This window comes from Chryseobacterium salviniae (genome assembly GCF_035819015.1).
Taxonomy (GTDB): Bacteria; Bacteroidota; Bacteroidia; order Flavobacteriales; family Weeksellaceae; genus Chryseobacterium; species Chryseobacterium salviniae.
In genome coordinates this window covers 57,672-115,342 of the sequence record NZ_JAYLAA010000043.1, presented here as the reverse complement: position 1 = coordinate 115,342, position 57,671 = coordinate 57,672, and the positions used below count along the sequence as shown (strand labels likewise).

General features: G+C 35.4%; 59 protein-coding genes (2 of these 59 cut by a window edge). 21 read left to right on the top strand and 38 right to left on the bottom strand.

The genetic code is table 11. The features are described 5' to 3' along the window. Positions 1-1,268, top strand: the 3' portion of a protein-coding gene (locus tag SOP96_RS13550; RefSeq protein WP_326321466.1) for a helix-turn-helix domain-containing protein. 859 nt of this gene lie to the left of the window's left edge; 1,268 of the gene's 2,127 nt are visible here — the last part of the coding sequence; its start codon lies beyond the left edge, outside the window; it ends in the stop codon at positions 1,266-1,268. Between the two features lie 461 nt (positions 1,269-1,729). Here SOP96_RS13550 and SOP96_RS13545 read toward each other — a convergent pair whose 3' ends face one another. From SOP96_RS13545 to SOP96_RS13510, 8 genes are all read right to left on the bottom strand, one after another. Beyond that, positions 1,730-2,062 (bottom strand): hypothetical protein, encoded by a 333-nt coding sequence (locus tag SOP96_RS13545; RefSeq protein WP_326321465.1) that lies wholly within the window; start codon positions 2,060-2,062, stop codon positions 1,730-1,732. Between the two features lie 2 nt (positions 2,063-2,064). Further along, complete coding sequence (locus tag SOP96_RS13540; RefSeq protein ID WP_326321464.1) at positions 2,065-2,409, bottom strand: hypothetical protein; 345 nt, start codon at positions 2,407-2,409, stop codon at positions 2,065-2,067. Positions 2,410-2,414: 5 nt separating this feature from the next. Next, positions 2,415-2,861: a zincin-like metallopeptidase toxin domain-containing protein gene (locus tag SOP96_RS13535; protein WP_326321463.1), complete on the bottom strand. Its 447-nt coding sequence runs from the start codon at positions 2,859-2,861 to the stop codon at positions 2,415-2,417. Beyond that, positions 2,855-3,685 (bottom strand): hypothetical protein, encoded by an 831-nt coding sequence (locus SOP96_RS13530; RefSeq protein WP_326321462.1) that lies wholly within the window; start codon positions 3,683-3,685, stop codon positions 2,855-2,857. Before SOP96_RS13530 ends, SOP96_RS13535 begins: the two co-directional genes overlap by 7 nt. 350 nt (positions 3,686-4,035) lie before the next feature. Next, a complete protein-coding gene (locus SOP96_RS13525) occupies positions 4,036-4,341 on the bottom strand; it encodes a hypothetical protein (RefSeq protein WP_326321461.1) in 306 nt (101 codons plus the stop codon). A 2-nt stretch (positions 4,342-4,343) separates the two neighbouring features. After that, positions 4,344-4,652: a hypothetical protein gene (locus SOP96_RS13520; protein ID WP_326321460.1), complete on the bottom strand. Its 309-nt coding sequence runs from the start codon at positions 4,650-4,652 to the stop codon at positions 4,344-4,346. Between the two features lie 12 nt (positions 4,653-4,664). After that, complete coding sequence (locus SOP96_RS13515) at positions 4,665-6,896, bottom strand: zincin-like metallopeptidase toxin domain-containing protein (protein ID WP_326321459.1); 2,232 nt, start codon at positions 6,894-6,896, stop codon at positions 4,665-4,667. Positions 6,897-7,302: 406 nt separating this feature from the next. Then, positions 7,303-7,779, bottom strand: a complete 477-nt coding sequence (locus tag SOP96_RS13510) for a hypothetical protein (RefSeq protein ID WP_326321458.1) — start codon at positions 7,777-7,779, stop codon at positions 7,303-7,305. A 361-nt stretch (positions 7,780-8,140) separates the two neighbouring features. On the opposite strand from SOP96_RS13510, the gene SOP96_RS13505 reads away from it, so the two are divergent. Together SOP96_RS13505 and ribB are read left to right on the top strand one after the other, a co-directional pair. Next, positions 8,141-9,145, top strand: a complete 1,005-nt coding sequence (locus SOP96_RS13505; protein ID WP_326321457.1) for an LLM class flavin-dependent oxidoreductase — start codon at positions 8,141-8,143, stop codon at positions 9,143-9,145. Between the two features lie 65 nt (positions 9,146-9,210). After that, on the top strand, positions 9,211-10,332 hold the full coding sequence (ribB, locus tag SOP96_RS13500) for a 3,4-dihydroxy-2-butanone-4-phosphate synthase (RefSeq protein WP_326321456.1): 1,122 nt from the start codon (positions 9,211-9,213) through the stop codon (positions 10,330-10,332). 118 nt (positions 10,333-10,450) lie between these two features. Here ribB and fmt read toward each other — a convergent pair whose 3' ends face one another. The 5 genes from fmt to folK all read right to left on the bottom strand — a co-directional run bounded on the left by fmt (position 10,451) and on the right by folK (position 16,464). Continuing rightward, the gene (gene fmt / locus SOP96_RS13495) at positions 10,451-11,398 is read right to left on the bottom strand and encodes a methionyl-tRNA formyltransferase (RefSeq protein WP_326321455.1); all 948 of its coding nucleotides are present in this window, start codon (positions 11,396-11,398) and stop codon (positions 10,451-10,453) included. 41 nt (positions 11,399-11,439) lie between these two features. After that, the gene (locus tag SOP96_RS13490; RefSeq protein ID WP_326321454.1) at positions 11,440-13,341 is read right to left on the bottom strand and encodes a RecQ family ATP-dependent DNA helicase; all 1,902 of its coding nucleotides are present in this window, start codon (positions 13,339-13,341) and stop codon (positions 11,440-11,442) included. Positions 13,342-13,421: 80 nt separating this feature from the next. Beyond that, entirely contained in the window at positions 13,422-14,882 is a 1,461-nt protein-coding gene (locus tag SOP96_RS13485) for an OmpA family protein (protein ID WP_326321453.1), read from the bottom strand. Between the two features lie 31 nt (positions 14,883-14,913). After that, positions 14,914-16,026 (bottom strand): OmpA family protein, encoded by a 1,113-nt coding sequence (locus tag SOP96_RS13480; RefSeq protein ID WP_326321452.1) that lies wholly within the window; start codon positions 16,024-16,026, stop codon positions 14,914-14,916. A 21-nt stretch (positions 16,027-16,047) separates the two neighbouring features. Next, complete coding sequence (gene folK, locus SOP96_RS13475; protein WP_326321451.1) at positions 16,048-16,464, bottom strand: 2-amino-4-hydroxy-6-hydroxymethyldihydropteridine diphosphokinase; 417 nt, start codon at positions 16,462-16,464, stop codon at positions 16,048-16,050. Positions 16,465-16,482: 18 nt separating this feature from the next. Between folK and sppA the strand changes: the two genes are divergently transcribed. Then, positions 16,483-18,240, top strand: a complete 1,758-nt coding sequence (sppA, locus tag SOP96_RS13470; RefSeq protein ID WP_326321450.1) for a signal peptide peptidase SppA — start codon at positions 16,483-16,485, stop codon at positions 18,238-18,240. Between the two features lie 68 nt (positions 18,241-18,308). Here the strand turns inward: sppA and SOP96_RS13465 are convergent, their stop codons facing one another. The 6 genes from SOP96_RS13465 to lnt form a co-directional block, all read right to left on the bottom strand. Continuing rightward, the gene (locus SOP96_RS13465; RefSeq protein WP_326321449.1) at positions 18,309-18,575 is read right to left on the bottom strand and encodes a GlsB/YeaQ/YmgE family stress response membrane protein; all 267 of its coding nucleotides are present in this window, start codon (positions 18,573-18,575) and stop codon (positions 18,309-18,311) included. A gap of 69 nt (positions 18,576-18,644) precedes the next feature. After that, positions 18,645-19,598 carry a signal recognition particle-docking protein FtsY gene (gene ftsY, locus SOP96_RS13460; protein ID WP_326321448.1) on the bottom strand — a complete coding sequence of 318 codons (954 nt, stop codon included), beginning with the start codon at positions 19,596-19,598 and terminating at the stop codon, positions 18,645-18,647. 181 nt (positions 19,599-19,779) lie between these two features. After that, a complete protein-coding gene (locus tag SOP96_RS13455; RefSeq protein WP_002976755.1) occupies positions 19,780-19,932 on the bottom strand; it encodes a DUF4295 domain-containing protein in 153 nt (50 codons plus the stop codon). A gap of 20 nt (positions 19,933-19,952) precedes the next feature. Next, entirely contained in the window at positions 19,953-20,135 is a 183-nt protein-coding gene (gene rpmG / locus SOP96_RS13450; protein WP_027379950.1) for a 50S ribosomal protein L33, read from the bottom strand. A gap of 7 nt (positions 20,136-20,142) precedes the next feature. Then, positions 20,143-20,382 (bottom strand): 50S ribosomal protein L28, encoded by a 240-nt coding sequence (rpmB, locus tag SOP96_RS13445; protein ID WP_029294538.1) that lies wholly within the window; start codon positions 20,380-20,382, stop codon positions 20,143-20,145. A 153-nt stretch (positions 20,383-20,535) separates the two neighbouring features. Then, positions 20,536-22,170: an apolipoprotein N-acyltransferase gene (gene lnt, locus SOP96_RS13440; RefSeq protein ID WP_326321447.1), complete on the bottom strand. Its 1,635-nt coding sequence runs from the start codon at positions 22,168-22,170 to the stop codon at positions 20,536-20,538. 55 nt (positions 22,171-22,225) lie between these two features. On the opposite strand from lnt, the gene SOP96_RS13435 reads away from it, so the two are divergent. Continuing rightward, positions 22,226-22,645: a VanZ family protein gene (locus tag SOP96_RS13435; RefSeq protein WP_326321446.1), complete on the top strand. Its 420-nt coding sequence runs from the start codon at positions 22,226-22,228 to the stop codon at positions 22,643-22,645. Between the two features lie 92 nt (positions 22,646-22,737). On the opposite strand, the gene proC is transcribed toward SOP96_RS13435, so the two are convergent. Next, entirely contained in the window at positions 22,738-23,544 is an 807-nt protein-coding gene (gene proC, locus SOP96_RS13430) for a pyrroline-5-carboxylate reductase (RefSeq protein ID WP_326321445.1), read from the bottom strand. After that, positions 23,541-23,948 carry a helix-turn-helix domain-containing protein gene (locus SOP96_RS13425; RefSeq protein ID WP_326321444.1) on the bottom strand — a complete coding sequence of 136 codons (408 nt, stop codon included), beginning with the start codon at positions 23,946-23,948 and terminating at the stop codon, positions 23,541-23,543. The genes proC and SOP96_RS13425 overlap by 4 nt, the downstream gene beginning before the upstream one ends. Before the next feature lie 351 nt (positions 23,949-24,299). Between SOP96_RS13425 and SOP96_RS13420 the strand changes: the two genes are divergently transcribed. Continuing rightward, on the top strand, positions 24,300-25,067 hold the full coding sequence (locus SOP96_RS13420) for a GLPGLI family protein (RefSeq protein WP_326321443.1): 768 nt from the start codon (positions 24,300-24,302) through the stop codon (positions 25,065-25,067). 97 nt (positions 25,068-25,164) lie between these two features. On the opposite strand, the gene murB is transcribed toward SOP96_RS13420, so the two are convergent. Both murB and SOP96_RS13410 read right to left on the bottom strand, forming a co-directional pair. Further along, positions 25,165-26,184, bottom strand: coding sequence for a UDP-N-acetylmuramate dehydrogenase (gene murB / locus SOP96_RS13415; RefSeq protein ID WP_326321477.1), 1,020 nt, complete (start codon positions 26,182-26,184; stop codon positions 25,165-25,167). Between the two features lie 97 nt (positions 26,185-26,281). Further along, positions 26,282-27,487, bottom strand: a complete 1,206-nt coding sequence (locus SOP96_RS13410) for a pyridoxal phosphate-dependent aminotransferase (protein ID WP_326321442.1) — start codon at positions 27,485-27,487, stop codon at positions 26,282-26,284. Positions 27,488-27,666: 179 nt separating this feature from the next. On the opposite strand from SOP96_RS13410, the gene SOP96_RS13405 reads away from it, so the two are divergent. The 5 genes from SOP96_RS13405 to SOP96_RS13385 all read left to right on the top strand — a co-directional run bounded on the left by SOP96_RS13405 (position 27,667) and on the right by SOP96_RS13385 (position 32,062). Then, complete coding sequence (locus SOP96_RS13405; protein WP_326321441.1) at positions 27,667-28,848, top strand: hypothetical protein; 1,182 nt, start codon at positions 27,667-27,669, stop codon at positions 28,846-28,848. A 10-nt stretch (positions 28,849-28,858) separates the two neighbouring features. Then, entirely contained in the window at positions 28,859-30,283 is a 1,425-nt protein-coding gene (locus tag SOP96_RS13400; protein ID WP_326321440.1) for a hypothetical protein, read from the top strand. Between the two features lie 195 nt (positions 30,284-30,478). Next, complete coding sequence (locus SOP96_RS13395; RefSeq protein ID WP_326321439.1) at positions 30,479-30,934, top strand: DUF1801 domain-containing protein; 456 nt, start codon at positions 30,479-30,481, stop codon at positions 30,932-30,934. Continuing rightward, complete coding sequence (locus SOP96_RS13390) at positions 30,912-31,568, top strand: YiiX/YebB-like N1pC/P60 family cysteine hydrolase (RefSeq protein WP_326321438.1); 657 nt, start codon at positions 30,912-30,914, stop codon at positions 31,566-31,568. Before SOP96_RS13395 ends, SOP96_RS13390 begins: the two co-directional genes overlap by 23 nt. 182 nt (positions 31,569-31,750) lie before the next feature. Continuing rightward, on the top strand, positions 31,751-32,062 hold the full coding sequence (locus SOP96_RS13385; RefSeq protein WP_326321437.1) for an NIL domain-containing protein: 312 nt from the start codon (positions 31,751-31,753) through the stop codon (positions 32,060-32,062). A gap of 79 nt (positions 32,063-32,141) precedes the next feature. On the opposite strand, the gene murA is transcribed toward SOP96_RS13385, so the two are convergent. Both murA and SOP96_RS13375 read right to left on the bottom strand, forming a co-directional pair. Then, positions 32,142-33,449, bottom strand: a complete 1,308-nt coding sequence (murA, locus tag SOP96_RS13380) for a UDP-N-acetylglucosamine 1-carboxyvinyltransferase (RefSeq protein ID WP_326321436.1) — start codon at positions 33,447-33,449, stop codon at positions 32,142-32,144. 2 nt (positions 33,450-33,451) lie between these two features. Then, entirely contained in the window at positions 33,452-34,117 is a 666-nt protein-coding gene (locus SOP96_RS13375) for a DUF4290 domain-containing protein (protein ID WP_326321435.1), read from the bottom strand. 189 nt (positions 34,118-34,306) lie between these two features. On the opposite strand from SOP96_RS13375, the gene SOP96_RS13370 reads away from it, so the two are divergent. Then, positions 34,307-35,737, top strand: coding sequence for an alpha-amylase (locus SOP96_RS13370; RefSeq protein WP_326321434.1), 1,431 nt, complete (start codon positions 34,307-34,309; stop codon positions 35,735-35,737). Between the two features lie 68 nt (positions 35,738-35,805). Here SOP96_RS13370 and SOP96_RS13365 read toward each other — a convergent pair whose 3' ends face one another. Further along, entirely contained in the window at positions 35,806-36,219 is a 414-nt protein-coding gene (locus SOP96_RS13365) for a thiol-disulfide oxidoreductase DCC family protein (RefSeq protein WP_326321433.1), read from the bottom strand. Between the two features lie 11 nt (positions 36,220-36,230). Further along, positions 36,231-36,692 (bottom strand): heme-binding domain-containing protein, encoded by a 462-nt coding sequence (locus SOP96_RS13360; RefSeq protein WP_326321432.1) that lies wholly within the window; start codon positions 36,690-36,692, stop codon positions 36,231-36,233. 294 nt (positions 36,693-36,986) lie between these two features. Here SOP96_RS13360 and katG point away from each other — a divergent pair, with 294 nt between their 5' ends. Further along, entirely contained in the window at positions 36,987-39,266 is a 2,280-nt protein-coding gene (katG, locus tag SOP96_RS13355) for a catalase/peroxidase HPI (protein WP_326321431.1), read from the top strand. Between the two features lie 90 nt (positions 39,267-39,356). Here katG and SOP96_RS13350 read toward each other — a convergent pair whose 3' ends face one another. Continuing rightward, entirely contained in the window at positions 39,357-41,015 is a 1,659-nt protein-coding gene (locus SOP96_RS13350; RefSeq protein WP_326321430.1) for a DUF6029 family protein, read from the bottom strand. 9 nt (positions 41,016-41,024) lie between these two features. Next, positions 41,025-41,507 (bottom strand): TlpA family protein disulfide reductase, encoded by a 483-nt coding sequence (locus SOP96_RS13345; protein WP_326321429.1) that lies wholly within the window; start codon positions 41,505-41,507, stop codon positions 41,025-41,027. 202 nt (positions 41,508-41,709) lie between these two features. Between SOP96_RS13345 and SOP96_RS13340 the strand changes: the two genes are divergently transcribed. The 8 genes from SOP96_RS13340 (at position 41,710) to SOP96_RS13305 (ending at position 50,856) form a co-directional block, all read left to right on the top strand. After that, positions 41,710-42,768, top strand: coding sequence for an Omp28-related outer membrane protein (locus SOP96_RS13340; RefSeq protein WP_326321428.1), 1,059 nt, complete (start codon positions 41,710-41,712; stop codon positions 42,766-42,768). Between the two features lie 27 nt (positions 42,769-42,795). Then, on the top strand, positions 42,796-44,670 hold the full coding sequence (locus tag SOP96_RS13335; protein ID WP_326321427.1) for a T9SS-dependent choice-of-anchor J family protein: 1,875 nt from the start codon (positions 42,796-42,798) through the stop codon (positions 44,668-44,670). Between the two features lie 67 nt (positions 44,671-44,737). Next, positions 44,738-45,484 carry a T9SS type A sorting domain-containing protein gene (locus tag SOP96_RS13330; protein ID WP_326321426.1) on the top strand — a complete coding sequence of 249 codons (747 nt, stop codon included), beginning with the start codon at positions 44,738-44,740 and terminating at the stop codon, positions 45,482-45,484. A gap of 341 nt (positions 45,485-45,825) precedes the next feature. Next, on the top strand, positions 45,826-46,419 hold the full coding sequence (locus SOP96_RS13325; RefSeq protein WP_326321425.1) for a hypothetical protein: 594 nt from the start codon (positions 45,826-45,828) through the stop codon (positions 46,417-46,419). A gap of 378 nt (positions 46,420-46,797) precedes the next feature. Continuing rightward, positions 46,798-48,261 (top strand): tyrosine-type recombinase/integrase, encoded by a 1,464-nt coding sequence (locus SOP96_RS13320; protein ID WP_326321424.1) that lies wholly within the window; start codon positions 46,798-46,800, stop codon positions 48,259-48,261. Further along, on the top strand, positions 48,261-48,761 hold the full coding sequence (locus SOP96_RS13315) for a hypothetical protein (protein WP_326321423.1): 501 nt from the start codon (positions 48,261-48,263) through the stop codon (positions 48,759-48,761). Before SOP96_RS13320 ends, SOP96_RS13315 begins: the two co-directional genes overlap by 1 nt. Before the next feature lie 186 nt (positions 48,762-48,947). Beyond that, positions 48,948-49,211, top strand: coding sequence for a helix-turn-helix domain-containing protein (locus SOP96_RS13310; protein WP_326321422.1), 264 nt, complete (start codon positions 48,948-48,950; stop codon positions 49,209-49,211). Positions 49,212-49,362: 151 nt separating this feature from the next. Further along, the gene (locus SOP96_RS13305; RefSeq protein ID WP_326321421.1) at positions 49,363-50,856 is read left to right on the top strand and encodes a hypothetical protein; all 1,494 of its coding nucleotides are present in this window, start codon (positions 49,363-49,365) and stop codon (positions 50,854-50,856) included. Positions 50,857-50,892: 36 nt separating this feature from the next. Here SOP96_RS13305 and SOP96_RS13300 read toward each other — a convergent pair whose 3' ends face one another. From SOP96_RS13300 to SOP96_RS13260, 9 genes are all read right to left on the bottom strand, one after another. Next, positions 50,893-51,750 (bottom strand): restriction endonuclease, encoded by an 858-nt coding sequence (locus tag SOP96_RS13300; RefSeq protein WP_326321420.1) that lies wholly within the window; start codon positions 51,748-51,750, stop codon positions 50,893-50,895. A 45-nt stretch (positions 51,751-51,795) separates the two neighbouring features. Then, positions 51,796-52,752 carry a hypothetical protein gene (locus SOP96_RS13295; protein WP_326321419.1) on the bottom strand — a complete coding sequence of 319 codons (957 nt, stop codon included), beginning with the start codon at positions 52,750-52,752 and terminating at the stop codon, positions 51,796-51,798. Between the two features lie 2 nt (positions 52,753-52,754). Further along, positions 52,755-53,411 (bottom strand): Fe(II)-2OG oxygenase family protein, encoded by a 657-nt coding sequence (locus tag SOP96_RS13290; protein ID WP_326321418.1) that lies wholly within the window; start codon positions 53,409-53,411, stop codon positions 52,755-52,757. An 81-nt stretch (positions 53,412-53,492) separates the two neighbouring features. Further along, the gene (locus tag SOP96_RS13285; RefSeq protein ID WP_326321417.1) at positions 53,493-53,741 is read right to left on the bottom strand and encodes a hypothetical protein; all 249 of its coding nucleotides are present in this window, start codon (positions 53,739-53,741) and stop codon (positions 53,493-53,495) included. Positions 53,742-53,758: 17 nt separating this feature from the next. Further along, a complete protein-coding gene (locus SOP96_RS13280; protein WP_326321416.1) occupies positions 53,759-54,010 on the bottom strand; it encodes a hypothetical protein in 252 nt (83 codons plus the stop codon). A gap of 43 nt (positions 54,011-54,053) precedes the next feature. Next, on the bottom strand, positions 54,054-54,509 hold the full coding sequence (locus SOP96_RS13275; protein ID WP_326321415.1) for a hypothetical protein: 456 nt from the start codon (positions 54,507-54,509) through the stop codon (positions 54,054-54,056). Next, a complete protein-coding gene (locus tag SOP96_RS13270) occupies positions 54,509-55,693 on the bottom strand; it encodes a JAB-like toxin 1 domain-containing protein (RefSeq protein WP_326321414.1) in 1,185 nt (394 codons plus the stop codon). The genes SOP96_RS13275 and SOP96_RS13270 overlap by 1 nt, the downstream gene beginning before the upstream one ends. A 9-nt stretch (positions 55,694-55,702) precedes the next feature. Continuing rightward, positions 55,703-56,812, bottom strand: a complete 1,110-nt coding sequence (locus SOP96_RS13265; protein WP_326321413.1) for a hypothetical protein — start codon at positions 56,810-56,812, stop codon at positions 55,703-55,705. A 12-nt stretch (positions 56,813-56,824) separates the two neighbouring features. Further along, positions 56,825-57,671, bottom strand: the 3' portion of a protein-coding gene (locus tag SOP96_RS13260; RefSeq protein ID WP_326321412.1) for a hypothetical protein. Its footprint extends 611 nt past the window's final position; 847 of the gene's 1,458 nt are visible here — the last part of the coding sequence; its start codon lies beyond the right edge, outside the window; the stop codon is at positions 56,825-56,827.

Sequence of the window (57,671 nt, the reverse complement as noted above, 5' to 3'; positions counted from 1 at the left end):
AGATCATGTTCATCCGAAATGATATTTCAGGGGAGAAGAAATATTTTAATGGAAAGCTGGGTGAAATTTCTGCTTTGGAAGAGAATGAAATAAAGGTGATTCTTGACGGCAGCGAAAGAGAAATTACCGTAAAAAGAGAAGTCTGGGAACAAAAAAAATATTTTCTTGATACCGATAAAAATATCAAAGAAGAAGTATTGGGAAGTTTCGAACAGTTTCCGATAAAACTTGCCTGGGCGGTAACCATCCATAAAAGCCAGGGACTTACTTTCGACAGGGTGATTATTGATGCCGGGAAAAGCTTCACGGCAGGGCAGGTGTATGTGGCGTTATCTCGGTGTCGAACATTGGAAGGTATTGTTTTAAAATCTAAAATTACTCCGGAAGTTATTTTTAAAGACAATAGAATCCTTACTTTTCATAGCGATACGGTAGCCAATGATAAGGTTGAAGCTATTTTAAATAATGAAAAGTATGATTACAGCATCAGGAAAGTGCTTCGTACAGTAGATTCCCAATGGTTGCTGAAAGAAGTGGAAGACTGGAATAATCTTTCCATGGTTACGAAAAGCCTCAATCACCTGAAGACAAAGCAATTGTATAATCAGATAAAGCCTGAAATTGTAAGCTTGGGTAAAATATTTGAGAAACTGGAACGGGTTATTTTCCAGAAGGTTAATAATTTTATCAAACAGAAAGAAGAATGGTCTGAAATTGAAAATAAAACCAAAGGAGCCGTAAATTTCTTTTTTACGGAAATCAGGGATAAAGTCTTCAGTCCGCTGAAAGATTTTTATGCCGAAATTAAAGGAACCAAAGGCTTGAAACAATACAACGAAGAATTTAGGGTGTGGCTGGAAGATATTGAAGAATATTTAAACAGTCTTAAAGAAATTCACCTGCTGGAAACCAGGCTTCTCGACGAAAAAAACAATCAGGAAGTGAGCATGAAGATTGCCAAAGTGCCATCTCAAGTTCTCACTTTTCAGTTATTTGAGGAGGGGAAAACCATTTCGGAAATTGCTTTGGAGAGAGGATTGGTAAAGGAAACGGTCATCGGGCATCTTGCAAAATTTGCAGAGCAGGGATTGCTGGATATTTCAAGAGTTGTTACTTCCGATAAAATCAAAGCTTTTGAAGATTTGTTTAAATCTGATCCTAAAGAAACTTTAACGGAATGGAAAAACGCATTGCCGAGCGATTTTGAATTTAATGAAATCAGGATTTTGATTAATCATTATACTTATCTGAAAGAGAAATCGAAATAAATATTGCCGACGTGTAAATCATAAACCTCACAGGTTTTTAAAGCCTGTGAGGTTTGTTTATTCAATCAATCTCTGTTCACATGATAGCCAATAATTTTTAAATAAGGGGAGAGTAATCCTTAGAAGCAGGGTCGTAATTTTTTTCATCCGGTTTAAAGTCTTCCAGTTGCGCGGCACACCATCTGATAAGCATTCATAATATTTCCTGCATCATCAACTTCAATCAAAATATCAAATTCCACTGTAGATTCCGACTGAAATTGATTAAATTTATGATTGGGATTTCTTGGTAGCTGTCACTTTCCTTTGGCTACTGTATTTTCATATACATATGCTATTTTCCTCTTGTATTCTTTTAAAAGTTTTTACTATTTGTTCTACTTCTACTTTTGTATATTTCATAATTTATAATCTTATAGAATACTGAAGACTATTTTTATTACAATCTTTTAATGCTATAATTATTTAATAGCGGTTAATATGTATTTACCATTGTTATCTAACTTAGCTTTTAATGGTAGCGGTCTTCCCATAGAATTGTCTAAAAAGCCCTCTATTTTTCCTGTATCATCATCTATAAAAATCAATATTGAGACATATTCATCTTTTTCAAATTGATAATCTGGCACAGGAACACCAACACACCACCCGTTTTTTATCTGTTTAATATTATGACCCGCATCAATATTATTTTCAAACTCAATAAAAATGTCTTTGTCTGTATAGTACTCTCTTTTAATGTCTTTCATTAATTTAAGAATAATAGATTCTATTTCTACTTTTGTATGTTTCATTTTTACTCTTCAATAGTGAACTTTACATTAGTACTACTAACAATGGTTTTTCCATCATTTAATAAAGAATAGGTAATTTTAGATTGACCGAGTGAATGAACTAACAAAAGAGGTAATTTTTTATCATCATCAATATATAGCAAAGCACCTCTGCTTTTACCAAAATCTTCTTCTCCCCATAAAAAAGAAATCTGCCAAATGTTTTGATTTTTGTTTTTGTTATAACCAAAAAAAGAATCTTCACTTAATTCTACACACTTTATTTGATTCTCGTCATCATAACCGAATCCAGAATTGTTTAGAATTTTTTTAGATAATTCAATTATTTGTTCCTCAGTATTTTTCATAATTCTTATTTTAATATTCCTAATTTTCTTAATTTTACTAATTCTTCCATTTCATCAATGAAAATTTTGCTTACTCCAGATTCTTTCCTGAACTTATTCATATATTCGTAAGAATCTACAAGTTCAATTTTTGTCCATTTATCTTTTGTTTTCCAGATAGCATCCCAAACTATTGTTTCATCTTCCCACAAGGGTAGTTTGGCATACTCTTCAGGTGACAATCTTTTCCAGGTTTTCATATGAATCATTTCATGAAAAACGGTTAACTCTGAAACTTCTGAACGCAAAAACATAGTTTTAAGTCTTGGATTGAAAGAACCTACTACACCTCTTGCATTCCAGTCTTTAAGCTTTTGCTTCATTCCAAAGTCCTTATCTACGATTTTCAAATCTACATCATAAAGTTCCTTTAATAATTTTCGAAGTTTTTTAATCTCTTTTATAGTTAACAACCTGCCCCCATCGATCCAAAATCATCATTAATTTTTCTGAAAAGCTCCTCAATATCCTCAACTACTTGATCATGAACCCTATTGCCGCTTCCAAATATAGTATCAATTTTCTTTCTAATCCATTCCGCAACTTTACCGCTTTTTATTGCTTCCAGCATTTCTAAAAACTCCTTTTCCAGCCATTTATAAAGATCTTTTGCAGAATTGGCAACTTTCTTCCCTAAACCTTTTCCAAAATTAATAGCTTTGGCTCCCAGCTGCTCTGCTTTGGCTGTCAATCGACTGATTTTTGCAGATGCTTCGGCAACTAATGAGCTTCCGCCTGTGAAGTAAGCAATTAAAGCATCCAGAATTAATTCAAGGGCAACCCCTCCTATAAAGCAAGCCCAGAAATATTCATTTAAATCTTTTATTTGAATAAATTTCTTTTTCAGCATATCAGAAAACTCAGAAATTTCTTTCCAAATCTTTCCGTCACTAAAAAGATTTTTAACACCCTCAAAAAATTCTTTAGAGTTTTTTGCAAATAAATCTACAAAATCCTCAATAAATTCGAGTTCTTCCTGATGCTTTGCCAATTCCAAAGGACTGCTTTTTTCTATTTCAAAAATTGGAAATTTTTCAACTACCATTGCCAAAAGCATAATGATAGTCTGTACCAGTGAAATAAGCCCATTGATTAAACCACACAAGAAAGCATTGATTTTAGCGATCTCGCTATTGAGTTCTGCTTTGATAAAGTTTTCAATTCCTAAAACCACATTCAGCAAATCATTAAAAACAGCTTTCAGCTTGTTGTATATAATTTTGATACTTTCAGGCATATTATCCTCTATGATGTTCTTTACCAAATAAGTAACAGCAAAAAGCACATCATCCGAAATAGCAGGGGTAGCCTTACAATATTGAAAACAGCAGCAGTAGAAATTTCATCAAATGAAGTGACAAAATCTTTAAGATTTTTCAAACCATCTGCCACAATATGTGGAGACTCAGACATATTCTTATATTGATTGTTGGGGAATGGAACAGGAATAATAGGTTTGTATTTAACTTTTTATCGCCCTGCAAGAGTTCTTCAATAAATTTGATAAATCCTTTAAATCCTTTTGCGCAAGCTTTAGTAAAAAGAAAACCACTTTCTGATATATTTCGAAAGTGGTTTTGGCAGCTATTAAGGTCTTTTGCTTTTTACAAAGTATTTGTCTTTTTCTGCATCATAACCTAAAGTTATAGAACCATTCCGAAACAGTAATTTTCTAGGAGTTTTAGTGTCGTCATCTATATGTAAAATTGCATCTACATTTCTACCATAATCCTCTTTTCCATATAAGAATCCTATTAACCAAATATTGCGATTTGGATATAGCTTATTTTCATCAAATGTTACTTTAACTTCTTCTTTTGTGTCATATTCAAATTTAATATCTTGCATTACTTTAATACCCAAATCTAATGCTTCTTTGTTTTTAATATTCATAATTAAGGTCTCTTATCTTTTACAAAATATTTGTCCTTTTCTGCATTATAACCTAAAGCTATGAAGCCATTACGATAGGAAATACTGACGGCTAATTTTTCATTATCATAAATGGAAACGTGAACTCCAACATTTCTTCCGTAATCTTCTTTTCCATATTGAAAACTAACTAGCCAAATATTAATACCTTGTTCAAGGATTTTGCCATCATCATATTTGGCAGTAATTTCATCTTTTTGATCATACTCAAAACCAATATCACTCATTACTTTTTTACCCAATTTTAAAGCTTGTTCTTCTGTTAAAGTCATATTAATAATATTTTAAATTTTATTTTTAGGATATTTTTTAGAAATCTGTTCCATCTCATCAATTACTTTAGGAATGGCTCCTTGTTTAAAAGTTTCTTCTTTATAATATCGATAAGAATCCACAAGTTCTAGTTCCGTCCATCTTTGTTTAGTTTTCCAAACTCTCTCCCATACAAGTTCCTCCAATTTCCAGTTTGGGGTATTATGATATTCGTCAAAACCTAACTTTTTGAAATCGTCTATATGCCAAACTTCATGTTGTACAGTAAGTTCTGTGGCATCGTAGCGTAAAAACATTTTTGGTGGTATCTCATGGGTTCTACAACTAGCCAATATATCTTTGGGATAAGTCGTCCAGGCTTTATACCTGTTAGGGTGGCTTCTCTTCGTTACTATTTCAACTTTAAGACCAATATCTGCATATTTTTCTTCTATTAATTTCGCCATTTTTTGGAGTCCCTTTCTCGTAAATCTTTTTCCTCCTCCACTTCCTAAAAGTTGTTTTCTATAAATCTCTTCAATTTCTTTATCTATTATAGACAGCTTTTTAGGTTTAGCTTTTATAACGACTTCCTCTATATCCTGCGCTTCCTCCGCCAGATCCTCCGCCTTTGCTCCATTTTTAGCGCCCTGCAAGAGTTCTTCAATAAATTTAATAAATCCTTTGAAACCTTTTGCGCAGGCTTTGGAGAATCTTAACATTAGTTTACCAAGCCCCAGCAGCAAATCAGTAAGCCCAAATGTTGCTGCTGAAAATGCTTCTCTGGTTATAACCCGAAGCAGGCTGGATGCTTTCTGTACATAAGTGGCCCCTTTTACCACGTTGCCTTCCCCTGCGGTAAAGATAAGAAGTAGAATGTTGATAATGAACTCAAAGACTATAAGCCCTGTATAAAATGCTACTGTATAGCGAGAAGTGTTATCCCAGTATTCTTTCAATTGGTCAAAAATACCCTCAAAATCAGATTGGGATATATTCACACTGGATCGAAACAGTTTTTTAACCCCTTCTAAAAACACAGGTACATTTTCATATACCCAATCCAATACATCTTCTGCTTTTTCCAAAAGGTTTCTTCTTTCCAAATACTGCTGGTAAGAAAATGTAGTGGTAGGCTGTAAAAGAAATTCCAGAATATACAAAATACATTGTACCAAACTCACCAATCCATTGAGGATCCCACAGTTAAAAGCATTAAGGATTTTTAGAAACTCAATCCCTTTCTGTGCCAAACCAGAAACGATTTCATTAATTTCTGATAGAAAGGTTTTGATGGTATTGATAATTCCTGTAATCCTGGTTACCAGTTTTTTGAAGGAGTCAGGCAGATGGTCAATAGCAGCATCCTTAACCTTGTCTGCAGATTGTTTTACCAACTCCCAAACCTGGCTGAAAGCTGTTTCTACGCCCTGTACAAAAGGATTGCTGCCCAGATCTTCAAAAAATTGCGCAGCCTTGTTCATATTTACAGGAACTGCAGCCCCTGCAAAAAGAGGAATAAGGGGAGAATAATCTTTAGATGCGGGGTCGTAATTTTTTTCATCCGGTTTAAAGTCTTCCAGTTGCGCGGCACACCATCCGATAGCGTCTGCAGGAATTTGAGAAATGTTTCCTAATAGTTTGTCAAACTGTTTGTCATTTGTATAAAACTGATATTCTCTCATCAAAGCATCCCGTACAAGAGTGGCATTAATTTTATCTCCTTCATGGGTATAAGCCAGCTGTGCCAGATAACCTGCCTCATCTTCCATAGAAGCAATGTTCTTGAAAAACTTTCCATTGATTTTAGATGGCAAAGGCTCCGGAAATTTTTTAAAGAGGCTTACGAAATAATCCCCCATTTTAGCAGCATAAAAATCTCCTGCAAAGTTGAATTTCTTGGAATTAGGCTTTTCATAAAATAAGAAAAGGCTTTGAGGTTCTCTTTTGTTAGCATTATAACTTCCCAATACCTGAGAACCATTCTCACAAGGCAAAACTGCTGCCCTGTATTCGTAGCCTTTTTCTCCTTTTTCATTGATTCCGGTTGAAGGAAATACAGATACGGGATCGTCTGTAAGATAAGAATACCCCAACGGTGTATTTCTGTAGTCATGGAATTTACTCCGAAACTGAGGAGAATTATCTCTGTTGATAATTGTATCTGCAAAAGCATTGTTTCCTGTAAATCCTTGATTTACTTCTTCAAAAGAAAGTATTTTGAACTGGGAGAGATCCCCGAACTCATCGTCAAATTCTTCCATATTTTGTGTTTTTAATGATTATTAATTTTGTTTACATATTTCTAAAAGCAAAGCTAGATCCTGCCTGCGTCAAAACCTGGCGTGTTATTTTTATTTGAAGAATTAATCCTTACCATCATGAAACAACATTCCATTGTTATTTGTTATAAAAAAGGATGGACAATTTAATTCTAAGGTAAATCAGACAGCCAATAATAAACTGTCTGATTTTGTTTTCCTTAAAATTTTGATAGAAATAGCCGAAATTTTAACCGGGTTTGCCAAAATATTAGCCAAAAGATTTAAAATTTTGGACAATACACCTAAACATAAAATAAGAAAACTTAAACAGAAGGTAAAAAGACTTAATCAGGTCTTCAATTCACCTTAACGTTTAGGTCACGGGTGCTTTCTATGCTATTTTGAATTATTTTTCGGCTTCGGTATTGTTACTTTTGGCTGTTCTTGGAAAAAACTGTTTCAGGTCTGCTACTTTTTCTGCAAAACCAACCACCTCTCTTCCTTTTTTGTATTGGGAGTATGCATAATCGTCTAAGGCATCATTATAATTATCGTAATCGTGTAAAATCTTGGTGCTTTCCATTTGATATACCAGGCTGGCTAATTTCTCCTTTCTTGTTTCTAAGAAAATCCGGGCCTGATAATCATTTTCAAACTCATCCCAATTCACATCATCGGCACTCAGCTGGGGCTGGTTCATTTTATAATCTCTCACCTTGTTTACGAAAAGCTTGTTCTGTTCGTTTATGGTTCCGTAAAGTTTTCTTTGATCTGCATTGAGAGCAGCGAGTTTTCCCTGGAATAAAGCTTCTAATTCTGCAATTTTAGCATCAATTTGTGTTTTTAAATCATTGGTAAACGGTGTCTGAATAATGTTTTTCATAATTATTAAATATTTATTCAAATGTAATAAAAATGAATTAGTTCTCAATAAAAGATATTTTAATTATATGAATTGGTTGTTTTTGGTAAAGTTTTATTGTGAAATAATTAATGATTGAATTTTTTTACATTTAATACAAATATTAATAGAATATTATACTCATTTGCTGTAGGTTTTGTAATACATTTTCATGGATCTAAAGTTTTCGGAACAATTATATTGTAAAATAATTAGGTAAAAAATAAGTTTTTCAATAGTTTTTCCCTGAATTCATCAATCAGTCTTATCAATTACAAAAAGTAACTAATGAAAAATATTAGCGTTAAATTTGCTTAGGTTTTAAGAACCTAAATTTTAAATTATGCAAAACTTCGAAATATCCGTGCTGGATCTTGCTCCCGTAAAAAAGGACAAGACCATTCACGACACCTTTCAGGACAGCCTTTCATTAGCCAATCATGCCGAAAGTTTAGATTATAAAAGATTCTGGCTTGCAGAACACCATAATATGGAAAGCATTGCCAGTTCGGCAACTTCTGTTCTGATCGGTTTTATCGCTAACGGAACCAAAAAAATAAGAGTGGGCTCGGGTGGAATCATGCTTCCAAATCACAGCTCTCTCGTTATCGCCGAACAATTCGGTACTCTGGAATCGCTTTTCCCGGGAAGAATTGATCTCGGATTGGGTAGAGCTCCCGGAACGGATGGTCTCACAGCACAGGCTTTAGGAAGAAATCCGGCCATTATCAATCAGCAGTTTCCAAGACAGATCCTGGAGCTGCAGAAATATTTCTCTAAAGAAAATTCTGAAGCGCTGGTACGGGCAATTCCTGGAGAAGGCCTTGATATTCCTTTGTATATTCTGGGATCAAGCACAGATAGTGCTTTTTTAGCAGCAGAGCTTGGGCTTCCTTACGCATTTGCAGGACACTTTGCTCCGGAACAGATGGAAATGGCTTTCAATATTTACAGACAAAATTTTGAAGCTTCAAAATACTGCACCGAACCTTATATTATTGCTTGTATCAATGGGGTAGCTGCAGAGACTTCAGAAGAAGCTCATAAAATTTCTACCACTTTATTCCAGGCGTTTATCAATATCATCCGAAACGACAGGAAACCTTTTGCTCCGCCTGTTGATGATATGGATAACATCTGGTCACCGATGGAAAAATCGATGGTTTTACAGAAGCTGCGTTATACATTAATAGGTGATCAGGCTGAAATTGAAGAACAGCTGAAAAGCTTTCAGGAAAAGTTCAATGTTAATGAACTGATGATTAATTCTCATATTTATGACCATCAGAAAAGATTGGATTCATATACAATTTTCAGAAAAGCGAAAGACGCTGTCCTTAATGGATAACAAACCCTTATCATAATTGGGAGATGCTTATTTTATGAGTATCTTTGCAAAAATTTAAAGTAAAAATGTCTGATATTAAATTAAATACTATTCCCGAGGCTATTGAAGACCTTAAAAATGGTAAAATAATCATAGTAGTAGATGATGAAGACAGAGAGAATGAAGGGGATTTTCTTTGTGCCGCAGAACTGACGACACCGGAAATCATTAATTTTATGGCACTACACGGAAGAGGATTGATCTGTATGCCGCTTCCCGAAAAAAGATGCGATGAGCTTGGTTTGGAAGTAATGGTAAGTCGCAGCAGCGATCCGAAGGAAACAGCTTTTACCGTATCGGTAGATCTTCTTGGAAATGGAACTTCAACCGGTATTTCCGCGGCAGACAGAGCCAAAACCATTCTTGCTTTGATGGATGAAAAATCTAAACCGACCGATTTTATGCGTCCCGGACATATTTTTCCGCTACGCGCAAAAAAAGGAGGTGTTTTAAAAAGAGCCGGTCATACGGAAGCTGCGATTGATCTTACCTGTCTGGCAGGATTAAAAGAGGGAGGGGTGATCTGTGAAATCATGAACGAAGATGGTTCCATGTCTCGTTTGCCTGAATTGTATGCTTTTGCACAGAAACATAATATGAAAATTGTTTCGATTGAAGACCTGATTCATTATCAGCTGAAAAAAGGAAATCTTATTGAAAGAATTGAAGAAAGAAAGGTAAAAACGGCTTACGGAGATTATGATTTTTATGCCTTCAGGGAAACTTCAAATGATCAGATTCATTTTGCTTTAACAAAAGGAGCATGGACGGTTGATGAGCCTGTTTTGGTAAGAGTACAGTCTTCCGATTCTTATTTTGACGTTCTGACAAGATTAAATAACGGTGAAAAGCCTTTGCTGGAGAAAGTAACCAGTATGGTGAACGAAGCAGGAAAAGGTGCTATTATTTTCATTAATAATGTTTCCAGTTCCGAAAATACATTAAGAAAACTTCAGCAGTTCCTGAATTATCAGGACGGACAGGTTCAGCATCCGACATTAGCGTACAACTACAGAGATTACGGTATCGGAACTCAGATCCTGAAAAATCTTGGAATCAATAAATTTAAAGTAATTACTCAGAATCCTAATATCAAACCACAGGTTGGAGGATACGATGTTGAGGTAACTGAGATGGTACAACTTTAAAAGTAAATGGTCAATTGTGAATTAAATTCGTTGTTAATTTGGAATTGATTGATACCTGTTAAATATTCAACCTTCAAGGTTTCAAAAACCTTGAAGGTTTCTTTTTAATAAATTTATTTTAAATAATCTTAATATTCTCAAAGCTTCTGAAACCGTTCAAAAAATCTTTAATACTCATTCTTTTCTTTCCTTCAAGCTGTAATTCTGAAGGGTAATATATTCCGTCCGCAGTATAAATTTTAAACTCATTTTTTGAAATATCCAACGTTCCGGCAGGCTTGTCATGATTTTCAACCTCGAATTTACCATTGAAAATTTTCAGTCCTTTTTCGTCGTTTCCAATTTGTAAATTGGTGAAAGCAGCAGGATAAGGCGACATTCCTAAAATAAATTGGTGAACCTCTTTAGATTTTTTTGTCCAGTCTATTTTAGTATCTTCCTTAAATATTTTATAAGCATTTTTAGGATGCTCAACGTGAGGTTGAGGCCTTTCCGTAATGGTATTTTCAGCAAGCCCATCCAGGGTTTTCACTACGAGTTTTGCGCCCATTTCCATGAGCCTGTCGTGGAGGCTTCCTGCGTTTTCATCAGGCAAAATCGCTAATTCTTCCTGAAGCAGGATATTTCCTTCGTCAATTTTTTCGTTGATAAAAAAAGTAGTGGCTCCTGTTTTTTCTTCACCATTGATTACCGCATAATTAATAGGAGCAGCACCTCTGTAATCCGGAAGCAGGGAAGCATGAAGATTGAACGTTCCTATTTTTGGCATTTCGAAAAGTACTTTCGGCATCATCCTGAATGCAACTACCACAAAAACATCGGCATCGAGCTTTCTCAATTCTTCCAAAAACTCAGTATTTCTTAATTTTTCAGGCTGAAAAACAGGAATATTGTTTTCCACTGCAAAAATTTTTACGGGCGACTGATTAACCTTCTGTCCGCGCCCGCTTGCCTTATCTGCTACGGTTACAACTCCCACGATTTCATGATGAGATTGATGAATTGCTTCCAAAGATGTTTTTGCAAATTCCGGAGTCCCTAAAAAAACGACTTTCAATGATTTCATGATGCAAAGATAAGCTGTTTATCAATAAAATTAGATATAACTTAGGCTAAAGCATATGTTCTGAAATTAAGCATTTTCACTTTGCCGGAATCTAAAAGATAAATAAGAGTTTCCAGAATATTTTCTTTAGGATGATAATTCAGCTGAATGGAAATTTCCTCTATCGTGCAGGGCTTTTCAGCAAGCACCTGAATGATTTCACCAGAAATATTCTTTCCGAAAATAGACTGCCTGTTTCTTTCGCAAACTGAACATTTTCCGCAGTTTTTAGATTTCTTTTCACCAAAATAAGTGAGAATCAGTTTCATCTTACAGTATCGGCTATCCTCAATGTAAAATTTCATTTCTTCCCATTTCTGAATTTTGTTTTTCTGAATGTGTTCAAAAAGCTTCCAGTATTGGGAATTATTTAATCTTTCGTCTCTTGGCCTTAGAAATTTAATGCTGGATAAGGCACCGTCAATATATTCAACATATCCTTTCTGCTGAAGCTCTTTCAGTCTTTCTTTAATTAAATGAACACTAACCCCGATCTTATTGCTTACCTGTTGTTCGCTGAACATTACTTTGTGCGCTGTAATTCCTGAAACTGTACGAAGCATAAGCTCAATAAAATAAGAATCTTTTTGAGGAAGCTGATCTATCTCATCAGGCTGCATCAGAAGCTGCAGGGAAGAAAGGCTTTTATAGTCGTTGAAATAGATAATTTCCTGATTGTGAAGAAAATTCAGGACGTTTTTAATTTTGGCTGATGAAAGCTTTGTAAAATTCTGAATTCCGTTTAAATTCAGCTCAAAAACTTTTTCGGGCATTTCAAATTCTGCTACCTGGAAAATGGAGTAGAGGTAGCTAAGGATCTTTAAGAATTCTGCCTTGTTCGGAATCTGGTTTTTTAGAATGTCGTCAAAATTGGAAAGCTCCTGTTTGTCCCAAAGCAAAAAGGCAAAGCTTTCCTCGTCATCTCTTCCTGCTCTTCCGATTTCCTGGTAATAGTTTTCAATGGAAGGAGAAGGGGAATAGTGAATCACAAAACGTACATTGTCTTTATCAATCCCCATCCCAAAAGCGTTAGTTGAAATGAGAACATGGCTGTCACTGTTGTTCCAGATGGTTTGTTTAGCGTTTTTGTCTTTAGTTGTGAGGCCTGCATGAAAAAAATCAACGTTTTTTAATTGTTTTTTTTGTAAAAATTCGCTGAGAAGCTCGGCTTCTTTTCTTGTTCTTACATAAATAATGCCCGACTGTCTGGTAAACTTCAGGATGTCATAGATTTTCTGGAATTTATCGGAAATCTCTTCAGTAAAAATTCTGATATTATCCCTTTTAAAACTTCTCTGGAAAACCTGCGGATTTTTAAGTTCAAGCTTTGCTTTAATTTCATCCAGAACTTTCGGTGTTGCTGTTGCCGTTAAAGCCAGACAGGAAATTTTAGGATTATTTCTTCTGAATTCTTTAATATTCTGGTAACTTGGTCTGAAATCCTGTCCCCATTCCGAAATACAGTGTGCTTCATCCACCGCAATAAAAGACATCTGAATTTCTTCGATATTCTGAAGAAATTGTTTATTGGTCAATCGTTCCGGAGAGATATACAACAATTTTGTCAATCCTTCCTTACAACGATTGTAAATGCCTTCAGCATCATATTCATCCAACTCGGAAGACAAATATTCGGCTTCAATACCTCTTGCTTTCAGCTGGCTTACCTGATCTTTCATTAATGCCAAAAGAGGCGAAATTACGAGGCAGGTTCCTTCTTTTAGTAAGGCAGGAAGCTGATAACAAAGCGATTTTCCGGCGCCGGTTGGTAAAAGAACGAGGGTGTCTTTCTCATTAATGACAGAATCAATAATGGCTTCCTGGGAATCCCGGAAGGTACTATACCCCCAAAAATATTGTAAGGTTTTAAATTTTAATTCTTGAAAATCTTGTTGGGAAATCATGGGATAAAAATAGTAAAACTAAGCTAACGAAAAAAGCCACGCTTTGCGTGACTTTAGTATTGTTTATGAAATGAGCAATATTATTTAGCCTCAAAATAAACCCTTCTGTTGGCTCTGTTTTTCCATTCAGGGCATTTTGTTGCAGGGTTACATTCTGGATATTTAAGATTTTTCTCACCTTTTCCTACAGCATTTAATTTATCGGACTGAACACCATTTTCGATTAAATAATTTTTAACACTGTTTGCTCTTCTTTCAGATAATTTTTGGTTATAGGCATCAGATCCTCTGGTGTCGGTAGCGCCTATTACGGTATAAGATCCATTGGAAGAGTTGATATAGTTTACGGCATTGTTTAGGATAGGAGTGTTTGAAGGTAAGATTCTGTCTGAGTTTAAATCAAATTCAATTCCTTCTAATTTTGTTTCACCCTCTATCACTGGTCCGTCTGGTACAGGAGTAGATGTAGGGCATCCATTGTTTTCAACTGGTCCCGGAACGGTTACACATTTATCGTAAAGATCAACTACTCCGTCGAGATCAGTATCAAGAGCAACACCGGCACCGTCTACTCTTGCTCCCGAAGGAGTGTCAAGTTGTCTGTCCCAGTCATCACAAACACCATCATTATCAAGATCGCCTTTTTTACAAACTTCAATATCCTGATTTTTGCTGGCCAGAACATCCAGTTTATAATACATTTCCTGAAGCGGATCATGCCACATCACATGAGATTCATGTTTACCCAGTTTCAAGGAAAGCCCCAGTGTTGCATTAAAGAAGTTGTCGGAAACCTGTTCTTCTCTTTGGTTGATAGCGCTATATTTGTCGCCTCCACCATCGAACTCATCATCACCGGTAATCGCATACATTACTCTTCCTTCAAGATCAATTCTATGGTTTACCTTGAATTTAAGACCTGCTCCGGCTTGTGCAAACATAGAGCCAAGTTTAAAAGGTTTAACTTCAGTTACCATTCTGTCTCCTGTCTCATCTTTCTGGTATGCACGGTATGCCAAAGTTCCTAAGCCGGCATATCCATGCAAGGCCCATCGGTATGGGGAGTGGTTATCCACTCTTCTGAACAGGTTGGAAAGGTTAACGTCTCCGATTAATGAAATGGCATCATACTGTGTTCGTGCACCAACCTGCTGTTTTGCCGATGCATTAGCGGGTGCGTCTTTTTTTGTATTGAACCATCCTTGTCTGGTTTCTCCTCTGTCATATTGCAAATTAATTCCGAAAGCGTGGGTAATTGCTTTATCAATACTTACGTATGCGGAATAACCAAATAGATTTTTACCATTACCGTTTTTTAAGGAAGTTAAATCTGCAGACTGAACCAATGGTACACCGGCACCAAATGAAACTGCCCAATCATTGAACCTTTTTGATTTATTTGTGAACGGGGAAATATTTGCAGAACCTGAAGAGAATGTATTTGGGTATTCTCTGCCTGAAGAGACTGCTGTTGAGTCTTGTGCAAAGCCTGTTGCGGGAACAGCTAATGCTAATGCAACAATCGCTAAACTTAATTTCATATGTATTTTTTTTAGTTATTTAATAATAGTTTTATTTATTTGTAGGGCAACCCTGGTTTTCAACAGGTCCTGGAACAGTTATACATTTGTCATATAAATCTATAGTTCCGTCCATATCAATATCTAGTGCAACGCCGGCACCATCCACTCTTGCTCCTGAAGGGGTATCAGGCTGTCTGTCCCAGTCGTCGCAAACACCATCATTATCTGCATCTCCTTTTTCGCATACAAGAAGTTCAGGGTTCTTGTTTTCGAGGATATAAGCTCTGTAGTATGCCTCTTGGAGAGGATCGTGCCATGCGAGATGTGTCATATGCTTTCCTAATTTGAAAGAAAGGCCGAGATTTATAGTCCATGCATTATCAGATCTTCTTTTGTCAATCATATTATATTTTGAAACTCCGGAGCTTGGATCATAGTCTCCAGGACCTGCATATCCGCCACCATCGAACTCATCATCTCCACTGATGATATACATGGTTCTTGCTTCAATATCAATAAGCCTGGAAACATTATATTTTACCCCAAGCCCAAACTGATAATAAATGGAATTTATATCTAGTTTCTGATTAATGAACAAAGGGATTCTTGCGGGAGCATTACTCCATCTGAATTCATTATTGTCATGCAATGACGTATTGAAGTTCATCACACCAATACCTGCGTATCCATGCGCGGCCCATCTGTACGGAGAATGATTATCAACTCTTCTTAAAAGATTGGAAAAATTAATATCACCCAATAAAGCAATCTGATTAAATTTCGTTTTTGCCTCCCCGATTCCCGCGGCAATACCTGCTGCTCCTTCCAGCTGCGCCTTCTGTGTTGTTTCACCTCTCTGATAAATAAGGCTTATCCCGAAAACATGCGAGATCTGTTTGTCTAAGCTTACATAGGAATTATACCCCCAGTTAACCTTTTGATCGGTAATGGATTTAAGATCCGAATGAACCATAAACGCCGCACCCCCTCCTATTGATACAGACCAGTCGTTAAATCGTCTTGTTGTATTATTAAAAGGTTGGACGTTCGCTGAACCTGAAGAAAATGTATTGGGATACATATCAGTAGAGCTGACAGCAATACTATCCTGTGCATACATTGCAACAGGCATTGCAGCCAATAACAATAAACTTAATTTCATACAATATGTTTTTTATGTTTTTTAGATAAAATCTTTTAATAATATTCTTGAAAATTCTCTTTCAGAAAGGTGTTTCTTATGAGGGATTCTTAACCTTGCTGATACAAATTTTATTTCATTGAACGTAACGATATCAATATCAATAACCCTATCGGTATGGCCGCCGGTTACAGCAGAATCGTCTGTTCGTCCCATTTCCGCTTCAATACTTTTTATAAGGGTAAGGAGCTGAAATGGCGAAAGATGTGTGAATATTATTGTTGCAATATTACAAAAAATATTGGAACTGGCAAATTCCACCGGCTCGGATGTTAAAAAATCACTTACTTTAAATATTTCATTTCCTGCCTGTTTTATTTTGTCCAGAGCGGTCCGCAGGTTTTTTTTTTGATCCCCGAGATTACTTCCAAGTAACAAAACGACTTTATGTTGCGACATATTGAAAAATGATTATTTATGAAAAGCTTTTTTAAAAATGTACTCGCAAATATAGTGGCTATTGTCATATTATGTGTTGTGTTTTTCTTCTTTTTCATCATAATGCTGGTTTTTAGTGCCATGGGAAGTGAAAAGTCTGTAGTTGTAAAAAAGAATTCGGTACTTACGATTAATCTCAAAACCAATATCATTGACAGCCCTACTGAAGAGCAGACAGGATTGTTTGATATCAGCGATCAGAACAAAAGTGTTCTGATTTATGATGCAGTAGAGGCGATTCACAAAGCCAAAACAGATGATAATATTAAAGGAATCAGTATTGAGGCAGATTACCTTAATGCAGGAGTTACCCAGATTGATGATCTTCGAGATGCTATTGCAGATTTTAAAAGAAGCGGTAAGTTTGTGTATGCATATGGAAATGCCGTTTCACAGGCTTCCTATTATTTAGGTTCTGTTGCCGATCAGTATTACCTGAATCCGGCAGGTATGATTGAACTCAAAGGTCTTGCCACAGAAGTAACCTTCTTCAAGGAATTTGCGGATAAATATGGAATTGGAATTGAAGTAATCCGTCACGGAAAATTCAAATCTGCCGTTGAACCATTCCTCAGAAATGATATTTCTCCCGAGAATAGGGAACAGCTGAGCACTCTTCTGAATGATATCTGGAAAAACACATCCTCAAAAATGGCGGCTTCAAGAAAAATTGATACAGCTGCTTTCAGAACCGTAGTTGACAGCCTTTACGGAATGATTCCTGAATTGGGGCTTAAATACAAACTTGCAGATAAGCTGATGCAGAAAACAGAATACGATCGGTTGATTAAATCAAAACTGAACATTAAGGATGATGAAAAATTAAATAAAATTTCTTTAGGGAAATATATTGCTTCGTATTCTGAAGATGAAAAATCCGGAGATAAAATTGCTGTTTTATATGCCTCAGGATCAATCTACGGAGGAGATGAGTATAATGACATTTATTCTGAAAAATATATTAAATATATTAAAGACCTTCAAAATAACGATAAAGTAAAAGCTGTGGTCTTTAGAATTAACTCTCCTGGAGGAAGTGCCAATGCGTCCGATGAAATTCTTTTTGAGCTTCAACAGTTAAAAAAGAAAAAACCACTTATTGTTTCCTTTGGTGATTATGCGGCTTCCGGCGGTTATTACATTGCGATGGCAGCAGATAAGATTTACTCTGAACCTAATACTTTAACTGGATCCATAGGTGTTTTCGGCGTCATTCCTTATTTCAAGGATGTTGCCAATAAAAACGGAATCCGCTCAGACATTGTTTCTACGAATGCCAATTCTCAGTATTATTCCGCATTAAATGGCGTTACCCCTTACGGAGTAAACCTTATTACGAGAAGTGTTGAAGGTACCTATAAAAGATTTGTGTATTTTGTAACGCAGAACAGAAAAAAGACTTTTGAACAGATTGATGCTATTGGCGGAGGAAGAGTATGGAGCGGAACAAGGGCCAAACAAATAGGTCTTGTAGATGAGCTGGGAACATTGAATGATGCGGTAAAATTTGCTGCACAGAAAGCGGGCTTAAAATCTTATGCCGTCGCTTCATACCCGAAAAGCATGACGCCTTTCGAGCAGATATTTAAAGACCTGAATCAGGATGAAATTTCGGCAAGAGTGATTAAAAACAAGATCGGAAAATCAAACTATGAAATTCTTCAGCAGGTTACAGAAAAGAGAAAGCTGCAGTCTGAAATAAAAATGGAAATGCCTTACCAGATTAAAATTAACTAAATTATATTGTACAAAGAAACGGCGGATTTGAAATTTCAAATCCGCCGTTTTAATTTTATCAGCTTTAATTAAGCGTTTGTCTTCCGCGTAAGCATTCCGTATATCCACAGAACCAGTAAAGCTCCTCCGATGGCCAGGATCCAGCTTCTGAAATTCCAGAAAGAATCTACATCCCCCCAATGAAGTACATATACGCCTATTGCTCCCCCAATAAAAGCGCCGATGATCCCCAGAATCATAGTGATCAGCATTCCGCCTCCCTGTTTTCCTGGCATTATTGCTTTAGCAAGTGCTCCGGCCAGCAGTCCGAAAATAATCCATGTTAAAAATCCCATAATTGCATTTTTTTAATGTTAATATTTAATTTAGTTTAGTGCTGATTTTGGGAAAATATGATTTTTACATCATCTCTTCTTGAAAAATGAATCTACAAACTCTGTACCATTAAACAATTGCAGGTCCTGCATCTTTTCGCCGACACCAATATACTTCACCGGAATCTGGAACTGGTCTGAAATGCCTATTACAACACCGCCTTTCGCTGTTCCGTCTAGTTTTGTTACTGCCAGAGCATTCACTTCTGTAGCGGCAGTAAACTGTTTGGCCTGCTCAAAAGCGTTTTGACCCGTAGAGCCGTCAAGAACCAATAAAACCTCATGTGGTGCATCCGGAATAACTTTTTGCATTACTCGTTTAATTTTGGAAAGCTCATTCATCAGATTGATTTTATTGTGAAGCCTTCCCGCCGTATCAATAATTACAACATCAGCATTTTGGGCAACAGCACTTTGTACCGTGTCAAACGCCACGGAAGCGGGATCTGATCCCATTTCCTGTTTCACGATAGGAACACCCACACGCTGGCTCCAGATGACCAGCTGATCTACTGCGGCAGCACGAAACGTATCTGCAGCTCCCAATACAACTTTTTTACCTTCAGAGGTAAATTGATGAGCCAGTTTCCCGATGGTTGTTGTTTTTCCTACACCATTTACTCCTACCACCATAATGACGTAAGGTTTTTTGGAAGTATCTATATTTCCTGTTCCTGCATGAGGATTTTCCAGCAATAATCCTGAAATTTCCTCACGAAGAATTTTGTCTAACTCATTTACGCTTACATATTTATCTTTTGCAACACGCTGTTCAATTCTTTCTATGATTTTGATGGTGGTAGAAGCTCCTACATCGGAGGCAATAAGTACTTCTTCAAGGTCATCCAGAACCTCGTCGTCTACTTTGCTTTTGCCGACTACGGCTTTCGTCATTTTTTCGAAAAACCCCTGGCTGGATTTTTCCAATCCTTTATCTAAGGTTTCCTTTTCTTCTTTTTTAAAAATTTTTTTAAACCAACTCATCTTTATGAATAACGGAATTTTATGTTTATTGATGGAGGCTGGATGATGGAAGTCTGAAGTTTTTGCAAATTGTACCAACTTCTGGCTCCCGGCTTCTGACTTCCAGCTAGATTAAAAACAAAGATAACAAAAAAACTACCCAAAAGCTGAGTAGTTTTTTATATTGTAAATAAAGTGTAGATTATTTTTTCAAATAACCGTCTACTTCGTCTGCATTCATTACTTTTTCTTCGAAAACGTAAGCTCCTGACTTGGAAGACTTAACCATTTTCACCACTTTGGTCATTTTTTTAGACTGACCGCTTTGTAGGGTTGCTACTACTTTCTTTGCCATGGTAAATTATATTTTAATAATTACTTGATTTCTTTGTGAACGGTTACTTTCTTAAGAACAGGGTTGTACTTTTTCAACTCCAGTCTTTCAGTGGTGTTCTTTTTATTCTTTGTAGAAATGTATCTCGACATTCCTGGCATACCGCTTTCTTTATGCTCTGTACATTCAAGGATTACTTGAACTCTGTTTCCTTTTTTTGCCATGATTCAATTACTTTTTAATCAATCCGTTTCTGGTTGCTCTTTCAAGAGCTTCCTCGATTCCAATCTTGTTAATCACTCTCAATCCATGAGCTGATACTTTCAGTGTTACGTGCTTATCTTGCTCCGGAAGGTAAAACTTCTTCTCCAATAAGTTAATTTCAAAACGACGCTTCGTTTTGTTATTAGCGTGAGAAACGTTGTTACCAACCATTGCACGCTTTCCTGTTATTTGGCAAATTCTTGACATATCTCGATGTTCTTATTTGTACTATAATATTTGAGAGTGCAAAATAACGAAGAATTTTTTAGATAGACAAATCTTTTGAAAATTATTTACAAATAACTTAGTGGTAATTGCTTCAAATAATCTCGTTGTTTCTTTACCCAACTTCCTGTTTTTCTATCTTTTCTTCGTTCTTGCCTGAAATCTTTTAATTAAAAAATAAAACAAAAGGAACCCCAAAGCAAAAATCGAAAATCTTGAAAGCAAATCTCCGGCTCTCGTGTAGAAAGTCATAGTGTCGTATAAGTTTATTTTTGCAAATAGGGCGGTTTTATCTCCGTAAAAAGTATCTTCAATAATTTCTCCCTTCGCATCAATATGAGCCGAAATTCCGCTGTTGGCAGCCCTTGCAATCTCTCTTCTGGTCTCTATCGCGCGAAGCCTTGCATAAGACAAAAGCTGTCGGTGGCCTTCTGTAACACCCCACCAGGAATCGTTGGTCATAATTCCTAAAAAATTGGCTCCTTTTTTTACATACTCTCCGGTAAATTCACCATAAATACTCTCGTAACAAATGATTGGAGCTATCTTTCCTTTGTTGAAAGGATTGGCAAAGGCCACTCTTTCTTTATCGGTACCTAAAGAAGCGACAGTTCCTCCAAGATTAAGCATGGCATCGCCTAAAAGAGGCTTTAAATAGCTCATATAAGGAAAGATCTCAACACCCGGAACCAGCTTTCCTTTATGATATACTTCAACCTTTCTATTAGGAATAACCTGAACGGCAGAATTAAAACTTTCAACCCAAAGCCCGGGATTCAGCTGGTAGGCTTCTTTAGGCAGATTTTCTCCGGCAGTGTAAAACTTGTGTGAAGAAATTCCTGTAGCAAATACAGAACCCTGATGTTTAGATAAAAATTCTTTAATATTATTTAGGATAACACTTTTTTCAAAACTACGTTCCGAAATGGAACCTCTGCCCGGAAGTGCGGTTTCAGGAGCAATGTAATAATCTATCTTTCCTTTTGAATTTTTTTCGGCCAGATCCAAAAGATCATTTTCGATAACCAGGCTGTCTTTGGAATATTTTTCCGCATAAGGATCCAGATCCGGCTGAAGCATCAGCACATTGACGCTGCCGATTGGTTTTTCATTAAAGTTATTGTATTGCATGCCTGAAATAATCATTGGAACGATAATCACAGCTGCTACAATTGATGTGTTTTTAATTAAATCTTTTCTTTTTCTTCCGGCCTGCCAGATTCTTACCGTGTAAAAAATGAGAACATTTACTACTAAAATCCAGAAGCTTCCCCCTGTAGCTCCCAGTGTATCATACCATTGGATCAGTTTCGGGTACTCTGAAAATACGTTGCCCAGATTCAGCCACGGCCAGGTAAGTTCCCATCCTAAATGGAATTTTTCAAAACTCATCCAGATAGCCACTAAAAAGGCCAGTCCCCAATACGTTCCCTGTGCATTTTTATACCAGTGATAGCACTGAAAAACAAGTGAATATAAGAATGAATTTACGAGTACCGGAAATAAAACTGCCATCATTGAATGGCTCCCGTCTGGGTTTTTAGATCCGTACAGCCAGCCGGTAGTCACCACATTCCAAATTATAAAGCATAGATACGATAGCCCGAAAACGACCCAGCTTTTTCTTTTATAATCTGAAAATTTAGAAACACCATGCTCCATCATAAGAAGCGGAACCAGCGCAAAAAATATAAAAAAAGGAACTCCGTAAGTAGGCCACGAAATGGATAATAGCATCGCTGAAATGAGCGTAAGTAAAACGTATTTCATTCAATTTATTTATAATACAAATTTAATGTTTTTGAAATGAATAAATTTGCATACGATGTTAAAGAAATTTTATAAAATTGGTATTGTTCCCTATACTGTATTTCTGCTTTACCTGATGTTTTTCGGGATGGGCAGAACGCAGTATGAAGATAATTTGCTAACTATTGAACCTATATTTTCAACAATAAATTTTATAAAAGGGTCTATTTCATGGAAAGATATCATCATCATTGTCGGAGGAAATATCATTATGTTTATTCCTTTCGGTTTTCTGGGTTGGATATCTCTGAAGCTTAATGATTTGAAAACGTTGTTATTTACTTTTATTTCAGCAATTGTTATCGTAGAAGCACTTCAATATTTTTCCAGAATGGGGATTTTTGAGGTAGATGATGTCCTGCTGAATACTTTTGGTGCCTTTTTAGGATTTTTATTAAAAATTTTAATTGAAGAAAAGTGTAAAATCGTTGATTAAGTATTAGATTCACAATTTAATAAAGTTAGCATCCCGTAGGAATTTAAGCTATATTACATTTTAAACTTAACAAATTAATTATACTTAATCGGTTAGCCATTATTCAGATCTTTTGCTCTTTTTTCAGCATTCAGAATGCCGTTTTTCAGGATTTCCTTTAAATTATTTTCATTAAAAGTTTTCAGAGCCGCTTCTGTTGTTCCGCCTTTTGAGGCAACGTCTTTAATAAGTTCTTCTAAATTTTTGTCGGAATTATTAATCAGGTGGTAAGCGCCGAGCATCGTCTGATTTACGAAAAGTTTCGACAGGTTTTCATCAATTCCCATTTCCACTCCTGCTTTAATCATTGCATCTACAATATAGTAAAAATATGCCGGCCCGCTTCCGGAAAGTGCCGTAACGCCATCTAATAATTCTTCATTTTCAAGATAAACGGATCTTCCAGTTGAATTCAGTAATCTTTCGATATTGATGAGCTGGCTGAAGGAAATTCCTGCCGCCGAGGTATAGCCTGTAATTCCCATCCCCAAAAGAGTAGGGGAGTTCGGCATTGCCCTTACAACTAAAGGGTGGTTTAATAATTGTTGAATTTTTTCGATTTTAATTCCGGCCATGATGGATAAAACCATCTGGTTTTCTTTAAGCCGAAACCTGAAATTTTCCGCAACATGCCTGAAATCCTGGGGTTTGACAGCGATAATGATTAAATCGGCATCAAGTTCTTCAACTTCATCAAAAGTTGAAATCTTGGATTTTGGAAATTCTTCTGCTATTTTGGAAAATTTAGATTGATTTCTTGTGATTAAATGAAGGTTTTCCGGTTTTATCAGTTCGTATTTCAGGAATGATTTTGAAAAAGAGAGCCCCATGTTTCCGGCCCCGAGAATAGCTATTTTCATATTGTGTGGTTTTCTTTGAGTTTATTCAGGAAATTATTTTTTAGCAGAGATTCTATCAGCTTACTTTGACTTTCCATGAGTTTTACCATTTGTTCCTGATTGTCTAAGATTTTGCTAATCAATTCTGGAGATAGAGTATTTATTGTTGATTCAAAAATTACACTTTGTGAATCTTCAAACTTTGCATTGGACATGTCTATGTTTGGAATTTGTGCTTGTACCAAATCTAAAAAGTCAACTTCAAAAATTTCTGCTAATTTCTGAAGATTGGGTAAAGTTGGTTTTGCCTGTCCGGCTTCCCATTTATTATAAGCAGACTGAGAAATATCCAGTTGATGGGCTACATCCATTTGTGACCACCCCTTTTGTTCTCTTAGTTTACGAAGTTTTGTTTCTAAACTCATCAAATTATGTTTTAAAGCTAAAGTAATACTTTTTAAAATTACAACCAACGGTTGTTGATTTTATAACTTTTAGTTGTTGATCAGTAAAATTAGTAAATTATATCTTTACTAAGTGAAATAAACATAATACTAATTTAAATTTTTAAACACAATGAAAAAACTATCAGTGAATGGCAGGGTATGAACCGTTCACTTTGTGGGCACAGTAGCTACGAGTATTTTACGTAGAATGTAGGACTGTTATCATAGACATTATTTATCATCCTATTATTTAGTAACTATTTTCGCTTGCTAATTATAGGATGATAAATATTATTCTAATATTTAGATCCAAATATACTATTAATATTTATGAAATATTTTTTAACATTCACTTTTATTATATCTGCAATTTTTATAAAAAGCCAGTCCAAATCAGAGCTTTCTGAATTACAAGTAAGATATAATTTCACATTTATCAAAGATACTTTAGATAAAAATAATTCGGTGACTGAACCTATGATATTGCTAACTAATGGTAAAAAATCTGTTTATTATAGTGAATACTATAAAGCAAGTATTGATGCTCTAAATAAGCAGCTTGAAGCACCTGTCAATAAAGGTGACATACGGACTATTAGCTTAAATGGTTTCCCTCAAGCTAAAGTAAAACATTCTGTATATAAGGATCAGAATGATATACTTATTTCGGTTTTCATGAGAGATCTTTATACCTTCAAAAGTTCTGATATACTTTCCTGGAAGATTTCAAAAAAAGAAAATAAGAGTATTTTAGGTTATAAATGTAGTAAAGCTACGGTAACTGTTGACAATAAAAATTATATAGCTTGGTTTACCTACGATATACCTATTAATGACGGTCCTTACAAATTCAGAGGCTTACCCGGACTTATATTACAAGTATCCGAAGAGCATGGCTATTTTAATTTTGAAGCGATTTCAATTAATAAAGTTAAACTAGCTATGGATTTTAAAAAAGGAATTTTGATTACTAAAGATCAATATATTAAAAAGAGAAATGAATACATTGCTGATCCTTCACAAGGAAAAGAAAATTCTGAAAGCTATAGAAGATATGTTGAGGAAAATAAGAAAAAATCTAATATTTTTCTTGAGTAATAAGATTAATTTGATTAAAAATAAATTTATCTAAAATAAGTAAATTGCTAAAAACTTTGTCAAAGTTCTAAACTTTGACAAAGTTTTACAGTTTATCTTAAATAATATTCACTTCCCTTTCCAGCTCAATCCCGAATTTTTCGTTCACAGAATCAATAATCATCGAAGAAAAATCGAAAATTTCTTTTCCGGTAGCATTTCCTGTAGCGTTGATAATAACCAAAGCCTGAAGTTTGTGCGAGGCAACATTGCCTATTTGCTTTCCTTTCCATCCACATTGCTCAATCAGCCATCCGGCAGGAACTTTCACAAAATCTCCGTTGGCATATCCCGGAATCTGTGGGAATTTTTCCTTTAATTGTTCAAATTGCGGTAAAGGAATTGTGGGGTTTTTAAAGAAACTTCCGGCGTTGCCGATTTCTTTCGGATCAGGGAGTTTGCTTTGCCTGATATTGATTACCGCACGCGAAACATCCTGAATCGTTGGTTTTTCAATTCCCAAATGTTCCAGTTCAGATTGTATGGCGCCATATTCTGTTTTGATATGATGATCTTTTCTTGTTAATTTAAAAGCTACATCTAAAATTACATACTTTCCTTTTCCTTGCTGCTTAAAAACAGAATCTCTGTACCCGAATCGGCATTGTTCAAGGTTGAAGGTTTCCAGCTGCAGGTTTTCAAGGTTAAGAACGGTACAGTTTACAAAAGTATCTTTGATTTCCGTGCCGTAAGCACCAATATTCTGCATGGGTGATGTTCCTACATTTCCGGGAATTAATGAAAGATTTTCCAGTCCGCCATAATTTTTTTCAAGACAGAATCGTACGAATTCGTGCCAGTTTTCACCTGCTTTTGCTGTTACCAAAACTTCGTTGTCGTTGATGAAATCTTCATGAATGCCTTTTAGGCTAAGTTTGATGGCTAATCCTTCAAAATCTTTTGTCAGCAGAATATTGCTTCCTCCGCCTAAAAAGAGCAGCGGTAAAGTATTTGTTTTGGAATGGTTCAGTGCTTCGATTAATTCTTCTGTAGAATGAACTTCTATGAAATATCTCGCCTTTGCATCAACACCAAATGTATTATGCGCCTTAAGTGAAAAATTTTCCTGCATTTGAATCATGTTACAAATTCATTAATATCGTTAAAAAATATCAGCAATAAAAGCTTGGAATCCATTTCTAAGTTTTTATTGCTGATAAGTAATTTTTTTCAGATTAAAGACTGAATTCCAGTTTATATTGATCAAGCGCATCTTTTAAAATAGCGGCACTTCTTATCAGGTCTTCTTGTTTTAAAACGTAAGCAATTCTTACCTGTTTTTTTCCTAATTCCGGATTGCTGTAGAATCCCCCGGCCGGAGCCACCATAATGGTTTCGTTCTGGTTGGAATATTTTTCAAGCAGCCATTGTGCGAATTTCTCGGTATCATCTACAGGAAGCTCGGCAACACAGTAGAAAGCTCCTTTCGGTTTCGGGCAGATCACTCCCGGAATAGCGTTTAAAGCATCTACCAATACATTTCTTCTGTGGGTGTATTCTTCTCTTACAGCTCTGATGTAGGCTCCATCATTTTGGTGTGCTGCAGTGGCCGCAATTTGTCCCAATAAAACCGGGCTTAGCCTTGCCTGCGCAAAAAGCATTGCCGCATCATGGATCTTTTTAGAACGGGTAATCATACATCCGATTCTTACACCGCACATAGAATAACGTTTCGATTCGGAATCGATAATGATGCAGTTTTCTGCCAATTCAGGGAAAGCGAGCATGGAAACCTGCTGTTTTCCGTCATATACATATTCTCTGTACACTTCGTCTGAAATCACAACAATGTCATATTTAAGGGCAATTTCTGCCAATTTTTGAAGCTCTTCACGGGTATATAGGTAACCGGTAGGATTTCCGGGGTTGCAGATAACGATCGCTCTTGTTTTTGCTGTAATTTTTTTCTCAAATTCTTCAATCGGAGGAAGGGCAAATCCTGTATCTATGGTAGAAGGAACGGCAACAACGTTTACATTGAATGTGCTTGTAAAACCGTTGTAATTTGCATAATAAGGTTCCGGGATGATCACTTCATCGCCGTCGTCACACAAAGTGGAGATGGCAAAATTCAAAGCTTCCGAACCGCCGTTGGTAACGATGAAATTATCGGTTGTAAGATCATTGAATCCTAATGAATGATAATAATCTGTTAACGCTTTTCTATATTCTATATTACCTTCGGAAAGAGCATATTCCAAAACTTTAAGATCGATATTCTTTAAAGCATTCAGTGCCGTTTCCGGTGTTTCAATATCGGGCTGCCCGATGTTCAGATGATAGACTTTTATTCCTTTCTGCTTTGCTTTCAGGGCAAATGGAACCAGTTTTCTTACCGGCGAAGGCGGCATGTGCAGTGCTCTGTTTGAAATATTCGGCATTATTGAAAAATTTGTATGGCAAAAATAAGATTTAATTTGTCAATAATACAATAAAGCAGGCAAAGAAAGAATTTATCCAAATGATATTAATGATTTATAAAAAGCTAATTATTAATACTGCGATAAGTATTTTATTTATAAATTATTTTATTTTTGCCCAGAATTAAGTATTTTATATCATGAAAATAAATTTATTTATTACTGTTGTTTTATTTTCGGTTCAGTCTGTTTTAGGGCAGAGAATTGATAAAGAGACCATCAGCTTTCAATTGTTGAAAGAGCCTGTTTTTACAACAGAGGCAGCCAACAGAAATTATACGATTACTGTAAAATCTCCTTATAATATTACAAAAGATGATGTTTTGAGGATGTCAAAAGAAGATTATCAGAATCAGGTAAATCATTATAAGGCCAATGTAGAAACAGCTAAAATAGAACATCAGGAAAGATTGAAAGATTATGAGGCTGAAGTTAAAAAACTTCAGGAAAAATTCAAACTCGAATCTGCAGAATACAGCAAATTGTCTGCTGTTGAAAAAATTGCCACTACAAACGGCGCTCCGGTTTTGACACTGCCTTCAAGGCCTGTACTTAATATCCCGCCAATGCCGGTTTACAGACAGCCCGACCTGAGAGATGCATTAATTGTGGACAACAAAATTCTTGCTTCACAAATAGATGTTGCAGGCTTTTCAAAAGGTGGAAATTATCTTGACCTACAGATTGAAATGGAAAGAACGAATTTTCAGGACAATCAGGGAAAAACATTTGCCAACCAGCCGGTAAGAATTATCGGTAAACAAAACGGAGTGGTAAAACTGGATAAAACCTATTTTTCCGACTTTGCAGAAATTGCAAGTGTACCTACAAATGAGGTCAACCTGAACGCACATGAAAAATCATATCTCCAGAGAACAATGGACCGTACCAGAAATATTATTAATGATCATTTCGGATATCAGGTCATCAATTCTTCGGTAGCTTTAGAAACAGTAAAAAATAAAGGAGATTATGATGATCTGGAAAAAGCATATATCTATGTAACGACTAATCTTAAAAAGCTTCAGGCAAAGTCTGACTACGCTCCGAATAAAGTAGCCATGGAAAACATGCAGAAAGGAATCGATATGTGGAAGGCTGCGCTTGGTAAAGTGAATTACAGTGATAAAAAAGCTTTATACAACCAGAAAATAGGAGAGTATCTTTATTTTAATCTAATAAGGCTGAATCTTGCTTTAGGAAATTCTAAAGAGGCGGAAAAATATTTAAATGCACTTCAGGAGCACCTGGTAGACATCAAATTATCCTATGATGCCAATCTTGAATTAAAAAAATTAGAACAAAAAATTTACAATAACTAAAGAAAATTACATGATTAAACAGATTATTGCCTCAGTGATGATCACAGCTTCTGTATGTGCATTTGCTCAGGTGAAGGTTGTGGAAGGGACAAAATTTACAACGGATGACAATCTTGAAACAGATGCAAAACTGGTTCTGGCAGACGATTACAATTCATATATGTTCAGTGCGATCAATATTGACGGGCTGATGAGAAATGTCTTTCCGCATAAAAAACTGCTGATGAGAAAGCTGGATCAGAACGGAAGTCTTGTGGACACGTATACTCAGGATTACGCAAATAAAACCAACGGCGTGCTCCACAACTATCTCGGGTCGCAACAGATTGATGAAGACAGATTGGTGGCATTTACAGAAGAATATTTCGGTAAAGAAAACAGGAAAGAAGTTTTTCAGCATGTTTTCAGCAAAAAAACGGGAAGTTTTACGACAAAAAGCATCGCAAAATATACGATTGAATCCGCAAACAAATCGGGGACAACTTATATAGTTTTTTCCGAGAACGGGAAATATGCGGCAGTATTCAACGACAGATATTCAACGAAGAAGACAGGTAACGTTAATGATGCTCTGGTAATCGATTTAAGAACATTGACACCGCTTTGGAATAAAGAAATTACGTTAAGCAGTGATTATGTGGAAAAATCTTTAACCCTAACGAATTCCGGGAAGATCGTTTTGCTCCGCAAAGCTGCCGGCTGGAAAGAGTCTTACAAAATGGAAATGGTTTCTAATACAGAAGATAAAGATTTACCTTTTGATGATAAATATATTCCCGAAAAATTATACGCAATCAGCAAAGATGACAATGATTATCTGGTAACTTTCGGAAGAAAAAACCAGGCGGTTAAAATGGGCGGAAGTACTTTCGGGACAGTAATGTTTTATGATATTAAATCAGGGAAAGCGATAATCAGCAATACCAATCTTGCAGGTGCCCAAGACATGAGTGACGTAAAAGTAATTAAGACCATCATAAAAGGCGATGAGGTTTTAATGGCGGTTCAGCAGGAAACGGTTTCGAGACCGTTACCTACAGCAATGAATCGTTTTCCGGATCCTGTTTATACCCTTGATGTAGGAGTTTTAATGAAATTCAATAAAGAAGGAGAGGTAAAACAGTTTGTACCACTGGGAAGCAATCCTTCAGGAAGAAGAGTTCAGGTGATTGAATCCGGAGACAATTTGTATGTTTCCGCATTTTATCCAAAAGGCACATTCGGAAATACAGGTTTTTCAATGAAAACTTTTGATTTCGGCAGCCTGACTCCAAAAGAACTTACGGTAGATTATAAAGGTAGAAATTTCTTCCAGAATTACGGTTTTACAGACGGGAATTTGGTACAGTTTGTTTCAGCCACCAATAAATTACTTTTCCTGGACAAAGACGGTAAAAATGTTCAGGTGTTCAGCGTTTACAATTTTGTGAAATAAATTTTTCATCAAAGAAATATTGATAAATCAGCTTTAAATTTTAAAGCTGATTTTTATTTAACCGCAAAAGGTTATATTGACTCTGTCGAATTTTTTATTTGTAGTTAATTTTAAATTGGTTTGAACAAGCTTATTAATTTAAATCTGGTTCCGTTAAATTTTCGTTATTTTGAAAAAATTATAAAATTTGAAAAAATGCAGATAGAATCCATTTCAATAGATGATTATCTTTCGAAGATCCCTGAAGAAAGACAGGATGTTTTCAGAAAGCTTTTTGATACCATTAACAACAATTTGCCGGAAGGTTTTTCACAAGGCAGCAGCTACGGAATGATCGGTTGGGCGGTTCCTCTGGAAACTTATCCCGCCGGTTATCACTGTACTCCGGGAACGCCGTTGCCTTTTATAAGCATTGCTTCCCAGAAGAATTTTATTGCGTTTTACCATATGGGAATGTATGCCAAACCGGATCTGCTGGATTGGTTTGTGGAAGAATTTCCGAAACATTCTAAAAGGAAACTGGATATGGGAAAATCCTGTGTGCGTTTCAAAAAAATGGATGATATTCCCTTTGAATTACTCGCTGAAGTAAGTAAAAAAATGACAGTTCAGGACTGGATCGATTGTTATGAAGCCAATTTTAAAAAGTAAATTTTTCTTATACCTTTTTTCGGTAATCGTAGTTTTTAACTCTGTTTTAAGCTGCAGCATCTACCGGAATTCCGGGCTTCAGGACGGGGATTTATTGTTTGTCACCGCAAAAAGTACCGGACTTTCCGGTGCCATTAATAATGTTACCCAAAAACACAAAAATGCTTCTTTCGACCACATTGGAATTCTTGAGAAAGCAAATGGAAAGTTGTATGTTCTGCATGCGGCTCCCAAAGGCGGCTCCCAAAAACAGCAATTAAATGATTTTCTGAAAGATCAGGCTGAAGAGGGACAAGCGGTTGTTGTTTATCGTCTGAAACCTCAATATCAGCATGCAATACCTTCAGCTATAGAAAAGGCAAACGCTATGTTGGGAAAACCATATAATTTCAACTATATTCTGGATGAAAATTCTTATTACTGTTCAGATTTTATTGAAAGAGCTTTCAGAGAGAATCAGATTTTTAAACTGGAATCAATGACTTTCGTTGATCCTGCAACAGGGAAAACCAATGCATTCTGGGAAGATTTTTACAGGAAAAAAAACCTTAAAGTCCCGGAAGGCGAACCCGGCTGTAATCCCAACGGGCTGGCTGCTTCAGAAAAGCTTCAACGAATAAAAGAGCTGAAATAAAGTATAAAACATTCAACGGATTCGAAAGAGTCCGTTTTTTTTAGACAAAAGTTTAAAAGGTAAATTTCAGATAAATAAAAAAATAATACTCTACTAATTTGGTAGACTAATATTTTTTTATATTTTTGTCTAAGCTTAAACAAAGGAAAAGAGCATTAGTTTTTAAATTGAAAAGTTTTGTTATGATAACACCTAATCCGAACATGCAGATTTTAAACAGCAAGATAAATCTGCCTAAAAAAGAATTGATCCTGGAAATTGAACTGAATGGCAAAATGAAGTTTGAACAGCTGATGAATACCATATACAATCAGTTCGGGATCTGTCACAGGGTGTTATCGGCTAATGTGGAATATGTAAATGGAAGAAGCTTCGGATCTGTCCAGCTGTATATTAATGTAAGTTCGGAAGACTACAATGCGCTGGAATTGTATCTTAATAAAAATAAACTTCTGAGTACCACTGTAGAATATGTCTGCAGAAAGTATTTATAAGATAGGTTCATATAGTTTTAATTACAGAGAAGCGTCCGGTTTTCACCGGACGCTTTTATGTTGATGTGTAATTTCTGCTTTAAATTCTTTCGATATCTGCTCCTATGGCTTTCAATCGTCCGTCTATATTTTCATATCCTCTGTCGATCTGCTCGATATTATGGATAATTGATTTTCCTTCCGCAGAAAGGGCGGCAATCAAAAGTGCATTTCCGGCTCTGATGTCAGGGGAAACCATGGTAGTTCCTCTTAACGGAGTCTCTTGGTTGAGTCCGATTACCGTTGCGCGGTGCGGATCGCAAAGGATGATCTGAGCACCCATGTCGATTAATTTATCTACGAAAAATAATCTTGATTCAAACATTTTCTGATGAACCAAAAGGCTTCCTTTTGCCTGTGTTGCTACAACAAGAATGATAGAAAGAAGATCTGGTGTAAATCCCGGCCATGGCGCATCCGAAACGGTAAGGATAGAACCGTCGATAAATTTCTGGATTTTATAGTTTTCCTGAGTCGGAATGAAAATGTCATCATTGCTTTGTTCCAGCTGAATACCAAGCTTTCTGAAGGTATTCGGGATCACGCCGAGCTGGTTCCAGTTGACGTTTTTAATGGTGATTTCAGATTTTGTCATGGCTGCAAGGCCAATCCATGAGCCGATTTCAACCATATCCGGAAGCATGGTGTGCTCCGTTCCGTGAAGATACTCAACTCCTTCAATGGTTAATAAATTAGAACCGATTCCTGAGATATTCGCCCCCATTCTGTTCAGCATTTTACAAAGCTGCTGTAAATAAGGTTCGCAAGCTGCATTGTAAATCCTGGTTTTTCCTTTTGCTAAAGCTGCAGCCATCACGATATTGGCAGTACCCGTTACAGAAGCTTCTTCCAGCAGGATGAATTTTCCTCTCAGTTCTTTGGCTTTTAATGAATAAAAGAATTCTTCTTCATCATAATGAAATTCAGCGCCAAGCTCTACAAGTCCCTGGAAATGAGTATCTAATCTTCTTCTTCCGATCTTATCACCTCCCGGAGTCGGCATATACGCTTCGCCGTATCTGGCAAGCATCGGCCCCATCAGCATGATAGAGCCTCTCAGCTTTGCTCCGTCTTTTTTAAACTCATTGGATTTGATGTAATCAAAATTAACTTTATCTGCTTTGAAAGTATAATCTCCGTGTCCGTTTTTGGTCACTTTTACACCGAAGTCGCCCAGAATTTCAATTAATCGATTAACGTCATGGATATCGGGAATATTTTTAATTCTTACTTCCTCATCGGTTAATAAAACGGCACAAAGAATTTGAAGAGCTTCGTTTTTTGCTCCTTGTGGAGTAATTTCACCTTGCAGTCTTTTTCCTCCCCTTATCTGAAATGTCCCACTCATATCTACTTTCTGTTTTTATGATTGTTGTTATTGTTGTGTCGTCTTTTGTTATTAGATTGGTTTCTGTTGTTAGGCTGATTCCTGTTGTTATTATTGCGGTTGTTGCTGTTATTGGTCGTATAATAGATTTTGCTTTTTTCAAGCGTGTCTATTCCCGTAAGATCCAGCCTGTTTTCAGAAAGTTCTTTCAAATGGCGGAAGATCACATCATCGGTAACGTGCTCTTTATTATATACATTGTAAGATTTCTTCATATTATTGGCAATTACCTCTATCAGGGCTTCTTTTTCATCTCCCTGTTCCAGCTCGATCGCTTTTTCTATTAATTGAAGAATGCTTTTCCCATAGAATTTGAAATCACCCTGAAGTTTAGGATATTCCATTCTTTTAGGTGGCTCTGCCAGCTGTTCCCTGGTAGGAAAAGGATAGGGTGAATCTACATCAAGATCGTAATCGGCAAGAATAAAAAGATGATCCCAAAGTTTATGCTTATAATTTTCTTCGTCGCGAAGCTGTGGGTTTCTCTGGCCCATAAAATCAATGATTGCCATTGCCATTTCATTTCTTTCTTCTTTGGAAGGAAGCTCTTTGCAACGTTCAATCAACTGTTGTATGATTCTGCCATATTCCGGCAGGTGAAGCTTGTTTTTTTGGGTGTTGTATTCCATAGTATGCAAATATATGGATTAATAGAAAAATTGTACCGAAAATCTTTAAAGTTTATCAATTTTTAATGATGTTTTAAATAAGAGTTTATAAAGAATATGTGATAAAAATAAAAATTATTTCACATCCACTTGAAATTATTTTAATAAAATTGTAATTTAGGTAAGACATTAATAATCAAAAAATAAGATATGAAAAAAACTCATCTTTTACTTTTAGTACTGGCTTTAGGCTTCGCTTATTCCTGCCGGGAGAATGATGAAATTGCAGATGAAACTTCAGATCAGAAGGAAGTTCACAGCAAAATTGTAAACGTAACCCATCACGACGGAAGACCTTTCAGTACCGGAACATCTTCCTATGCAAAATTTGTAGCCGGACCTGGTGGGAGTGTCCTCATGCAGGGATTTTACTGGGATGTGCCGGATGGAGGAAACTGGTGGAATACCGTAAAAGGAAAGCTCACAGACTGGTCGAATGCCGGAATTGGCGCCGTCTGGCTTCCTCCCGCATCAAAAGCGCAGAACGGGCCGTATTCAATGGGATATGATCCTACCGATTATTATGATTTCGGAAATTACAATCAGAACGGAACCATTGAAACGCGTTTTGGATCACGCGCAGAACTTGAAGCATTGATTACAAAGGCTCACGCAGAAAATATGCAGGTGTACGCCGATATTGTTATCAACCATAACAGTGGCGGACAGTCTGAGTATAATCCTTATGTAGGTTCAAATACGTGGACGAATTTTTCAGCGGTCGCTTCAGGAAAATTTCCGAGAAGCTACAATGATTTTTATAAAAATGCTTACGGAAATAATGATGAAGGCTCTTTCGGGGGCTTTCCGGATTTATGCCACGCTAATCCGTACGTTCAGGACTGGCTTTGGGGAAGGGACGATTCTGTCGGAAAATATTATAAAAATGTCATGAAATTCGATGGCTGGAGATTCGATTATGTGAAAGGTTTCGGGCCATGGGTTGTGAACAGCTGGAATTCTAATGTCGGCGGATTTTCTGTTGGAGAACTTTGGGATTCTAATGTGAATACGCTGGAATGGTGGGCCAATAACGCCAATAGTTCGGTGTTTGATTTTGCTGCCTATTATAAAATGGATGAAGCATTCGACAATGGTAATTTAAATGTATTGAATGACGATATGATGTGGAAACGTAATCCTTTTAAAGCGGTTACATTTGTTGCCAATCACGACACAGATATTATCTATAATAAAATGCTGGCTTATGCTTACATTTTAACGCATGAAGGATATCCTACAATTTTTTATAGGGACTATGAAGAATGGCTGAACAAAGAAAGATTAAATAATCTCATCTGGATTCACAATAATAAAGCGACCGGAACAACTTCCATTCTTTATACCGACAACGACGAATACATTGCACGAAGAAACGGCTACAACGGAAATCCCGGATTGGTAGTCTACATCAACAATTCTTCAAGCTGGCAGGAGCGATGGATTCAGACGAACTGGGCAAGCCAACAGATTAAAGATTTTACGGGCAGCTCAAGCTGGTATCCGACAACACAGTCTGATAAATGGGTGAAAATCCAGTGTGCGCCAAAATCATATTCCGTTTGGTCACTAAATCAGTAGTTATTACATATTAAAGACTGTTTCGCACGAAACAGTCTTTTATTTTAATCTGAATATTCTTATATCGTTTAAACCTGAATAAATTTAGCCCGCTGGTGCGGAGTAGGCAAATAGCATTTCTGGTTGGCAAGTTTCATCCTGTTTTTAGAAACAGTATCATAAATTTTATCGCTCAAAAAAGAAGGAATAATTTTTCCTAAAGCCGATACTTTATAAATACCACCAAGGAGATTGGCAATTTTTAGAACTGCTTTGGATTTTTCAAGGTAATACCGGCCGGGCTTCCAGAGATACATGGTGTTGAAAATTTTTGTATTCAATCCCCGCTCAGCCAGAAATTTTTGGCCAAAATCAGATTGCAGGGAAGCAAACAGGAACTGGTCTTTTTTGTCTCTTTCAAGAATCCATTGTACCCAGAAATTGCAGACGCCGCAATAACCGTCGAAAAATACAATATGTTTGTTTTGCAAATTTTCTTCCATGACGTTAAGATTTAATAAAGCATTTTTCGCTCCGTTTCCGTTTTCTCTTTTTTAAAATAGTCTATCAGAATCTTTCTCTGCTCATCACTTAACTTTGCATTTTGATGCCCTAAAAAATAAGAATCAAGCGGCATTTCTTTACTTTCAACCATTTCTATACATTCCTGCAATTTATGTGCCTGATCCTTTTGTACATACATAGCGAAAGTAGAAAAATTAAGAGCTTTCCGCCCTTCATCAATATGATTTTTCATAATCCATGAAGCCGGTGCAATATTAGAATACCATGGATAAGCCGTTTCGTTAGAATGGCAATCATAGCAGGAAACCTTAATCAGTTTGGCAGTTTCCGGCTGCGTTTTCTTTATTTTTAAAAAATCCATTCCGGGAGTAGGTGCTGGATTGGTCTTATCAATCGGGAAAAACTGGATGATAACAAATGCTACCAGAATAACAATTAAAACTTTTTTCATATTCAACGCTTAATTATAGATAAATGTACTATAAAATTTTTATTCTATGATGGCAGTCAGGATTTGATATTAAAAAAAACAGAAAACATTATTTTGTTTTATGTTGAATTTAAATAAATTATAATTTATGTATCCGAATAATTCTTAAATTTAAGGTAATCCAAATAATGTTAAGATGGTTTTATTATCGCTTTTAACTATCGTAAAAATATTTTTAATAGATTATATTAATTGAAAAACTTGCGTAAGTTTGTTTTACAGATAATTAACAAATCAACATAAAATTAAACGACAATGGAAAAAGATTTGAATGACATCAGTAAATGTCCGTTTCACAACGGATCTATGAAAAAAGACAACGTTGCCGGTGGAGGAACCAAAAATTCCGACTGGTGGCCGGATCAGCTTAAAGTTGATATCCTTCGTCAGCATTCATCATTATCCAACCCGATGGATAAAGATTTTGATTACGCAGCAGAATTTAAAAGCCTTGATCTTGAAGCAGTAAAAAAAGACCTTCATGATTTAATGACCGATTCTCAGGATTGGTGGCCAGCCGATTTCGGACATTACGGCCCTCTATTTATTCGTATGGCATGGCATAGTGCCGGAACGTATCGGGTTGGAGATGGTAGAGGAGGCGCAGGCGCAGGACAGCAGCGTTTTGCTCCATTGAACAGCTGGCCCGATAATGTGAATTTAGATAAAGCAAGAAGGCTGCTTTGGCCGATAAAACAAAAATACGGTAAGAAAATTTCCTGGGCAGACCTTATGATTCTTACCGGTAATGTGGCTCTGGAATCTATGGGCTTTAAAACGTTCGGGTTTGCGGGTGGCCGTGAAGATGTCTGGGAGCCGGATATGGATGTGTACTGGGGTTCGGAGAAAACATGGTTAGGCGGAGACCTTCGTTATGCACATGGTTCAGATGGTGTCGTTGAAAACCGTGGCGTGCTGCCTACCGATGATGATGCAGACGGCGATATCCATACAAGAAACCTCGAAAAGCCTTTGGCAGCTGTACAAATGGGGCTTATTTACGTAAATCCTGAAGGGCCGGACGGAAACCCCGATCCGATAGCCGCTGCAAAAGACATCCGGGATACTTTTGGAAGAATGGCTATGAATGATGAAGAAACGGTAGCGCTCATTGCCGGAGGTCATACTTTCGGAAAAACACACGGTGCTGGACCGGCCGATCATGTGGGAAAAGAACCTGAAGCAGAAAGTGTTGAAGCCCAGGGATTCGGATGGAACAGTACTTATAATTCAGGAAAAGGTAAAGATGCAATTTCCAGCGGGCTGGAAGTGACCTGGACGGAAACTCCTACACAATGGAGCAATAATTTTTTCAAAAACCTTTTCGAAAACGAATGGGAGCTTACTAAAAGCCCAGCCGGGGCTCATCAATGGGTTGCAAAAAACGGCAGCGAAACCATTCCGGATGCTTTTGATCCTCATAAAAAACACAGGCCAACCATGCTTACAACGGATCTTTCCTTACGGTTTGATCCTGAATATGAAAAAATTTCAAGAAGATTTTACGAAAATCCTGATGCTTTTGCAGATGCTTTTGCAAAGGCATGGTTTAAACTTACGCACAGAGATATGGGGCCGAAAGCCAGGTATCTTGGGCCTGAAGTTCCTTCCGAAGAGCTTATCTGGCAGGATCCTGTTCCTGCGGTAGACCATGTGCTGATTCATAACTCTGATATTGAAGCGCTGAAATCTAAAATCCTTGATTCCGGATTAAATGTTTCAGAACTTGTATCTACCGCCTGGGCATCCGCATCAACCTTCAGAGGAAGCGATAAAAGAGGAGGTGCAAACGGGGCGAGAATCCGTCTGGCTCCCCAGAAAGAATGGGAAGTAAATAATCCTGCTCAGCTGCAGAAGGTTTTAAGCGCATTGGAAAATATTCAGAAAGAATTTAATGAAAATCAAACGGGAGGCAAAAAAGTTTCATTGGCTGATCTTATCGTTCTTGCTGGAAGTGCTGCAATTGAAAGAGCAGCAAAAGATGCAGGATATAATGTTATCGTTCCTTTTTCTCCTGGAAGAACGGATGCTTCACAGGAGCAGACAGACGTAGAATCCATGCAGTATCTGGAGCCTCTGGCTGATGGATTCCGAAATTATGTAAAGAAAAAATTCTCCGTTTCTACAGAGTCCTTATTAATCGATAAAGCACAGCTATTAACACTTACCGCACCGGAACTCACTGTTTTGATAGGAGGGATGCGTGCCTTAAATGCCAATTTTAATGGTTCTCAACATGGAGTTTTTACTCAAAAACCAGGAACGCTTACCAATGATTTCTTTGTTAATCTTCTGGATATGAATACAAAATGGGAATCAGTTTCCGATGATAATGAATTGTATGCAGGGACTGACCGTAATACCGGAGAGAGGAAATGGACAGCGACACGGGCAGATCTTGTTTTCGGATCCAATTCCGAATTAAGAGCTATTGCCGAGGTGTATGCAAGTTCAGATGCTCATGAAAAATTTGTGAATGATTTTGTTTCGGCTTGGGTGAAAGTAATGAACCTGGACCGGTTTGATCTTGTTTAGTGTAGTATGATTATAAATTGTAAAAAGACAGTCATTTTTTTGGCTGTCTTTTGTATTTGCTATAATTATTTGAGCTGATATAGAAGTCTGTTAATAATTAGCACTTATGCCAAGCGAAAACCCGGCACTTTCCGGCACGAATCTGCATACCCCGCCAACGCATAAAAGCCCGCCGCGCTGTCTGCCGTAAGAGGCCTGGATTCTTGTGCTGTTTTTTCTGAAAACCAATCCTCCTGTATAATAATGAATTTGTTTTTCTTTTTCAGGATTATCATAGTTGTAAAGGTCATTTATAAATATAGACCAATGTTTTTTAAGATTATACTCTGCTAAACCTGCAAGCCAGTTACCATGATAGCCGTCTGCCCATTGGTGTTGTAATTCTATTTTCAGAGAACTTTTGCTGAATTTATAAATATTGTCCAGCACTACTGTTTGAGCTCTTACCTGGCCTGTTGTTTCTTCAGTACGATAGGTGTTATAATATTGATTAATGAAAACTAAAGCTATTTTCCAGTTTTCTTTCAGACGCGTCCTGATGTCTAAGCTCTGATCTGAATAGTATTTTTCACCTAATTTTAAGAATTCTGCTTCATAATCATTTTGATTGTTGATATAAGACCGGTATTTACCTTTTAATCCATACCAGTTGGAGATATTCAAAGATAAATCTGTCCCGTAACTGCCTCCGAAAAATGTTCCTTTTTTTATTTTATAAAAAATATCAAATTGCGAACCTATTTCTCCTGCTTTTTTTTGTGAAAGAAAGGTTAGCTGTGGTTGTGCCTGGTAAACATATATATTGGCTAGGCTATAGTCAAATTGTTTGGTAAGTGCAGGAAGGTAGTTCAGTATTGCATTATTGTAAATGTTGCCAATCTGGTCTCTTTGGGAGTAGAGATTGAAATTTTCCAGCCTTCTAAAATTTGCAATAATTCCAAAATTATTGGTTGAATAAGAAAGATTCATGTAATAAGCATTCCCTGAGAAGATATTATTTGGGTCTAAGGTGGTTACCTGCTTTATATTATCTTTAGTTTTATAGAGGTATTCAAATTCCAATCCAAAATTTTTGTATTCCAATTTCAGGCGGCTGCCATAGACACTGACATTTTTAGGATATGTAGTATTCATTATATTGTCCTCATTTTTGCTGACATAGGTAAAGCCTACACTTGATCTTAATGTTTTCATTTTCATTTTCATTAGAGAATCTAATTTGATTTCAGCATCTAATCCTCCTATAAGTCCATCCGTTAGATCGAATCCGGATCTTTGTTTTCCTAATAAGGTTTTTAATGTTATAATTTGATCAGGGTCCGTATATTTTATTCTTCCTCCTAAAAGTGAATTTGCAATTCCGAGCTGCTTATCTTCCCAAAGACGCAGCGCCAGCCCGCTTCCAAATTGCTCATAAAAATGGCCGATGGTTGCATCTATGCCGGTTTTTTCATTGGAATAATTAATATAATAGGTGCCCAGATTTGTTTTCTTAAAAGCCGGATTATAATTAAGAAGCGCCTCCGGCTCATAAGCTTCTAGCTGTGCCCCAAAGGTTAAGTCTTTTATTTTATAACTGGCGTTCAGGTAATTATTTGTTCTGAATCGTTGAGCTGCGTCTTTTTCTGCAAGTTTTATTTTACTGTCGTCAACATAGTATTGAGAGTTAGATTCCAGATTAACGGTAAGCTGGGAAAAGTTTTTAATACTGAAAAGTAACAGGATTATAATAATTAATTTATTCTGCATCAGGAAAAATCAATTGTTTTTATTACATTCTTCGATTTTTGCAATCAATTCTTCTTCATCTCCTGAAGAGTATCCAACATGAGAATAGACAATTTTACCTTTGTGAACAAGAACTATATATGGAATGCTGTTGATATTTAATGCTCTTTTTAGTGATTGATTGGGATCGAGCAATATGTCATAAGGCCATCCTTTGCTTTTGGTTACGGTTTTCACTTTTGAGGTTGTGCGCGCATCATCGGTAGATATTGCAAACATTTTAAATTTGGCTTTTTTCTTCCAGTCATCATATTTTTCATTAATAGTATTGAGTTCTTCCATACAAGGTAAACACCAGGTAGCCCAAAAGCTCATAACCACAGGTTCGGAAGAATCAATTTTGGAAATGTTTAATTTTTCTCCGGTCAGGCTAAGTAACGAAATATTAGGAACTTGCTGAGAAGAATAAAAATTAAGGCATAGTAAAAGTGCAGCTGCTAGTATTGTCTTCATTTAAAAATTTTATTTTCAAATATACATAGATTTTATTATTAACTATTGAAAAAAAAATTATATTTGCGTAATTATTGTTAATTATTATTTGAAATCTTTGGTTATTTGGTAAAATTAAAAATGTTGTTTTTTAACCATTTGTTTTATTTTACTTATCAAATTTTAGCGAATAGATATTTCAATAAAAAAAATTATTCTAAATATGAAAAAAAGATTAATATTTATTTCCGGCATAATTCTTATCTGTTCGCTTCTCCTTTGCTGTCGGGGAAGTGAGAGCGACGAGGGCAATACAACGGTAACTTATATTTCTATCGCTTCTGAAGGAGGAAGTGAAAAATTGCTGGGGAAAACCTTCACCTTTAAGGTTAAAGATAATCTGGACAATGATGTAACCTCTGAAAGTAAAATATACATTAATAACCAGCTCATAGAGGGGAACGTTTACACTCCCGAGCAAAAGGGAACATACAGTGTGAGAGCTGATTACAACAATCTGCCTATTAACCCGATTTCAATTCATGTAGTTGTAAATGAGGGAATTGCTTTTAAGCACCGAATTCTATATGAAGACTTTACAGGCACGTGGTGCGGATACTGTACAATAGCACTGGCAAGGCATGACAATCTATCTTTACAAACAAAAGATTATGTATTCATGGGCATTCATGGGCCGGAAGGAACTACAGATCCTTGGGCAAATGCTGCCAGTACAGAATTGGAAGTTTTAAAAAATATTTCAGAATGGCCGGGAATGTTTATTAACAGGAATGTTGTCTGGCCGTATGATTCCAATTATACTGATATGTCCCTCCCTCTAAGCATGCTCAAAGCATACAGCAGGATCGGGATAAAAATGAATTCCATGATATCCGGAAGCATCGTAAATATTGAAACAAAAGTTTTCTTTACTGAAAATCTCAACAATCTTAAAATTGCAGCTTTCATCGTGGAAGACGGGTTGATTCATAATCAGAAAAACTATATAGGAACATTATATGGTGGAACGAGTACCATTTATAATTATATCCATCATAATGTTCTTAGAAATAAATTAACAGGTTCTGTTGCCGGAGATCCCATTCCGGATTCACAAACAAAGGCATTAAACGAATATGCAAAAACTTTCCACTATAATATACCGGCCGGTTTTAATACAAATAATTTGAAAGTGATTATTATGGTATTGGACGCAAATGGAGGCGTGCTGAACGTAAGAGAAGAAAAAATAGGAATCAGCAACAATTATGAATTTTTATAAATATTACTAACAAATTAAAATAAATTGATGAAAAAGATTTTATTCCTTTTAAGTATTTTAATATTTGAAATACATCATTCGCAGACCTACTACAGCCAGAATTTCAACACATCCGGCCTTAATGGCTGGACAAGCACAGATCTTGACGGAGATACACACCAATGGAGCAATAATAATTTCTCCACTTCATATACAAGTCTGGGCTCAGGATCACTGGCTTCCTATTCTTATATTGATGCTACAAATAGTGCAGTAACACCTAATAATTTGATAACATCACCACTAATTAACCTCACATCAGTTACTGCTTCCAACGTAAAACTACAATATGATCTGGCTACACATCCCAGCTACCCGTATGAAAAATATTCTGTATATGTAACTACATCTAATGCTCCTGCGGCAGTAACCGCTTCAGCTCCGGTTTTCACAGAAGTAGTTGCATCAGGAGGGCTGCAGAACAGATTAATTGATCTTACACCTTTCATCGGGCAGCAAGTCTATATTTCTTTTAGACATCATGATTGTTACGATCAGTATATGTTAATTTTAGATAATATTACTATAAAGACATTAGCAGATAAAGATGTGGCATTGCAAAATGTATCCTTAGAACGCTACGGAGTAATCAATACCAATTACACCCTTAAAGCTACGGTAAAAAATAATGGCTCTCAAGCCGTTAACAATATTACAATGAACTGGAACGACGGTTTGGCAGACCATATCTCCATCATTTCTTTAACTACTCCTTTAACTACGGGTCAGATAAGAGCTATAAACCATCCGATTTATGTAAATTATCCATCACTTGTGGAAAACAATATAAATGTTAGCATTACACAGGTTAACGGATCAGCAGATGCAACACCGGCAGATAACAGCCTTGTAACAAAATTCAAAACGGTGAGCCAGAATTCACCTAAAAAGGTACTTATAGAAGAAGGTACGGGAACGTGGTGCGGATGGTGTCCAAGAGGAGCAGTTGCCATGAACTATATGAAAAACAATTATCCCGATAATTTTATAGGGATTGCGGTGCATAACAATGACCCTATGCTGGTGCCGGAGTACAATAGTGGTACAGGTATAAACGCTTTTCCGGGAATGAATGTAGACCGATGGTTTTTTAACCAAGATGTATATACCGACGAAATGGTTGATCATGTTAATGCACGAAAAAATCTTGTAGTCCCTGCTGAGCTGAATGCTTCCGGTACTTTAGCCGGAAACTCGCTTACTTTTAATGCGTCAGTAACATTCAGAACATTCTATAATAATGCTAATTTCAGGCTTGCCGCAGTTTTAGTGGAAGATGGTGTAACAGGTACAACAACCGGTTACAGACAGTCAAACTATTATGCAGGCGGTGGAAGCGGAGTAATGGGTGGCTTTGAAAGCTTACCAAATCCCGTTCCTGCATCACAGATGCAATATGATCATGTAGGAAGAATGCTGTTGGGAGGCTATGCAGGCCAGGCTGGTTCTGTACCGTCCATTATTACAGACGGTCAGGTTGTGAATTATACTTTCAATGCAGTCATCCCCTCAACGTACAATACCAGCAAACTAAAAGCTGTATTGCTTCTGTTGGATGCTACTACAGGTGAGGTGGTAAACGCACGATCTTTCATATTGGGAACATTAGGTACAAGTGATATAAAAACCAATGAAAATTATCTTACAATCTATCCTAATCCGGCTAAAGATTACATTAAAGTACAAGCAAATTATAGTGTAGAACTTACAATTTATGATGCTTCAGGAAGGATTGTCATGGAAAAATCCAGAGTGTCTCCAGATACCCCAGTTTCCGTTCAGGGATTAGCAAAAGGAAATTATATTGTTTCTATTAAAGAAAAAAATTCAAATCCTAAAACTCAAAAATTAATCATAGAATAATAAAATAACTACAATCAGGAAGCTCAAATCTTTTTGAGTTTTCCTGATTTCTTAAATGTTTAACCATATGAAAAAAATTATTTTCTTACTGCTGTTTACTTATATGCATTCTTGGAGTTATGGTCAGATGGCGTTGGCAAAAGATGATGGAACCCCAATTGTTGATGGACAAATTTTTACATATAATTCAACAAATGAAAATATTGCCACGCTGCATTATAAAATAAAAAATACATCTGCTTCATCTATAAAAGTCAGGATAAAAATTATGAGTATCCAGAACGCTACAGGAAGCGGCTTTCAATTCTGTTACCTTAATACATGCTTACCGTCTGTGGCGGTAAATGCTATATATCCTTCAAATGCAAGCTCACCGATTACTATTGCTGCAAACTCAGAAACGCCGTCTACCGGATATAATATGTGGAATTCCAATATAGGAAGCGGAACATTTCCTATAGACTATGTTGTAAAATATTATCTTGTAAATAACAGCAATATAGAATATGGAACTCCTGTTACCATTACGTACAGGTATGATCCCAATGCAATTTTATCCGTAAAAGATACACAAAATAGTAAAGAGGGTTTTGCAAGCATTCCTGTCACTCTTGTCAACAGCAGCTTACCCATAGTATCAGAAGAAACTGTATCATACACTTTACATAATATGGAAGGACGTTGCTTATCAACTGGAAATCTAAAAAAAGGAAGTGAAGAAATAAATATTTCTAATTTAAACGCCGGAAACTATTTTGTTACACTTAAAAGCCCTCAGGGAAAAGTTATTGTAAAGAAAATTACTAAACAATAATCTTTAAATAAACTGATAAGTTAAAAATTAAATCTCCTTTAAGCCTGAAGAAAATTTTCTGATGAGGTTCAATAACTTAATGAAATTTACGAAGGACTGCAAACCAGCGAGATAAGATGACCTTTTTTTCGGTCAGATTCTGATTTTACTGCTGCTATTGAGGTCTGTGCGAGTTTTGAGATTATAAAAAGCTTATTAATAACTTTATTTTCGCATGGATAAAAATGACGAATTTTGATCGAATTGATTTGTTTAATTTAACACAAGTGTAACTTGTAAAAATAAAGCCAATTTTTACTGCCTTTTGTTTTTTACTATTTTTATTTAAAAAATTATACATTATGATAAGAAAATTCTTTCCTGTTTTCATTTTATTTAGCTTTTTTACGTACGCACAAGTTGGTATTAATACAAACATGCCTAATGCTACGCTTGAAGTAGTGGGTAAGCCTGCAGTTTCCACTTCTATGGATGGGATTATTCCTCCCAATATTACTGGTGACCAACTGAGATTAAAGACATATTCTGCTCTTCAGACAGGAGCAGTAGTATATGTGACGGCAGCGGATTCGGCACCAGCCGGACAGACCACAGCTGTAACAACTCCGGGCTATTATTTTTTTAGTGGAAGCCGTTGGGTAAAGCTTATTTCTTCAGACGACCGAAAAATAAGAACGTTAAGCAGTGGTACGGTTGCAGCAGATGATTTTACCATACTCGTAACGGGAAACATTTCACTTCCTGCTCCAAATGCATCCAACACAAGCCGAATTTATAATCTCATCAATGAAACAGCGGGTAGTGTTACTGTAAGCGGAACTTTCAGAATTAATGGAGGGAATTTTACCAATTACGTGCTTAATAACAGTGATCTTGGAAGAGGTATTGTAGTGCAGAGTAATGGCTCGGCATGGGTGTTGATTTCGAGGTATTAAAGATTAAGCTAATGTTATAAGTAGCAATGTCTCGATATGTAAACAGAATGGTATGCTGCTTACAGCGGATTAAATAAGTCTCAGTTTCAATACTGGGACTTTTTAATATAATCCAACCTCAGTAGAATAAAATCAGCAAAAAATAAAAAATCGTTAATTATTACAATTAACGATTAATGAATGTAGACCCACAGGGTATGTCATCTTGTACTTATTTATACTTTATTGGATTTATTTATTTTCTTAAAGTGTTTATTAATAGACCTTTTTTATTTTATTGAATGCAAATAAATTCAAATGCATTCAAAAAATAGGGTGACCAAAAAAATGACCATTTTGTGAATTTTTCGTATATTTGTTATACGAAATTTTTTATTCATGGCAAGAGCAAAGAAATATAACAACGAAACAGGAAGCGTTAATTTTAGATTGAAAGAACCTACAAAAGAAATCTCCCGAATAATGGGGCGGTATTCGTTCAAAGATTTGAAAGTAGATTTTTCAACAGGTCTAAAGGTCGCTCCGAGCAGTTGGGATTCAGATTCTAAAACGGTTACTTCTGGCAGCGATAAAAGAGAAATCAATCAGAAACTTGCTAAATTCAAAACATCCATTGTAGACACTCATAAAAGTTTTAATGAGCATTACAACCGTATGCCGACTAAGGACGAATTAAAAACCATTGTAAATAATGCAATGGCAGGAAAACAACTTGTTACTGTACAGAGAAATAAAAAATCTTTTGATGATGTGTTCCAAGAATTTTTGAGATTGATTGAACTTAGAAATAATCGTGCTGAATCATCAGAACAGAAAGCCCTACATAAAACTTATGTTTCGTCTTTCAATGTGATGTATAGGGATTTAAAAGATTTTGCCAATGATAACAATATTTTTCTTGATATTGACAAATTTGATGAGGTACAATGTCTGGAATTTCAAAATTGGTTATTTTATACAGAAAGAGTTAAATCATTAAACACGCTCAAAACCCGAATCAAAAGATTGTCACAAGTGCAAAAACGTGCATTTGAGAAAGGTTACACAGATAACAGAAGTTATTTGCAGGATGAATACAGCGTTAAAGTTCCTCCGAGCTTCCATACGGTTCTGACTGAACCTGAAATCAAAATACTGTATGAACATGATTTTTCCGATGCTCCGAGATTGGAGAGGGTTCGGGATTTGTTTGTTCTTGCCTGTCATACCTCACTCAGATTCGGAGATATTACACGAATTGAGAGCGGTCACATTGACCATAACAGTAAAAAGATGAATATCTTATTGAAGAAAAGTTCAGGAGTAGAAAAGTATAAAATAGTAAATTTTCCATTTTTTGGATTTACAGAAGAAATTTTGAATAAATATAGTAATGATATTCAGAGTATTACCATATCTAACCAAAACACTAATGAGTATCTGAAAGAACTGTTTAGGGCTGTACCTTATTTCAATGAAAAGATAATCACTCGTGAACTTCCTACTAATAAAGGAGTAGTGTTTGATAAAATCAATTTTGCGGATAAAATAGCGTTTCATGATTCACGTAGAAGTTTTTGTACCAACCGTTATATAGAAGGTTGGGACTTGTTGGAGATATGGCAGTACACGGGACATACAGACGAATCTGTTTTCAAAACATACTTTAAACCGACCTTTGAACACGAACAAGTGAGACAAGAGAGCATCAAAGCAAGAAATGAAAAACTGCAAAAGGTTGATTTACAAGCTAAACAGATTGACGACCTACAAAACCAAATGCAGAAAATGAAAGAACTTATTGAGAGTGGAAACATGGAACAGTTGGCAGAAATTATTAGTATTAATAAAAATGTTTCTTAATGCTGAATCTACCTTCTGAAAGCGAGTGCGCTGACCGTCTTAAAGAGCTTGTTTTAGAGCGTGGATTGAGATGTGAATGTAATGACACAAGAGGTTTTTATTGGTTGCAAAAAAAAGCCTGTTTTGAATGTAAAAACAGAGGTTGTAAAGCAACTTTATATCTGAAAGGATTAACCAGAATAAGAGGGAGTAAGCTCCCTTTTCGTATTTGGTTAGGTGCTATATACCTGTATGTGATTGACCAAAACGTAACTGCTACTGAAATGCAGAAAAAATTGGGTCATGGTACATACAGCTCAATGTGGGAGTTGTTAGAAAAAATCAAGAAACTAGACGCTGAAATGCCTGAACTTCAAGAAAGGTACAAGCGTGAAAAAGATACCAATTTGATTCCGAATCACTTATTGGAATTGTCGTGGCTCGGCTTCATGGAGTTATTTATTACTTATGAACCTGCGGAAGTACAGGACGGTATTTGGGATTGGTTAATTGGTTTTTAGGTGTTGTTCCGATATTTTTCAATTTTAACAAATTTTAACTTTTCCTTGAAACTCCCTGATAGATTCGGATTTGATTTTTTGTGAGAGTTATAGTTACGAAAGGATTAAAACGATTTTAATGCTTTTGTTATTCTTTTATGTAGTTTCTAGTTTTGCAGTATTAAATGAGATATAAATACAAGTAAAATGGACTATTTTAAAGAATTTTTCAAAAAAATTGAGGATTTAATTGATGATAAATTAAATCAATTTGAGTGTAAACTGGCAGAAATGTATAAGCCAGAGGGTAAAGATTTAATGACGAGAAAAGAAACAGCGGAATATTTCGGAGTTTCGCTCGGAACATTAAACAATTGGGCAAAAAGCGGGGTATTAGTTCCCATCGAGTTCGGTGGTAGAGTGTATTATACCCGTGATGAAATTCAAGCAAAATTAGGATTGGCTTCTTAACAATCTTTTCTGTTGTGCAGGTGCGGTTTGATTGCGCATAAAAACCCACTGTACACAAATCTCCAAAAATTTAACGATTGAGGTATTAGCCGTAGTAAAGGAACTATGGAGAGCTATTGCTATGCCTTTTTTTAACAAAAAACAAACAAATATGCAACAATATAAAAGCAAAAAATTAAACGGTAAAATTAACGCATCAGCCTTTTATCACGAGGGCTATCAATGGAAAGTTGTACTTCCTACAATCATCGTTAACTATCTTCAGGAAAAAGTGCATGAGCAACCACCATTCAAAGAGTTCAAATGGGATAATGCTCTGTACTTCCTGAGTTTAGTTATCAGTATTCCTGCGTATCAGAAAGACAAAACCTATCTGTGGGGATTTATACCTATGGATTCTCAACGACTAAAGAAAAAAGATTCTAATTACAGTAAATATTTTGAATATTTTGTACAAATTGGTATTTTGCAAGACAAAGGATATTCAAAAGGTCGTACCTGTAAACGCTATCGATACAACTATGAAAACATCAATCTGGAAGGTATAGAATGTCTGGATTTTTCAATTTTTCAAATGACGGATAGGTTTCTGGTCAAAAATCTACTGAAAGAAGTAGTTGATAATGATGACTGTCCGCATCTTTCCAAATGGTTTGACGATGGATTATTTCTTGATTTTGACCGCCTTAGTGAAGATTTATCGTCTGAGTTCTGCTACAATAAGTACAGTTTGAGTTACACCAAATTAAATCAGACAATCGCAAAGGCACATAGTTATTGGTTTACCGCACTGGTGCTGAAAGAACAATGTTATCGTGTATCTCGTAATCCTGATTCAGACAATAGATTACATACGAACTTAACCAATATGCCGTCTAAATTCCGCCCATACCTGACGTATTATGGCGAAAACATTCAAAGTTTGGATATTAAGAACTCACAACCCTATTTTATGGTTTTAGTATTAGAAAGTTGGAGTAATAGTAAGATTATTAAGATTATGAGTAGGGTATTTGGAAGTAGTAATATAGGTACTATCCAGCAGAAATTACAACAAATCACCTCTAGTAAGGCGTTTCAAGAGGAATTTGCACCTTTGAAACAGGCTGTATTGGCAGGCAAATTTTATGAATTTTTGATACCACTTTTCACAGATATTCATCCTGATTATGATGGAGTTTTTAGAAAATCTTTTTATGATTCTGATATAGGTAAAGTAAAAGTATATGAGTTTGAAACCAAACGAGATTTGATGAAAAAACTCACATTGCAGATTTTATACACTCCGCTCAAAAGACCGTCAAATGAATATCTGGTATTCAAACAGCATTTCCCTTTACTATGTGAATGCATTGAAGTTTTTAAGACTACTTCCAGTAAAAAAGATTCATTTAAACTGTTCCCTAAACTTTTGCAACAGGTTGAATCTGATTATGTGATTGACACTATTACGAAACAAATTGCAGAAGTAAATCCTGATATGCCACTTTGGACGATACACGATTCTTTTTGTACTACACAGAGTTGGTTTCCTGTTCTAGAATCTATGGTGCATGAACTGTTTTTAAGCCATTCTCAGGGTATTTCACCAAGTTTAAAACCTGATTTATGGTGCAATAGTGATGAATGCCTAAAAGTGGCTTAAACTTATAAAATTAACCTTGACCAAAAACAGTCAAGGTTAGTTTTTTTGAATATAATATTCGTTTACCCAATTAATGACTTCATTTTTGTCTTTGTACTCTAACAGCAAAGGTGTTTCCTTTTGTTTTTTTATCGCATCTCTTGAAAAATATGAGGTAGTAACAATTAATCCCTTATTAGCTTGTTCAGTGGATAATACTTCCTTAAAACTTCTTACTATTTCAACCCCAATTTTGCGATTTTCAGCATACTTTTTACATTCAACTAAATATTTTATTGGGCTAAAACCGTTTATATATTTCATTGCAAGTATATCATAGCCATTGTCACGTGTTTGTTTTGTTAATTCAATTTCAAAACCTTTATTATATAAAAGTTCTGCAATTAACTGTTCAAATTCTCTAGGATGAAGTTTGTACAATTGTTCATTATTAAGATATATTTCAAAAATGATTTGCTTTATTCTAGTTGTTTCATCTAAAATAATTTGTTTCGTACTTAATTCCTCAATTACATTATTATCAGCAACTTCTGTTTCTTCGTAATCTTTAATTAAGTCCGCAAAATCATACTTGTGATATATAAATGAGTTAGATATTTTTTGGAAATGGTCAAGATTTGAGATTTTGTCGATTTGTTTAATAAAATCTAAATAACTATTATCGTATTTAACTTCAAAGATTTTTGTAAAATTGATAAATTTATTGTCATAGTTAAAACCTTTATTAACTCGTTCTAGATGTTCAGTCCATTGTTTATGTAATGCAACCTGATGCATAGCAGGTTTATTTATATCATTAAGCCAATTCTGCATTTTAAAAATAGTGTCAAGATGCGCTGGTCTAGACATTTTTTCTAAAGAATCAATAAATTTTTGTATTTCATTAAATTTCATATTGTAATTATTCTAGTAATATAAATTCATTTTTTTAGCAATAATTTATTCGTTATTATATTCATCATAACCTCCAAATTCATGAAATTTCTCTGAAATTGCATCATAGTCATCGGGACTAATCAAATTAAAATATTCTTCTGGGCTGTATGTAGTACGTCGTGTATAATGATTAGATAAATTTGCAGCAGTCAAAGCGTTATATCCACTTATTTTTAATTCACATGCAATGCAATGAAACTTTGTAGGAAGAATTGATTGTCTGACAATAATTTCATCAATCTTCGTTTCAATATTTTCTTTACCATAAGGTTCCCCAATTATAGTAGCCAAGCTACCACAAGCTGGACAATTTACTCGATGATAACCTCTATACGCTAATTTATCACTATTGCTTTCAGATTCCTCAGCAAGTTTATCTCTATCCTTTTGATTCTTACTTTCAAAGACTTTTCTGTGAGCAGCTATTGAAGTATGCGTTTTTCCAACAACTTCTTCTTCTACTTCAGACAAAATCAGATTTGCTTCTTTTTCAATATCGTCACCGAATAAAGAATTTAAAGATTCTCCTTGAAATTCGCACAATATTTTACAACATTTATAAAAACCAGCAATCCACAAGGATGTGGGATAATCTTCAAAGGCAGCACTTCCTGTATGTAGTTCTTCATTACGCTGATTAATAATTGCTGAAGAAATTTTTGAATGGTCTTTTGTAAAAGAAGGTATTAAGTTTTGACATAAAAATAATACCTGTGCAGTTATTAAAGATTTCTTTTTACCTGTAGCTGAACCCAAATTAAGGGCATGTAAGAGATTTTGATGTGATGGGTCAGGCTCTGCTAACAATGTCGGGCTTACATGCGCCACTGCTGAACGAGCAAGTAGCTCTAATCCCATAGCGCACCATAATCCAAAAAATGGACTTTCTTTATCTTCGTCAAACCCTTTTTCAAAAAAAAGTTTAGCTTTTGTAAATAATGGTTCTCTTTCCCAACTCATATCTATTTATGTTTAATGTAAATTCTCTTTAAAGTTCTCATTTCATCGTTTTTCAATGATTCTCTACCGTGTAAAACCCTCCAATTATCAAATATGAAAATTTTAGCCTTATCCCATTCAACTTTATTAACGCACAGTAGACTTAATTTTTCATCAAGTATATTCAAAGCTATTTTAGCGCTTTTGTTAATAGGCTTCATACAATTTTTATCAAACCGAAGACAAACATCATTATCTAAGTTATTTATTAAGGATGTATAAAAATTTTCACTTGGAGTTTTCACTATAAAAATAGATTTCTTTAACTCATTTAATTCGGCAACCGTTAGTGTTTTATGAATTTCATCATAGGTAATAAATGTTGTTGCGGTCTCACTTGTTTCTTCACAGCTCATTACAACATACCTTGCGGGTAAATTCCAAAAGGCTGTGTCAGTATGTAACGGAAATTCTTGATGTTCAAAATTATGGCTAAAAGTATTTTTTATTGTATTTATCTTTCTTTTAGGGTTTAAATAATCTATCAATTGACCATTTGGATGATTGACAATATTACCTATTTCCTTTGAAATATTCAGTAAATACTCATCATTGTTTACTGAATAAAATTCTATCCAGCCTTTTAGATTTAATTCATTTAATTGTTGTCTACTAATCATTGTAATTATAACGTTTACAAACAGAATATAAATAACTATTACAAAATTGTATAGTTAACTACTACTTAGATTAATAATCTATTATGACAATTGTGGTATATTAGCAATAAGTTGCAGAAATTTTGAATGTACTTGAACCTCAAATTCACCATTTACCAAGTTCATTACTATTTCTTCCGTAACATAAACAGAATCTTTAAATTCATATATGTTATCAGGTGAAATTCCTCCGTATGATTTAAAAACTTTTAGTATTTCGTCATCATTTCTTAATGTTCCAATTTCTTCTAAAGAGTTTTGGTCGATTATCTTAATTAAACTGATATTCATAGTATTGTCTTTTTATATTATATGTAATCAAATCGGGAATCTTCGTCAAATAGCAAGTATTCGACAGAACTATTATTTTGTCCAACCTTCATAACAATAAATTGATTCGCTGTAAAATGTGCATCTGCTTCTTTTATTATTCTAACAATTTCGTCTTCTTCAACAAAGAAACTTGCTAAATCTCCAATTTCCTTTTTTTCTAATTCTTTGCTTTCTAATAAGTAGTAATGGTTGCTATCCTCAATTCCTTTAATTTTAATTTTTTTCATGGTGAGAGTTTATTTTACTTTAAAACGATTTTCTGTACTATTTTTATGGTCTTATATTTCCTCTGATAGAATCTGAAAATACTAATTTTTTACCTTTGATTTTAAAGATGTATTCTGGATATATAGCATCATTTATTACAAAGTTTTTCATAATATATTTATCTAAATCTTTCTGAATATAATTTTTTATTAAATTTTTTCCAAGTTTGTTATCATCTATGACATAGGTAGCTTTTAAATTTTTATCCTTATAAATTCCATAAGGTTTTTTCTCTTCAAGATTTACTCCGATTGGACTAAGTGAGATAGATACTGTACTATCCTGATAAAAATAAACTTCATAAACATATTTAGAATGCTCTGGAATTTCTTTAAGGGGGAATTTTTTTTGATAATCTATCAAAACATTATATAAATTATCATTTAAATCTGTTTTGCTTTTCTCTTCACATGAAATTATCAAGAAAAGAAAAGAAGCTAATGTTATAATTTTTGTCATTATTTTAAATCTTTACTACTATTAACTTTTCGAAGAAGTTTAATTCCTTGCGGGGTAACATTATAAAGGTTTCCTGACTTTGGGAAATATGTTTGATATTTATAATTTAAAGATTTACCCATTCCGTTTCCATTTCTTACATTGTAATAATCACCAGAAATTTTAGTTCGCCCATTTTGTGATTTGTAACCCATAGAGTTTATTTCTGTGAAACTGCTATCATAAGTGTCTTCACTTGGATGATTATGTATTAATCTCCTTTCACTTCCTTCTGCAACACCAATTTGGTACATACCTGGAGAATTTAATTCTGAATTATATGTTTGAAGTGAAATAAATCTCTTATCATTTATATCAAAATCAGTTAATGAAAATTCAACCTTAGAATTTTTAGCTGAAAAATTAAACAAATTAGTCATATCATTTTGGGTAGAAGTAGTAAACTCCTTTATAGCTTGGTGATAAGAACCTTCTGTGTCAGATTTATTTCCATCCCTAAGATATTGCAACTGTCCTATAATACCTTTTTGTACGGTAACACTTTTGCTTTTATCAACATTCCCTTTTTTATCAGATGCAAATAAAGTATCGGTTGCATCGTTTGTTTTTTCTATAAGTTTTACCTCTCCATTTTTAAGTAATTGAAAGTTATCAAATACTTGTCTTCCATCAGGGTCGATGTATTTTATCGGATTGTTCATAACCATTGTATACGGAGACCAATCTGAATATTCCTCACTCAAAGGGTCAGGTGAAAACCATCTTCCTGCTGTATCTAAGTAAGGTTGTGCATCTGGGTCGCTCAAATCTATTTCTCTAAACTCAATAATCTCTTTGGTCTTTCTGTTAAATCTTACCGAGCCAATACTCACAATAGAATCTTTATCGTGAAACTCTAAATACTTCCCTTTGCTGAGTGTAGCCACTTTTGGATAATAGCCTTGTTTCTTAAAAGGGTTTCCTGCTTCAATATTTTTTCTTCTTCTTTCGGCTTCTTCAGGAGTTAAAATATCTTTTGATTTTAAAACCTCGTCCATATAAGGTCTGTTCCTTTCCTCTTTAGTTAGTTTAACAGGATTTACATAAGGTTTATCTGTTTTGAGTTTAGTTTCGGATTTACTTTTTACTTGTGCATGTGCGAATCCTGTGACAAGTATAAAAGCAGTTAATACAATTCTTTTCATAGTCATTTGTTATTTCGTAAAGTTATTCAATAAATTTTTATTCTCGTATTTTTCTCTTTCTGTTTTTAAAGAAACAAGCCAATCCAGATACATTTCTTCTGGCATTTGACGATAGCCAATATCATAAATATGGCTGTATTCCTTTGTCATTAATTCAAACAGTTCTTTAGCTTTCAGGTCTTTCTGTGCAATTTTGATGTTTTCAGGATTATCAGTTTTTAGATTTTGGTTGTTCATTAATTTTTCAAACTGAGCTTTGTGAGTTTCAGCTTTCAAAATCAATGCTTTGGCAAAATTAGGATAAACTTCTAAGGCTCTGTTGGTAGCTTTTAAAACAAATTCTCCATCATTATTGGGGAAATTCCTGTTGTAAGCTTGTGCTAAATCAAAAAGGCATAAAGCAAGACTTTCTTTATTGTTCAAGGCTTTCATAAACACACCATTTTTTATGGCATCTAAATGAATGTAGCCAGAAGCCATTAACCAAGAATCCTGTGGAAATATCCCACTTGTCAATTCCGTATTATACCATCCGTCAGATTTTATTTGATGCTTGATATAAACATGATTGGGTGCTAATGCTAAATTTGCTTCAACTCCTAATTCTTCTGCCAAGATTTTATACAGATATGGCATAGAATTACAATTTCCTTTTTTAGTCGTTAAGAGTTTTGATACAAATAAATTAGTAATATCATTGTGTCCGAAAACATCATTAAACTCATAGTAAAAAGGTTTATAATCAATTACAGTATCTCTTACGGCAATAGGCAGAGTTTGACACATAATTGAGTAAACTGCTGCATATTTGCTTACCTTTTCTTTGTCAGACTGCTTGTATGTTAAATCCCTGTTTTGAATAATGGCATTAGCAAAATTCTTTAAAAAATTTACTTCCCGATTTAATTTATCTGTATCTAATTTCCCCTGATAATAGGAGTTTTCCACGCTGAAAACAGCCTCTTTGAAGCTGTACTGCTGCTTATCATTCAGCATATTATCAATAGTCTGATAAGCATCATTGTAAAATTGATTGCTTTGTGCCTTAATAATACTATTCGCGCAAAACAACATTACTGAAAATAGGAGAAGTAATCTATTTTTAAATATTTGGTTCATTATTTTTATAATCTATGTAAGTAGTTCTCTTCTTTGTTTCTTTCTTTGTTCTTCTTTTCTTTTTTCTTCGGCTTTTTTCTTTTCCTCCTGAGCTTTCCTCTTCGCTTCTTCCTGCTTCTGTTTTTGCTTTAAAGCATTTATTTGCCTTATCTTTTCCGCCAGCTCTTCGCTTTTCTGTCGGCTAGATTCCTCTTTCATATTTCCGAGCCACTGCTGATAAGCGCCATCAGGCATCATAACAAAACCTAAATTATCAATATTGTCAAATTGCGCTTTAGTTTCCAGTAATAAAGCAACGGCTCTTGGATAAAACCTAATCTTTTTCAGTTCTTCGGGATTTTCCAAATCTTTAACACCTAATTGCCCTGCAACATGAGCCAATCTTGCCTGTTGATACATCGATTTTAGCTGGTTGGCGTAAATATTATTCGGTGAATGTTCCAGAGCTTTATTTAAGATTTTTCCCACAAATTCATCCATCCCATATTTATGAATATAGCCATTGGCTAAATCTGCATAAACCTGAGCCAACAATTCTTTCTTACTAAGACTTTTCATGTAAATATCATTCTGTAAAGCCTCAGATTTAATATAACCCGATTCAAGAATTAACGAGTTAGCCGTAAAAATCCCATTTGTCAGCTCTATATTCTGCCATTCTCCATCCTCATCCTTAAATTTAATGTACGAGTGATTGGGAGCGTAGGCTAAATGAGCCTCTGTGTTCATTTCTTCTGCTAAAGTCAAATATAATAAGGGCATTGAATGACATTGACCAGAACCAGTTTTTAAAAGCTTTGATACAAACATTTTAGAGTGGTCTTTTTGCCCCATGTAGTCCTCAAAATCATATTTGAAA

Bases quoted from the DNA above. Each gene is read 5' to 3' on its own strand.
- SOP96_RS13280 (WP_326321416.1), bottom strand. From the start codon at position 54,010: ATGAAAAAAATTAAAATTAAAGGAATTGAGGATAGCAACCATTACTAC.
- rpmG (WP_027379950.1), bottom strand. From the start codon at position 20,135: ATGGCAAAAAAAGGAAACAGAGTTCAAGTAATCCTTGAATGTACAGAG.
- ribB (WP_326321456.1), top strand. From the start codon at position 9,211: ATGTCTGATATTAAATTAAATACTATTCCCGAGGCTATTGAAGACCTT.
- lnt (WP_326321447.1), bottom strand. From the start codon at position 22,170: ATGAAATACGTTTTACTTACGCTCATTTCAGCGATGCTATTATCCATT.
- SOP96_RS13480 (WP_326321452.1), bottom strand. From the start codon at position 16,026: ATGAAATTAAGTTTATTGTTATTGGCTGCAATGCCTGTTGCAATGTAT.
- proC (WP_326321445.1), bottom strand. From the start codon at position 23,544: ATGAAAATAGCTATTCTCGGGGCCGGAAACATGGGGCTCTCTTTTTCA.
- SOP96_RS13520 (WP_326321460.1), bottom strand. From the start codon at position 4,652: ATGACTTTAACAGAAGAACAAGCTTTAAAATTGGGTAAAAAAGTAATG.
- SOP96_RS13455 (WP_002976755.1), bottom strand. From the start codon at position 19,932: ATGGCAAAGAAAGTAGTAGCAACCCTACAAAGCGGTCAGTCTAAAAAA.
- SOP96_RS13405 (WP_326321441.1), top strand. From the start codon at position 27,667: ATGAAAATAAATTTATTTATTACTGTTGTTTTATTTTCGGTTCAGTCT.
- SOP96_RS13420 (WP_326321443.1), top strand. From the start codon at position 24,300: ATGAAATATTTTTTAACATTCACTTTTATTATATCTGCAATTTTTATA.
- SOP96_RS13530 (WP_326321462.1), bottom strand. From the start codon at position 3,685: ATGCCTGAAAGTATCAAAATTATATACAACAAGCTGAAAGCTGTTTTT.
- SOP96_RS13365 (WP_326321433.1), bottom strand. From the start codon at position 36,219: ATGGAAGAAAATTTGCAAAACAAACATATTGTATTTTTCGACGGTTAT.
- fmt (WP_326321455.1), bottom strand. From the start codon at position 11,398: ATGAAATCATTGAAAGTCGTTTTTTTAGGGACTCCGGAATTTGCAAAA.
- SOP96_RS13285 (WP_326321417.1), bottom strand. From the start codon at position 53,741: ATGAATATCAGTTTAATTAAGATAATCGACCAAAACTCTTTAGAAGAA.
- SOP96_RS13275 (WP_326321415.1), bottom strand. From the start codon at position 54,509: ATGACAAAAATTATAACATTAGCTTCTTTTCTTTTCTTGATAATTTCA.
- SOP96_RS13540 (WP_326321464.1), bottom strand. From the start codon at position 2,409: ATGAAAAATACTGAGGAACAAATAATTGAATTATCTAAAAAAATTCTA.
- SOP96_RS13350 (WP_326321430.1), bottom strand. From the start codon at position 41,015: ATGCAGAATAAATTAATTATTATAATCCTGTTACTTTTCAGTATTAAA.
- SOP96_RS13425 (WP_326321444.1), bottom strand. From the start codon at position 23,948: ATGAGTTTAGAAACAAAACTTCGTAAACTAAGAGAACAAAAGGGGTGG.
- SOP96_RS13400 (WP_326321440.1), top strand. From the start codon at position 28,859: ATGATTAAACAGATTATTGCCTCAGTGATGATCACAGCTTCTGTATGT.
- rpmB (WP_029294538.1), bottom strand. From the start codon at position 20,382: ATGTCAAGAATTTGCCAAATAACAGGAAAGCGTGCAATGGTTGGTAAC.
- SOP96_RS13525 (WP_326321461.1), bottom strand. From the start codon at position 4,341: ATGAATATTAAAAACAAAGAAGCATTAGATTTGGGTATTAAAGTAATG.
- SOP96_RS13395 (WP_326321439.1), top strand. From the start codon at position 30,479: ATGCAGATAGAATCCATTTCAATAGATGATTATCTTTCGAAGATCCCT.
- SOP96_RS13390 (WP_326321438.1), top strand. From the start codon at position 30,912: ATGAAGCCAATTTTAAAAAGTAAATTTTTCTTATACCTTTTTTCGGTA.
- SOP96_RS13410 (WP_326321442.1), bottom strand. From the start codon at position 27,487: ATGCCGAATATTTCAAACAGAGCACTGCACATGCCGCCTTCGCCGGTA.
- sppA (WP_326321450.1), top strand. From the start codon at position 16,483: ATGAAAAGCTTTTTTAAAAATGTACTCGCAAATATAGTGGCTATTGTC.
- SOP96_RS13265 (WP_326321413.1), bottom strand. From the start codon at position 56,812: ATGAACCAAATATTTAAAAATAGATTACTTCTCCTATTTTCAGTAATG.
- folK (WP_326321451.1), bottom strand. From the start codon at position 16,464: ATGTCGCAACATAAAGTCGTTTTGTTACTTGGAAGTAATCTCGGGGAT.
- SOP96_RS13545 (WP_326321465.1), bottom strand. From the start codon at position 2,062: ATGAAACATACAAAAGTAGAAATAGAATCTATTATTCTTAAATTAATG.
- murA (WP_326321436.1), bottom strand. From the start codon at position 33,449: ATGAGTGGGACATTTCAGATAAGGGGAGGAAAAAGACTGCAAGGTGAA.
- ftsY (WP_326321448.1), bottom strand. From the start codon at position 19,598: ATGAGTTGGTTTAAAAAAATTTTTAAAAAAGAAGAAAAGGAAACCTTA.
- SOP96_RS13270 (WP_326321414.1), bottom strand. From the start codon at position 55,693: ATGAAAAGAATTGTATTAACTGCTTTTATACTTGTCACAGGATTCGCA.
- SOP96_RS13360 (WP_326321432.1), bottom strand. From the start codon at position 36,692: ATGAAAAAAGTTTTAATTGTTATTCTGGTAGCATTTGTTATCATCCAG.
- SOP96_RS13515 (WP_326321459.1), bottom strand. From the start codon at position 6,896: ATGGAAGAATTTGACGATGAGTTCGGGGATCTCTCCCAGTTCAAAATA.
- SOP96_RS13320 (WP_326321424.1), top strand. From the start codon at position 46,798: ATGGCAAGAGCAAAGAAATATAACAACGAAACAGGAAGCGTTAATTTT.
- SOP96_RS13435 (WP_326321446.1), top strand. From the start codon at position 22,226: ATGTTAAAGAAATTTTATAAAATTGGTATTGTTCCCTATACTGTATTT.
- SOP96_RS13340 (WP_326321428.1), top strand. From the start codon at position 41,710: ATGAAAAAAAGATTAATATTTATTTCCGGCATAATTCTTATCTGTTCG.
- SOP96_RS13375 (WP_326321435.1), bottom strand. From the start codon at position 34,117: ATGGAATACAACACCCAAAAAAACAAGCTTCACCTGCCGGAATATGGC.
- SOP96_RS13330 (WP_326321426.1), top strand. From the start codon at position 44,738: ATGAAAAAAATTATTTTCTTACTGCTGTTTACTTATATGCATTCTTGG.
- SOP96_RS13345 (WP_326321429.1), bottom strand. From the start codon at position 41,507: ATGAAGACAATACTAGCAGCTGCACTTTTACTATGCCTTAATTTTTAT.
- SOP96_RS13305 (WP_326321421.1), top strand. From the start codon at position 49,363: ATGCAACAATATAAAAGCAAAAAATTAAACGGTAAAATTAACGCATCA.
- SOP96_RS13370 (WP_326321434.1), top strand. From the start codon at position 34,307: ATGAAAAAAACTCATCTTTTACTTTTAGTACTGGCTTTAGGCTTCGCT.
- katG (WP_326321431.1), top strand. From the start codon at position 36,987: ATGGAAAAAGATTTGAATGACATCAGTAAATGTCCGTTTCACAACGGA.
- SOP96_RS13290 (WP_326321418.1), bottom strand. From the start codon at position 53,411: ATGATTAGTAGACAACAATTAAATGAATTAAATCTAAAAGGCTGGATA.
- SOP96_RS13325 (WP_326321425.1), top strand. From the start codon at position 45,826: ATGATAAGAAAATTCTTTCCTGTTTTCATTTTATTTAGCTTTTTTACG.
- SOP96_RS13490 (WP_326321454.1), bottom strand. From the start codon at position 13,341: ATGATTTCCCAACAAGATTTTCAAGAATTAAAATTTAAAACCTTACAA.
- SOP96_RS13505 (WP_326321457.1), top strand. From the start codon at position 8,141: ATGCAAAACTTCGAAATATCCGTGCTGGATCTTGCTCCCGTAAAAAAG.
- SOP96_RS13295 (WP_326321419.1), bottom strand. From the start codon at position 52,752: ATGAGTTGGGAAAGAGAACCATTATTTACAAAAGCTAAACTTTTTTTT.
- SOP96_RS13510 (WP_326321458.1), bottom strand. From the start codon at position 7,779: ATGAAAAACATTATTCAGACACCGTTTACCAATGATTTAAAAACACAA.
- SOP96_RS13335 (WP_326321427.1), top strand. From the start codon at position 42,796: ATGAAAAAGATTTTATTCCTTTTAAGTATTTTAATATTTGAAATACAT.
- SOP96_RS13385 (WP_326321437.1), top strand. From the start codon at position 31,751: ATGATAACACCTAATCCGAACATGCAGATTTTAAACAGCAAGATAAAT.
- SOP96_RS13485 (WP_326321453.1), bottom strand. From the start codon at position 14,882: ATGAAATTAAGTTTAGCGATTGTTGCATTAGCATTAGCTGTTCCCGCA.
- SOP96_RS13315 (WP_326321423.1), top strand. From the start codon at position 48,261: ATGCTGAATCTACCTTCTGAAAGCGAGTGCGCTGACCGTCTTAAAGAG.
- SOP96_RS13465 (WP_326321449.1), bottom strand. From the start codon at position 18,575: ATGGGATTTTTAACATGGATTATTTTCGGACTGCTGGCCGGAGCACTT.
- SOP96_RS13300 (WP_326321420.1), bottom strand. From the start codon at position 51,750: ATGAAATTTAATGAAATACAAAAATTTATTGATTCTTTAGAAAAAATG.
- SOP96_RS13310 (WP_326321422.1), top strand. From the start codon at position 48,948: ATGGACTATTTTAAAGAATTTTTCAAAAAAATTGAGGATTTAATTGAT.